The sequence below is a fragment of the Bradyrhizobium centrolobii genome, assembly GCF_001641635.1.
Lineage (GTDB): Bacteria > Pseudomonadota > Alphaproteobacteria > Rhizobiales > Xanthobacteraceae > Bradyrhizobium > Bradyrhizobium centrolobii.
In genome coordinates this window covers 329308-386105 of sequence record NZ_LUUB01000079.1, presented here as the reverse complement: position 1 = coordinate 386105, position 56798 = coordinate 329308, and the positions used below count along the sequence as shown (strand labels likewise).

The 56798-nt window shown below is 64.4% G+C and carries 49 protein-coding genes, 3 tRNA genes and 1 pseudogene; 17 read left to right on the top strand and 36 right to left on the bottom strand.

Annotation, left to right across the window (positions count from 1 at the left end; genetic code table 11):
* Positions 1–34: 34 nt before the first annotated feature.
* The 6 genes from AYJ54_RS28135 to AYJ54_RS28110 form a co-directional block, all read right to left on the bottom strand.
* A complete protein-coding gene (locus tag AYJ54_RS28135; RefSeq protein WP_063704046.1) occupies positions 35–802 on the bottom strand; it encodes a PopZ family protein in 768 nt (255 codons plus the stop codon).
* A gap of 302 nt (positions 803–1104) precedes the next feature.
* On the bottom strand, positions 1105–2490 hold the full coding sequence (locus AYJ54_RS28130) for a TolC family outer membrane protein (protein WP_063704044.1): 1386 nt from the start codon (positions 2488–2490) through the stop codon (positions 1105–1107).
* 212 nt (positions 2491–2702) lie between these two features.
* On the bottom strand, positions 2703–3365 hold the full coding sequence (locus AYJ54_RS28125) for a protein-L-isoaspartate O-methyltransferase family protein (protein WP_063704042.1): 663 nt from the start codon (positions 3363–3365) through the stop codon (positions 2703–2705).
* A gap of 148 nt (positions 3366–3513) precedes the next feature.
* A complete protein-coding gene (locus AYJ54_RS28120; RefSeq protein ID WP_063704040.1) occupies positions 3514–3693 on the bottom strand; it encodes a hypothetical protein in 180 nt (59 codons plus the stop codon).
* Between the two features lie 211 nt (positions 3694–3904).
* A tRNA-Asn gene (locus AYJ54_RS28115) sits at positions 3905–3979 on the bottom strand.
* 1300 nt (positions 3980–5279) lie between these two features.
* The gene (locus AYJ54_RS28110; protein ID WP_063704038.1) at positions 5280–5540 is read right to left on the bottom strand and encodes a hypothetical protein; all 261 of its coding nucleotides are present in this window, start codon (positions 5538–5540) and stop codon (positions 5280–5282) included.
* A gap of 257 nt (positions 5541–5797) precedes the next feature.
* Between AYJ54_RS28110 and AYJ54_RS28105 the strand changes: the two genes are divergently transcribed.
* Positions 5798–6004, top strand: a complete 207-nt coding sequence (locus AYJ54_RS28105; RefSeq protein ID WP_063704036.1) for a hypothetical protein — start codon at positions 5798–5800, stop codon at positions 6002–6004.
* Between the two features lie 42 nt (positions 6005–6046).
* On the opposite strand, the gene AYJ54_RS51455 is transcribed toward AYJ54_RS28105, so the two are convergent.
* The 9 genes from AYJ54_RS51455 to AYJ54_RS28070 form a co-directional block, all read right to left on the bottom strand.
* On the bottom strand, positions 6047–6199 hold the full coding sequence (locus AYJ54_RS51455) for a hypothetical protein (RefSeq protein ID WP_201724265.1): 153 nt from the start codon (positions 6197–6199) through the stop codon (positions 6047–6049).
* 188 nt (positions 6200–6387) lie between these two features.
* Positions 6388–6461: transfer RNA gene (locus AYJ54_RS28100), tRNA-Cys, on the bottom strand.
* A gap of 196 nt (positions 6462–6657) precedes the next feature.
* Positions 6658–6963, bottom strand: a complete 306-nt coding sequence (locus AYJ54_RS28095) for a hypothetical protein (RefSeq protein WP_063704034.1) — start codon at positions 6961–6963, stop codon at positions 6658–6660.
* A gap of 440 nt (positions 6964–7403) precedes the next feature.
* Positions 7404–7727 (bottom strand): hypothetical protein, encoded by a 324-nt coding sequence (locus AYJ54_RS49815; protein WP_136623972.1) that lies wholly within the window; start codon positions 7725–7727, stop codon positions 7404–7406.
* An 11-nt stretch (positions 7728–7738) separates the two neighbouring features.
* Positions 7739–8479 (bottom strand): tRNA-uridine aminocarboxypropyltransferase, encoded by a 741-nt coding sequence (locus AYJ54_RS28090; RefSeq protein ID WP_063704032.1) that lies wholly within the window; start codon positions 8477–8479, stop codon positions 7739–7741.
* Between the two features lie 39 nt (positions 8480–8518).
* Entirely contained in the window at positions 8519–11620 is a 3102-nt protein-coding gene (locus AYJ54_RS28085; RefSeq protein ID WP_063704029.1) for an efflux RND transporter permease subunit, read from the bottom strand.
* On the bottom strand, positions 11620–14769 hold the full coding sequence (locus AYJ54_RS28080; RefSeq protein ID WP_063704028.1) for an efflux RND transporter permease subunit: 3150 nt from the start codon (positions 14767–14769) through the stop codon (positions 11620–11622). The genes AYJ54_RS28085 and AYJ54_RS28080 overlap by 1 nt, the downstream gene beginning before the upstream one ends.
* Before the next feature lie 36 nt (positions 14770–14805).
* Positions 14806–16245 (bottom strand): efflux RND transporter periplasmic adaptor subunit, encoded by a 1440-nt coding sequence (locus AYJ54_RS28075; protein WP_063704026.1) that lies wholly within the window; start codon positions 16243–16245, stop codon positions 14806–14808.
* The gene (locus AYJ54_RS28070) at positions 16235–17719 is read right to left on the bottom strand and encodes an efflux transporter outer membrane subunit (protein WP_136623971.1); all 1485 of its coding nucleotides are present in this window, start codon (positions 17717–17719) and stop codon (positions 16235–16237) included. Before AYJ54_RS28070 ends, AYJ54_RS28075 begins: the two co-directional genes overlap by 11 nt.
* A gap of 862 nt (positions 17720–18581) precedes the next feature.
* Between AYJ54_RS28070 and AYJ54_RS28065 the strand changes: the two genes are divergently transcribed.
* Together AYJ54_RS28065 and AYJ54_RS28060 are read left to right on the top strand one after the other, a co-directional pair.
* Positions 18582–19811, top strand: coding sequence for an SAM-dependent methyltransferase (locus tag AYJ54_RS28065; protein ID WP_063704280.1), 1230 nt, complete (start codon positions 18582–18584; stop codon positions 19809–19811).
* A gap of 84 nt (positions 19812–19895) precedes the next feature.
* On the top strand, positions 19896–20930 hold the full coding sequence (locus AYJ54_RS28060; protein ID WP_063704022.1) for a cysteine synthase A: 1035 nt from the start codon (positions 19896–19898) through the stop codon (positions 20928–20930).
* Between the two features lie 96 nt (positions 20931–21026).
* Here the strand turns inward: AYJ54_RS28060 and AYJ54_RS28055 are convergent, their stop codons facing one another.
* From AYJ54_RS28055 to AYJ54_RS28040, 4 genes are read right to left on the bottom strand one after another with little or no spacing between them, the layout of a single operon-like run.
* Positions 21027–21767, bottom strand: coding sequence for an amino acid ABC transporter ATP-binding protein (locus AYJ54_RS28055; RefSeq protein WP_063704020.1), 741 nt, complete (start codon positions 21765–21767; stop codon positions 21027–21029).
* Between the two features lie 11 nt (positions 21768–21778).
* On the bottom strand, positions 21779–23299 hold the full coding sequence (locus AYJ54_RS28050; RefSeq protein WP_063704018.1) for an amino acid ABC transporter permease: 1521 nt from the start codon (positions 23297–23299) through the stop codon (positions 21779–21781).
* A complete protein-coding gene (locus AYJ54_RS28045; RefSeq protein ID WP_063704017.1) occupies positions 23296–24501 on the bottom strand; it encodes an amino acid ABC transporter permease in 1206 nt (401 codons plus the stop codon). Before AYJ54_RS28045 ends, AYJ54_RS28050 begins: the two co-directional genes overlap by 4 nt.
* An 18-nt stretch (positions 24502–24519) precedes the next feature.
* Positions 24520–25536: an amino acid ABC transporter substrate-binding protein gene (locus AYJ54_RS28040; protein WP_063704015.1), complete on the bottom strand. Its 1017-nt coding sequence runs from the start codon at positions 25534–25536 to the stop codon at positions 24520–24522.
* Between the two features lie 381 nt (positions 25537–25917).
* Here AYJ54_RS28040 and metC point away from each other — a divergent pair, with 381 nt between their 5' ends.
* Both metC and AYJ54_RS28030 read left to right on the top strand, forming a co-directional pair.
* On the top strand, positions 25918–27111 hold the full coding sequence (gene metC, locus AYJ54_RS28035) for a cystathionine beta-lyase (protein WP_063704013.1): 1194 nt from the start codon (positions 25918–25920) through the stop codon (positions 27109–27111).
* A gap of 133 nt (positions 27112–27244) precedes the next feature.
* Positions 27245–28936 carry a Na/Pi cotransporter family protein gene (locus AYJ54_RS28030; protein ID WP_063704011.1) on the top strand — a complete coding sequence of 564 codons (1692 nt, stop codon included), beginning with the start codon at positions 27245–27247 and terminating at the stop codon, positions 28934–28936.
* Positions 28937–28982: 46 nt separating this feature from the next.
* Here the strand turns inward: AYJ54_RS28030 and AYJ54_RS28025 are convergent, their stop codons facing one another.
* From AYJ54_RS28025 to AYJ54_RS27995, 7 genes are all read right to left on the bottom strand, one after another.
* Positions 28983–29453: a DUF3592 domain-containing protein gene (locus tag AYJ54_RS28025; protein WP_082905886.1), complete on the bottom strand. Its 471-nt coding sequence runs from the start codon at positions 29451–29453 to the stop codon at positions 28983–28985.
* Between the two features lie 21 nt (positions 29454–29474).
* The gene (locus AYJ54_RS28020) at positions 29475–29792 is read right to left on the bottom strand and encodes a lipid-A-disaccharide synthase N-terminal domain-containing protein (protein ID WP_063704007.1); all 318 of its coding nucleotides are present in this window, start codon (positions 29790–29792) and stop codon (positions 29475–29477) included.
* The gene (locus AYJ54_RS28015) at positions 29792–30526 is read right to left on the bottom strand and encodes a glycosyltransferase family 2 protein (RefSeq protein ID WP_063704005.1); all 735 of its coding nucleotides are present in this window, start codon (positions 30524–30526) and stop codon (positions 29792–29794) included. The genes AYJ54_RS28020 and AYJ54_RS28015 overlap by 1 nt, the downstream gene beginning before the upstream one ends.
* Positions 30527–30591: 65 nt before the next feature.
* Positions 30592–31437 carry a phosphatase PAP2 family protein gene (locus AYJ54_RS28010; RefSeq protein WP_063704004.1) on the bottom strand — a complete coding sequence of 282 codons (846 nt, stop codon included), beginning with the start codon at positions 31435–31437 and terminating at the stop codon, positions 30592–30594.
* Between the two features lies 1 nt (position 31438).
* A complete protein-coding gene (locus AYJ54_RS28005) occupies positions 31439–33181 on the bottom strand; it encodes an ArnT family glycosyltransferase (protein ID WP_063704002.1) in 1743 nt (580 codons plus the stop codon).
* Between the two features lie 51 nt (positions 33182–33232).
* Positions 33233–35293, bottom strand: coding sequence for a penicillin-binding protein 1C (gene pbpC, locus AYJ54_RS28000; RefSeq protein WP_063704000.1), 2061 nt, complete (start codon positions 35291–35293; stop codon positions 33233–33235).
* A 145-nt stretch (positions 35294–35438) separates the two neighbouring features.
* Positions 35439–40643: an alpha-2-macroglobulin family protein gene (locus AYJ54_RS27995; protein WP_063703999.1), complete on the bottom strand. Its 5205-nt coding sequence runs from the start codon at positions 40641–40643 to the stop codon at positions 35439–35441.
* Between the two features lie 362 nt (positions 40644–41005).
* Between AYJ54_RS27995 and AYJ54_RS27990 the strand changes: the two genes are divergently transcribed.
* The 3 genes from AYJ54_RS27990 (at position 41006) to AYJ54_RS27985 (ending at position 42089) form a co-directional block, all read left to right on the top strand.
* A tRNA-Arg gene (locus AYJ54_RS27990) sits at positions 41006–41082 on the top strand.
* 78 nt (positions 41083–41160) lie between these two features.
* Positions 41161–41295, top strand: coding sequence for a hypothetical protein (locus AYJ54_RS53540; protein ID WP_283808712.1), 135 nt, complete (start codon positions 41161–41163; stop codon positions 41293–41295).
* Between the two features lie 575 nt (positions 41296–41870).
* A complete protein-coding gene (locus AYJ54_RS27985; RefSeq protein ID WP_063703997.1) occupies positions 41871–42089 on the top strand; it encodes a hypothetical protein in 219 nt (72 codons plus the stop codon).
* A gap of 124 nt (positions 42090–42213) precedes the next feature.
* Here the strand turns inward: AYJ54_RS27985 and AYJ54_RS27980 are convergent, their stop codons facing one another.
* Positions 42214–42690, bottom strand: coding sequence for a DUF3833 family protein (locus AYJ54_RS27980; protein ID WP_063703996.1), 477 nt, complete (start codon positions 42688–42690; stop codon positions 42214–42216).
* A gap of 877 nt (positions 42691–43567) precedes the next feature.
* Between AYJ54_RS27980 and AYJ54_RS27975 the strand changes: the two genes are divergently transcribed.
* Complete coding sequence (locus AYJ54_RS27975; protein WP_063703994.1) at positions 43568–43963, top strand: hypothetical protein; 396 nt, start codon at positions 43568–43570, stop codon at positions 43961–43963.
* 543 nt (positions 43964–44506) lie between these two features.
* On the opposite strand, the gene AYJ54_RS27970 is transcribed toward AYJ54_RS27975, so the two are convergent.
* Positions 44507–44725 carry a hypothetical protein gene (locus AYJ54_RS27970; RefSeq protein ID WP_063703992.1) on the bottom strand — a complete coding sequence of 73 codons (219 nt, stop codon included), beginning with the start codon at positions 44723–44725 and terminating at the stop codon, positions 44507–44509.
* 199 nt (positions 44726–44924) lie between these two features.
* Here AYJ54_RS27970 and AYJ54_RS50865 point away from each other — a divergent pair, with 199 nt between their 5' ends.
* Entirely contained in the window at positions 44925–45074 is a 150-nt protein-coding gene (locus tag AYJ54_RS50865; protein ID WP_161491916.1) for a hypothetical protein, read from the top strand.
* 100 nt (positions 45075–45174) lie between these two features.
* Complete coding sequence (locus AYJ54_RS51450) at positions 45175–45333, top strand: hypothetical protein (RefSeq protein ID WP_201724264.1); 159 nt, start codon at positions 45175–45177, stop codon at positions 45331–45333.
* Between the two features lie 537 nt (positions 45334–45870).
* Here the strand turns inward: AYJ54_RS51450 and AYJ54_RS51445 are convergent.
* Both AYJ54_RS51445 and AYJ54_RS27960 read right to left on the bottom strand, forming a co-directional pair.
* Positions 45871–46020: a hypothetical protein gene (locus AYJ54_RS51445; RefSeq protein WP_201724263.1), complete on the bottom strand. Its 150-nt coding sequence runs from the start codon at positions 46018–46020 to the stop codon at positions 45871–45873.
* A 113-nt stretch (positions 46021–46133) separates the two neighbouring features.
* Entirely contained in the window at positions 46134–48071 is a 1938-nt protein-coding gene (locus AYJ54_RS27960) for an acyltransferase family protein (RefSeq protein ID WP_082905884.1), read from the bottom strand.
* Between the two features lie 182 nt (positions 48072–48253).
* Between AYJ54_RS27960 and AYJ54_RS27955 the strand changes: the two genes are divergently transcribed.
* Both AYJ54_RS27955 and AYJ54_RS27950 read left to right on the top strand, forming a co-directional pair.
* On the top strand, positions 48254–48586 hold the full coding sequence (locus tag AYJ54_RS27955; RefSeq protein WP_063703987.1) for a hypothetical protein: 333 nt from the start codon (positions 48254–48256) through the stop codon (positions 48584–48586).
* Positions 48587–48745: 159 nt separating this feature from the next.
* Entirely contained in the window at positions 48746–48931 is a 186-nt protein-coding gene (locus AYJ54_RS27950; protein WP_063703985.1) for a hypothetical protein, read from the top strand.
* An 83-nt stretch (positions 48932–49014) separates the two neighbouring features.
* Here the strand turns inward: AYJ54_RS27950 and AYJ54_RS27945 are convergent, their stop codons facing one another.
* From AYJ54_RS27945 to AYJ54_RS27935, 3 genes are all read right to left on the bottom strand, one after another.
* Complete coding sequence (locus AYJ54_RS27945) at positions 49015–49785, bottom strand: hypothetical protein (protein WP_063703983.1); 771 nt, start codon at positions 49783–49785, stop codon at positions 49015–49017.
* A 171-nt stretch (positions 49786–49956) separates the two neighbouring features.
* On the bottom strand, positions 49957–50193 hold the full coding sequence (locus tag AYJ54_RS27940) for a hypothetical protein (RefSeq protein WP_063704279.1): 237 nt from the start codon (positions 50191–50193) through the stop codon (positions 49957–49959).
* Positions 50194–50254: 61 nt separating this feature from the next.
* The gene (locus AYJ54_RS27935) at positions 50255–50491 is read right to left on the bottom strand and encodes a hypothetical protein (protein ID WP_063703982.1); all 237 of its coding nucleotides are present in this window, start codon (positions 50489–50491) and stop codon (positions 50255–50257) included.
* A gap of 267 nt (positions 50492–50758) precedes the next feature.
* Between AYJ54_RS27935 and AYJ54_RS27930 the strand changes: the two genes are divergently transcribed.
* Positions 50759–51112, top strand: coding sequence for a DUF6481 family protein (locus AYJ54_RS27930; protein ID WP_063703980.1), 354 nt, complete (start codon positions 50759–50761; stop codon positions 51110–51112).
* A 126-nt stretch (positions 51113–51238) separates the two neighbouring features.
* Here the strand turns inward: AYJ54_RS27930 and AYJ54_RS27925 are convergent, their stop codons facing one another.
* Complete coding sequence (locus AYJ54_RS27925) at positions 51239–51481, bottom strand: pentapeptide MXKDX repeat protein (protein WP_063703978.1); 243 nt, start codon at positions 51479–51481, stop codon at positions 51239–51241.
* A 341-nt stretch (positions 51482–51822) separates the two neighbouring features.
* On the opposite strand from AYJ54_RS27925, the gene AYJ54_RS27915 reads away from it, so the two are divergent.
* The 3 genes from AYJ54_RS27915 to AYJ54_RS27905 are packed head-to-tail and all read left to right on the top strand — an operon-like array spanning position 51823 to position 54751.
* Positions 51823–52845 (top strand): TRAP transporter substrate-binding protein, encoded by a 1023-nt coding sequence (locus AYJ54_RS27915; protein ID WP_063703975.1) that lies wholly within the window; start codon positions 51823–51825, stop codon positions 52843–52845.
* Positions 52842–53396 (top strand): TRAP transporter small permease, encoded by a 555-nt coding sequence (locus tag AYJ54_RS27910; RefSeq protein WP_063703974.1) that lies wholly within the window; start codon positions 52842–52844, stop codon positions 53394–53396. The genes AYJ54_RS27915 and AYJ54_RS27910 overlap by 4 nt, the downstream gene beginning before the upstream one ends.
* Positions 53393–54751, top strand: a complete 1359-nt coding sequence (locus AYJ54_RS27905; RefSeq protein WP_063703972.1) for a TRAP transporter large permease — start codon at positions 53393–53395, stop codon at positions 54749–54751. The genes AYJ54_RS27910 and AYJ54_RS27905 overlap by 4 nt, the downstream gene beginning before the upstream one ends.
* Positions 54752–54854: 103 nt before the next feature.
* Here the strand turns inward: AYJ54_RS27905 and AYJ54_RS27900 are convergent, their stop codons facing one another.
* Both AYJ54_RS27900 and AYJ54_RS52815 read right to left on the bottom strand, forming a co-directional pair.
* Positions 54855–55766: a hydroxymethylglutaryl-CoA lyase gene (locus AYJ54_RS27900; RefSeq protein ID WP_063703970.1), complete on the bottom strand. Its 912-nt coding sequence runs from the start codon at positions 55764–55766 to the stop codon at positions 54855–54857.
* A gap of 7 nt (positions 55767–55773) precedes the next feature.
* Positions 55774–56798: pseudogene (locus AYJ54_RS52815) on the bottom strand (acyl-CoA carboxylase biotin carboxyl carrier protein subunit); the annotation flags it as partial.

Here is a 56798-nt window from a genome sequence, read left to right as displayed (position 1 = left end):
AAGCAGGGCTTTATCGGGGCCACGCGGCCCGGCCTCACCGGCTGCCGCGTGACACTCTCTCGATCTCGGCCTTCACGATACGTTCAACAAGGCCCGGCAAGTTGTCGTCGAGCCAGGACTTCAGCATCGGCCGCAGCATTTCCTTGACCAGATCCTCCAGCGTCCGCGCATTGCTGCTGAGCACCGTATGAGCCAAGGAATTGAAGGCGGATTCGACCGCGGAGACCGTCGATTGCGCCAAGATCGGCGGCGGCAGCGGCGGGGCGTCAAAATCCACGGGCGCATATGACGGCCCCGGTGACGGACGAGGTGGCGCCGCTTCCGCGAATTCGAGATCGTCGCGCGGCTCGACCTTGCGGAAGCTCGGTGGCGGCGGAGGCGGCGTCGGCGCAGGGTCCACCGCCATCTCGTCGGTCAGTTCGAGCACGTCGGGTTCAGGTTCAGGCTCGGGTTCCGGAGCCCGCACTTCGGGTGCCGGCGTTGCCTCGTCCAGTCCCGCCAGCAACGCGTCGATATCGTCCTGGCTGTTGGACGCGGCCGGCGCAGGCGCAGGCGCCGGTGCCGGTTTCGCGGCAGGCGGCGGCGCCGGCTTTTCGGCCACAGGCTTTGTGGGCGTGATCTTGGGTGGGGGAACGTTGTTCATCGCCGGCAGTTTTGGCGCGGACGCAGCGGGCGCGGCAGCTTTCTCAGGCTTGACGGCTTCCGTCGGCGGCGGCTTGGCCTCGTCGTCGGCAATGATGCGCCGGATCGAGGCCAGAATCTCCTCCATCGAGGGCTCTGTGACCTTTGCAGGCTGCGTCATCTCCGACTCCACATCATCAACGCCCTCGCATGCGTTGTTTTACACCAAGCACGACAGGGATTGGCCGGTTCCGGACGGGCCCTCCGACATTTTCGTCGCGACGGCCTGACTTGTCCCCAGTTCACGGCTCAACGTGCGGCGGTGCGCCCCTGCCCCCGGCACCAAAGCGTTACGCAAACGACATCGCATGCGGAGCGAATCGCCTCGCAGCTTCCTTCAAAGGCTATGTCAGGGATTTTGATGTTTGCAAGCAAACCGCCGGTCGGCCTCGCCTATTTGCGAGGCCGACATCATTGCGGCAATCAGCGTCCGTCCGGCGTCCGCACGCCGGCCCAGCTGTCGCGAACCTGCTGGTAGTGCACGCTGGGATCATAAGTCGTGGTGGCCAGACCGAGTACCTGTGGCGACAGACGCCCGACAGCGCTGAGTACGTTGTAGGAAGCGACCACGCGATCGTGTTGCGCGGTGACGAGCGCGACGCGCGCATTGACCAAGGCCTGCTGCGCGTTGAGCACGTCAAGTGTGGTACGCTGACCGGCCTTGGCTTCCTCGCGTACGCCGTTCAGCGCGATCTCGGAGGCCGTGACCTGTGCCTGCGCGGATTGCACCTGCGCCTTGCCGGCTTGCAACTGTCCCCAGGCCTGCACGACGTTCGCGCGGGTCTGGTCGCGGGTCGTTTCGAGATTGAGGCGCTGCTGCGCCAGGTTTTCCTTGGACTGACGGATCAGTGAGTATTCGGCGCCGCCCTGGTAGATCGGAATCGAGGCCTGCGCGATGGCGGAAGCGGTATTCGTTCGGAACAGCGTCAGTTGCTGCTGGAAGGACTGCGACACCGCGGCCTGCACTGTGACCGTCGGCAGCAGCGCGCCCTCGTTGATCTTGACCTGGAGATAGTTGACGTCGATGCCGTACATGGCGGCCGTGACGTTGGGGTTCTCGATCAGGCTCAGACTGACCCCGGCAGCCAGCGTCCCCGGCAGGAAGCGGTCGACCGGGGAGCCCGGCGCGAGGTTTTCCGGCTCGTTGCCGATGATGCGGCGGAAGTTGGCACGTGTCGTCGTCAAATTCGATTCAGCGGTGAGCGCCTGCGTCTTGCCGGCGGCGAGCTGCGCCTCGGATTGCGCGACGTCGGTGCGGGTCACCTCGCCGACGTTGAAGCGGTCGCGGGTCTGCTTGAGCGTCTGCTCGAGCACGCGCACGTTGCTGCGCTGAACCTCCAGCGTCGCCGCATCGCGCAGGTAGTCCATGTAGGTGGTTGCGGCCTGGAGCAGAACAGTCTGCTCCAGCACACGCAATGCCTCGCGGGAACCCGACACCTGGCTCTCCGCAGCACGCGTCCTGTTGGCGGTCTGATTGCCGTTGTACAGCGTCTGGGAGACAGTCAAAGCGACACTGCGGGGTACGCCCGTGCCGTGAATCGAGGCCCCTCCCTGCTCCGCTTTGATATCCGAATATTGGTAACCGGCGCTTGCCGTCAGCGCGACCCTGGGGCGATAGCCCGACAACGCCTGCGGAACGTTCTCGTCGGTCGAGCGCACCTGGGCACGCTGCGCGTTGAGCTGCGGATTGTTCTGATAGGACCGCACCAACGCGGCCTCGATCGTGTCCGCCAAGGCAGGCGCTGGCCCCGCGAGCGCCATCAGGAGGACCGAAACCGCGGCTCCGGTGAAGAGCTTCACCCCATGCATCCCTTAAAATCCGTTCATTCTCACGCCAGGCCCGTGCCCGCGAACCTGGGAACCTGGGAACCGTATCCGAGTGGAGTCGTTGCCCCGTCGCAACATAGGACGCGGTCAAGCGCAACGGAACTACCTCAGAGTGGTTCTCGGTCGAAACTCTTCACGTGCAGCATCCCTGCCACACTTCTGATTCAGAACGGTATTTTAACGGGCCCTGGCCGTCAGAAGACGAAGGCGGCGGTCCGTTCCAGGCCGGGAAGCACGGGGGCCGAGGCATCAAACAACGCCCGATGGCCGAATTCGGCGTGGAAATGGGTCACGATCATGGCCCGCGGCGGCTTCGATTCGGCGGAGACCCCGACCAGACGCCCGCCCTCCTTGAGCTGGCCAAGCAGCCCTTCCGGCGTCACCTCGGCGGCGCCATTGAGGACGATCACGTCATACGGCGCCGCTGCCGGGTCCCCTTCGGGGCAGGCCGCGGCCTTGCAGTCGACATTGGCGAGGCCCAGGGCGGCCAATGTGTCCTTGGCCTTCGCGGCCAGCGCCGAATCGCATTCCGTGGCGGTCACTTGGCCCGCAAGCTTCGCGGTCAGCGCGGCGAGATAGCCCGTGGCGCAGCCGACAACGAGCACATTGTCGCCCTCGCCGATCTCGGCGGCCTGAAGCAGCTTGCCGGTCAAGGCGGGCTTGATCAGGAACCGCTTGGCGCCGCCTTCGCTTACGTCGAGATCGAGATCGAGATAAGCCAGGGCCTGCCGGCTGGCAGGCACGAAGACCTCGCGGGGAACCGTGAGCATGGCATCGAGAATACGGCGGTCGGTGACGTCATTGGTGCGCACCTGGCCATCGACCATTTTTTGGCGCGCGGTCGAAAAACCGGACATTTGCGGACCCTGAAATGCGGACGATGCCGCGGACGGAAGTTGGCCGCATCTTTGGAACAAGCTCTGCCAAAACGCAACACGGGCGTTGGCCCGGGAACAGCCGGCACGGCATCCCGGTGCCGCTCACCGCAAAACGGGCCAAGCCAGCCTATTCGATCGCGACCGCCAACCGGCCGATCAACGCAGCCACTTCGTCGAGCCGTTCCGGATCGGGCGCCTCCACGGCATGTACGAGCCGCGCCAGGCATTCATCGTCGCTGAGTTTGGGAACATCCGCCGGCAGAATCGAGGGGGCCACGCGGGAATGGTCAATCTGGATGACTGGCATTGGAATCAGCTCCGCAAGTGTCCGGCCCCCGCAAGCTCGATTTGAATTGAGTCGATTTGGCGCCACCCTCATGGCGCGAGGGCGCCATTCCACACGTCTGCTTGAATGTGATTCTGCGTCGGAAGCGACCGGAGCAGTTGCGAGCTTGCTGCAACGGCGTCGCGCAGCATCTCAAGACGCGAAGTCAATTTATTGATATCACGATGAAATTTGGCTCCCCGGGCTGGATTCGAACCAGCGACCATCCGATTAACAGTCGGATGCTCTACCGCTGAGCTACCGAGGAAAAGGGCGAACCGACGTTCGCGCGCGGCTGCGTATAACAAAGCCGGTTGCGCTTGCAAAGGACGAATTCGTCATCTTCCGCAACGCGTCGTGGAAGGGCCTTCGGCCCCTTCTCCGGCCAGCGATGGCCAGACTATTCGGCGATGAAGGACGTGGTTTTGGTGCCGGGGTCGTAGGGCAGCCTCGAGGTCCTTCTGCGCGATCGCCACCTCCACACCGTCATTGCGAGGAGCTCTTGCGACGAAGCAATCCGGAATCTTTCCGCGGTGGGATTCCTGGACTGCTTCGCTGCGCTCGCAATGACGGAGTGTGGGCATGAGCATGCCTTGTTCAATTCGCATCTCAAATCGCGGAGGCATAGATGCGCATTCTCGCGGCTTGCATCGCCCGAGCTTTCCCGTCGTCTCGACACCCTCTGGGGTCAGAGGGCGCAGGGAAGACCGGGTGCCGGCTGGCACCCGCGGTCCACTGTGCGAAAGATGCGCTACGAAATTTGCACAGCGGCATACAGGTGAAACCGGAAACAACCCGGCCTTCCCTGCGCGGTGGTTTGACGGCTTATGCCGAGCTCTCCCCGGGGAGCGATGCACTATTGCCCCCGTCACCTTGCAGATGGCTGATGCGCGCGCCCGGTCGGGCCGCAGCATCACCGCAAGACTTGACGCGCAGACTCCGGGCGCCAGGACCACACGGTTTTGCCGTACGCTGACCGCGCCGGTCGTGTGCGCGCCGCGATCGCTCACGGTTTCCCGCCCTACGATCGCCTTCGCGCCGACGCGGCCCAGCGTCCACCACAACTCATCCCGCGTTTCGTGACGATCGCGATACGCCCCTCTGACTGGGATGAGGTGGCGCAGATCTACGCAAAATCAGAAATTCTGTAAAGGCGAATATTTTCGCCTCCCGCGATTGACCCAGCCGTGGGATGTTTTGCCCGTCGGGCAACGCAAGGGCTTGTAGCGGTGAGAGCAGCGAATCCGGGATCCCCTACTCGACATCATCCCCCGGTATCGCTTCGCTCACCTGGCTACCGCAGTGTTTTGCCCGACGGGCGAACAGTTCTCGCCAGCAGCCGATGAAGCACGGCGGACCCGCCAGACTAATCTATGGCAGCAAAACCAAGTGATGTCCGGAGAGGACACGATTGGGCGTGAAGCCGGCTGAGATGATTTCGATCATTGACGGATTTGCGTCAGATTCCTGCCTCTCAACAGCTTCTCCGCAGCATATGCACAGGCCTATTCCGACGGATTTACGTAAGCGCCGCAAACCACTTGCTGCGCACAAATCCACAGGCGTGCTCAGCCGCCGGCTTGGCCGAACGCGGAGCGGCAGGCTTCGCTCAGACTGGCCCGGTTGCGCCGGAGGCAGGCCGTGATGGCGCGGACATTGGGGATCTCGCCGGCGCAGAGGCGATAGACGTCGGGCGTACAGGCCCGGCGCTGCTCCGGCGTTCCCTGCGCCTGGGCAGCGGAGGCGAACAGCGTAAGAAACAGCCCGATCGACGATGCCCGACGCGCCCGGCTCTTCACACCCGCAAACCGCAAGAACCTCGCCTTCATGACCGAGTCTCCCGTCTGCACTGCCCCGGCCCGCATTGGCCGGCGTCGCGGAAGACCTACGGGAAATAAACTTGCGGGAATGTGATTTCTTTCACACTCGGCGCGCGCAGGGCAGGCCTAGCTTCTCGCGGAGATTTTTTCAGGAATCGCTAACCAATCTGGTCCCGATCGCCGGATCGTTAAAATGCGAACGATCGGCTCAATCGGGAAACAAACCGGCTTTGCGACATTGCGCCATCCGCGTTCCGGAGGGTGTGATGAGCGAAGCCGAATTCAACTTGCTGCTGGATGCCGTCCGGGACGCCATGGTCCATGAAGATTTAGCGCTCGCGCCGGAGGAGGAATTCGTGCCCCGCTCGTGGACGTACGACGCAACGCTCAAGGAAACTCCCAAGGCCGCGAATGACAATGAGGGCGCCTGGCCCCTCCTGCCGTTTCCTGACGGCTGGTACGCGGCCTGCTGAACGACCCTGCGCCTAACCTGGACGGCCCCGGCGCGACCACCATCAGTTCTTGACGCCCGGCACCCCCTCGCCTTCCTGCGGCTCCCGATCGGCGACGGCCGGCGGGAAGATGCTGTCATAGATCGCGCGGGCCTCACGAATGAGGCGGGCCCGCTCCAGCTCGGACTTCGGGACAAATCGGACGACGTCGCCCACGTGCTCTCCAGCTCTGGTTGGACGGGGATGCATCACCACGTGATGCGAACTCCATGCCAGCCGGCCTGAATCGCCGATTTCCGGCAGCCCCGGGCAAATCCGGTGGACGAGCGCGCGGGCGTCCCTTCGCGCGGATCGGCGGAACTCGTCGCGGAATTGAATTGTCTTTGAAGATCAGAAGCTTGTGATGGAGGCCACGACCAGAATTGAACTGGTGTAAACGGTTTTGCAGACCGCTGCGTAACCACTCCGCCACGTGGCCCCACGGGGGAATGCCTTAGACATTTCCGCCGCTTGTCGCAAGTGGAACGGATGTGGGAGCGAAGGTTCTCTTGGCACATGTGCCAGATGTTCTCGTTCCGTGTCCGTTCGTGTTTTTCGTCGGTTCGATAGTGCTCTTAGCTACTGTCCGCGCCCGGTGTCCCAAGTGAATTTGGTGGTGCTCTAATTCACTCGGCTCAGGGCCAGATTTGGAAAACGCGCGGAAACAGCGGGAATGACCGGCTTCCGTGCCCAATGTGAAGCCGACCAGTGATCGCGTTGATCCGCAGGTTGCCCCAGGATTTTAAAACCAATTTGCACTGGAACCACAGACGTTCCATTTCCCCAGCATCACGCGCCGCAAGGGCCTTGTCGTAGCGTTCAACGAGATCAGGGCGCTCGACTGCAATTTGCTGAAGCCGGTCGGCCAGTTCTCTGATGCCATCTGGATTGTGGTCGGCGGCCTCCAGACAGGCAATCACTACACCCATGAAGTGGGTCATCGGCCCCTTCGACCTTTAGCGGCAGACTGCCTCAGTTGGCGGCCTCTTTCAGCATGGATGCGCAACTGTCTGGCGAACCGTTGCGTAGGATCGTCCTTGTGCGGCGCTATCCTCGGTTGTTTAAGCGATTTAGCTCTCGGATTGCAATGGCGTCTGCCTGGTTCGGAAAATAAAAAATCGGCTGCTCATGCCATCGGCTTTGCAGTGACTGCACTTGTGCAAGTGTTCTCTTTGCCATGTGTGCAAACCCCTATAAAAATAGGGGTTTGCGAATGTTGAGCGGAGTAAACCAGCTCGCTTTTGCAGACCGCTGCGTAACCACTCCGCCACGTGGCCCCACGGGGGAATGCCTTAGACATTTCCGCCGCTTGTCGCAAGTGGAACGGATGTGGGAGCGAAGGTTCTCTTGGCACAAGTACCCAAGGCCAGATCGAGTGCCCCTAATCTGGATCTTGACGAGCCGAATTTTCGATTGGCCAGAATCCGGCGGCCAAAGGTCCGTCAGCCGGAACGAGACGCCAGCGCCTGTCGGACGGAACCTGTCTAAACCATCGCTCGCCCGAGATGACTTGTTGATCGACCGGAGCGGTAATTTCCTCAGCAGCTCCGCCAGCGATTTGTTCACCCATCCATTTCAAGAAGCGGCGCATCTCGCCAGGCGAAGAAAACTGACTGGTCTTTTTCCAGGGACAGTTCGTTGCAAGCTTCCGATGCGCAACGGTCTGGCGAAACCATTTGCAGCGTTGATCCGCTGCTCCCTGCACTGATCACCTTCTCAGTGCCGTTTGCCACGCCGGAAGTCGCGCCGTCGGCCCTTGGGAGCTGGCTTGGGCGCGAGCTCCGGCATCTCCGCCTGCACCTCGCGATAGCGCGCCAGCATCCGCTCAAAACTCGCATGCAGCGTCTCGGCGATGTCGGGGCGCCGCTCGAGGCCGGCCAGGATCGTCGCGGCGGCCTCGATGGTCGAGAGACCGTCGCGGCGTGGCTCGCGGCGCAGGCGCCCGTAGCGCGAGGGGTGCGCCGGATTGAGGATCACGCGCTGGCATTTCAGCATCCAGGGATTGCGCCACCACAGCGCCTTGGCCTGGCTCCAGGTGCCGTCGAGCAGCACCACGCCTTCGAGCTTGCCCAGGATGGCGCGCTGGTTCTCCGCGACCTCACCCTTGCGGGTGAGCGCGACGATCTCACTCTCGGTCTCGAGATCGGCCGCGCGCGCCGAGCCGAGATAGAGCACGGCCCAGCGCGCGGCATTCTCGACCGGCCGACCCAGCGCCTTGGAAAGGCTCGGCCAGGACAGGCCGACCCGCACAGTCGCGTTGGCAAAGTGCTTCGCCGTCAGGCGCGCGGTGCCGAGCGCCCTGTCCTGCTCCTGCGGATGCTGGAGGATCAGGAGTCCAAGGCGGTTCTCAATCGGCGTGACGCTGTCGCAGATGCACAGCGGCATCGGCTTCTGGCAGTGCGGGCATTCGGGAAGCGGCTCGGCTGCTGCGGCCGCCGTGTCCTGTGGGTTCGACATGCCGCCGCTATACGCTGCGCGCGGCGCCTCAACAACCGCCTATTCCGCCGGCGCGGCAACCGCGCGCGGCTCGGAGCGGCGGCGCAGACGGTCGATCAAGAGGTAGATCACGGGCGTGGTGTAGAGCGTCAGGATCTGCGAGACGAACAGGCCGCCGATGATGGTGATGCCGAGCGGACGGCGCAGCTCGGTGCCGGGCCCGGTCGCGATCACGAGCGGAATGCCCGCGAACAGTGCCGCCATCGTCGTCATCAGGATGGGACGAAAGCGCGCCTGGCAGGCCTCGAAGATCGCCTCTGCCGAGGACAGGCCGCGCTGGCGCTCGGCGTCGAGCGCGAAGTCGACCATCATGATGCCGTTCTTCTTGACGATGCCGATCAACAGGATGATGCCGACAAAGGCAATCACCGTCAGCGGCGTGTTGGTGACCTGCAAGGCGAGCAGCGCGCCGAGCCCCGCCGAGGGCAGCGTCGAGATGATGGTCAGGGGATGGGCGAGGCTCTCATAGAGCACGCCCAGCACGATATACATCGCAACCAGCGCGCCGAGGATGAGCAGCGGCTGCCGGCCGCTGGTCCTGGCGAAATCGCCCGCGTTGCCATCAAAGCTGCCGCGAATGCCTTCCGGCATGTGCAATTCCTCGACCGCACGCTGGATGTTCTCCGTAGCGGCCTGGAGCGGCACGCCCGGCAGGAGATTGAACGACACCGTGGTCGAGGGGAATGACTGCGAGTGATAGACCGCGAGCGCGGCGAGTCCGCGCGTCGCATGCACCACGGCCGACAGCGGCACCTGCACGTCGTTGGCGCCGGCGACATAGATGCGATCGAGATTGGAGGGATCGACCTGGAATTTCGGATCGGTCTCCAGCACGATCATGTACTGGTTGCGCTGGGTGTAGATGATCGAGATCTGCCGCTGCGCGAACGCGTTGTTCAGCGCGTTATCGATGTCCTGCACGCGCACGCCAAGCCGCGAGGCGGCCTGACGATCAATCCTGAGCGTGAGCTGCAATCCGCCGGGGTCGCGATCGGCGGAAACGTCGGTGATGCCTTCGACCGTCTCCATTCGCTTGGCCACGATCGGCGCCCATTGCTGCAACAGGTCCAGATCGGTGCTCGACAGCGTGTACTGGTAGTTCGAGTCGCTCTGCCGTCCGCCGGCGCGGACGTCTTGCGCCGCGAACATGAACAGGCGGATGCCGGCGACGCGATAGAGATTGCGGCGTAAGCGATCGATGACAATTTCGGTCGAGACATAGTTTCGCTCGGCCGGCGGCTTCAGGCTGATGAACATGGTGCCGCGGTTGGAGGTGGCCGGGCCGGGCCCGCCACCGCCAAGGACCGAGCCGATGCCGGCGACAGCCGGATCGGCCATGACGATGTCGGCGAGCTGCTGCTGCAAGCCCAGCATCGACTGGAACGAGATGTCGGCGGAGGCCCGCGTCGCGCCGATGACGAATCCGGAATCGTCGGTCGGGAAATAGCCTTTAGGCACCTTGATGTAGAGCGTCACCGTGAGGCCGATCGTGGCGAAGAACACGAGCAGCGTCAGCAGCGGAAATTCCAGCACGACGCGTAAGGTGCGGGTGTAGAAGGCGACGATGCGCGACAGCGATCCCTCGATCATCCGGTCGAACAGCGTCGCGGTGCCAGAGGTGGTCTGCCGGATGTAGTGGGCGCAGATCATCGGCGTCACCGTGAGCGACACCAGGGTCGAGACCACGACCGCGAAGGTGAGCGTCAGCGAGAATTCGCGCAGCAGCCGGCCGACGATGCCGTCCATGAAGATCAGCGGCGTGAAGGCCGCGATCAGCGACAGGCTGATCGACACCACGGTGAAGCCGATCTGCCGGGCGCCTTCCTGCGCCGCCTGAAACGGCCGCATGCCATGTTCGAGATTGCGGAACATGTTCTCGATCATGACGATGGCGTCGTCGACTACGAAGCCGACGGAGATGGCAAGCGCCATCAGCGAGAGGTTGTCGATTGAGAAGCCGGCCAGCCACATGCCGGCGCAGGTGCCGGCGAGCGCAAGCGGCACCGAAATGCCGGCCGCAATGGTCGGCGTCAGGCGGCGCAGGAACACGAACACCACGACCATCACCAGGAAGGCGGTCGCCAGCAGCGTCCATTGCATGTCCAATACGCTGGCGCGGATCGTGCCGGTGCGATCGACCAGGGTGGAAACCTCGACACCAGCCGGAATCCATTGCTTCAGCTCAGGGATCAGCGCCTTGACCCGGTCGACGGTGTCGATGACGTTGGCGTCCCCCTGCTTGGTGATCTGGATCAACACCGCCGGCTGCTTGTTGAACCAGGCGATCGAGCGGGCGTTGCGGACGGAATCCTCGATGTCGGCGACGTCGGAGAGCCGGACAAAGTTGCCGTTCGCGCTCTTGATGACGATGTCGCGGAACTCTTTGGCCGTGCGCATCTGCCGGTTGAGCGACAGCGTCTCGCTCTGGCGGTCGCCGTTGAAGATGCCGACCGGACCGAGCGGGTTGGCGTTGATGATCGCGGTCCGCACGTCGTCGGTGGCGATGCCGGCATTCGACAGCGCCACCGGGTTGAGCTGGATCCGTACGGCCGGCTGGTCGGCGCCGCTCACCGTCACGTCGCCGACGCCCGGCACCTGCGAGATGCGCTGTGCGAGGACCGTGTCGGCGACGTCGTAGATCGCGCTGGCGGAAAGGGTCTTCGATGTCAGCGCCAGCACGAAGACCGGGGCGCCGGCCGTGTTCGCTTTCCGGAAGCGCGGCAGCGTCGGCAGGTCGCTCGGCAGGTCGACGAGCGAGGCATTGATGGCCGCCTGCACGTCACGGGCGGCCTTGTCGATGTTGCGGCCGATGTCGAACTGGAGCTGGATATTGGTCGTCCCCAGCGAGCTCGTCGAAGTGATCTGGTTGATCCCAGCGATCTCGCCCAGCCGCCGCTCCAGCGGCGAGGCCACCGTCGCCGCCATCACGGAAGGATCGGCGCCCGGCCGGCTCGCGGAGACGAAGATGGCCGGGAAGTCGACATTCGGCACCGAGGCGACCGGCAGGAACTCGTAGGCGACGACACCCAAGAGAAACAGCCCGATCGACAGCAGCGTGGTCGCGACCGGGCGGCGGATGAAGGGCTCCGAGATCGATGCCATCACTGCATCCCCTCGGTGGCGCCCGCGACCGGCGGGCCGCCGGATTCAGCCGGCGGCAGCGCCTGCTCGAGGCGGCGGTTGATGCGGTCGAGCGCCAGGTAGATCACGGGCGTGGTGTAGAGCGTCAACAGCTGGCTCAGCAGCAGGCCGCCAATGATGGAGATACCGAGCGGAAAGCGCAGCTCCGAGCCGGTGCCGCTTTCGATTGCGAGCGGCAGCGCGCCGAACAGCGCCGCCAGCGTCGTCATCATGATCGGGCGGAAGCGCAACAGGCAGGCCTGCACGATCGCATCGGTCGCGTCCATCCCCTGCCCGCGCTCGGCCTCGAGCGCGAAGTCGATCATCATGATTGCGTTCTTCTTGACGATGCCCATCAACAGGATGATGCCGATCAGGCCGATGACCGAGAGGTCCTGTCCGAACAGCACCAGCGCCAGGATCGCGCCGACACCGGCCGAGGGCAGCGTCGAAAGAATGGTGATCGGGTGGATGTAGCTCTCATAGAGCACGCCCAGCACGATGTAGATCGTGATGACAGCGGCGAGCAGCAACCAGGGCTGGCCGGCGAGCGCCTTGGAGAATTCGGCGGCGTCGCCCGCATAGACACCGACGATGCTGTTGGGCATGCCGATGCGGGTCTCGATCGCCTTCACCGCGTCGACCGCATCGCCGAGCGCCGCACCCGGCGCGAGGTTGAAGCTGAGCGAGATCGCCGGGAATTGCGCCTGGTGCGAGATCGCGAGCGGCGCAGTGGTGCGCGTCAGCGTCGCCACCGCCGACAGCGGCACCTGGGCGTTGGGCGCGCCGACGATGCTGCCCGCGGCGCCCGGCAGATAGAGCTTTGACAGGATCGAGGGATCGCGCTGGTACATCGGCAGCGCCTCCAGCACCACGCGGTACTGGTTGGCCTGGCCGTAGATGGTCGAGATCTGGCGCTGCGCGAAGGCGTCGTTCAGCGTGTCGGTGATGCCCTGGAGGCTGACGCCGAGTTGGCCGGCGCGCGTGCGGTCGACGTTGAGCTGCGCCCGCAGGCCGCCTTCCTGCGCCTCCGACGACACGTCCCGGAACAGGGGATCGCGCCGCATCTCCGCAACCAGCTTGCCCGCCCACTCCGATACCAATGTCGCATCGGTACCGGTCAGCGTGTACTGATATTGCGACCGGCTCGACTGGGTCGAGATCTGCACGTCCTGTACCGGCTGGAAATAGACGGTCATGCCGGGGATGCCGGCCACCCTCTGCTTCAGCCGGGTCACGACCACGCCGACATCGTCGCGCCGTCCGCCGCGGGGCTTCAGCGTCATGACGAGGCGTCCGACATTGGTGGTCGGGTTGACCGAGCCCGCGCCGATCACCGAGACGACGCCGGTTATATCCGGATCGGCCTTGATGGCGTCGGCGGCCTCGGCCTGCCGTTTCTGCATCTCCGCGAACGACACGTCCGGCCCCGCCTCCGTCACCGCCGTGATCGAGGCGGTATCCTGGAGCGGCAGGAAGCCTTTTGGCGCGACCACATAGAGAACCAGGGTCGCGATCAGCGTGGCGAAGGTCACGACCAGCGTCGCGCGCTGGCGCTCCAGCACCCAGAGCAGCGTCCTGTGGTAGACCTCGACGGTCCGGTCGATGAAGCGGCTGATCGCAGCCAATCCCGGCACCGCAAGCTCCTCATGGACGTGCCTGAGGAGGCGCGAGCACATCATCGGTGTCAGCGTCAGCGAGACCACCGCCGAGGTCACGACCGCAATCGTCAGCGTCAGCGCGAATTCGCGGAACATCCGTCCGACCAGGCCCGACATGAACAGAAGTGGAATGAAGACGGCGATCAGCGACACGGTCAGCGAGATGACGGTGAAGCCGATTTCGCTGGCGCCCTTGAGCGAGGCCTCCATCGCACTCTCGCCGTTCTCCATGTGGCGAACGATGTTCTCGATCATGACGATGGCGTCGTCGACGACGAAGCCGGTGCCGATGGTGAGCGCCATCAGCGACAAATTGTCGAGGCTGAATCCGGCAAAATACATGATGCCGAAGCTCGTGATCAGCGACAGTGGCAGCGCCACGCCCGCGATCAGGGTGGCCCGCAGCGAGCGCAGGAACAACAGCACCACGAGCGTCACCAGCACGACGCTGAGGATCAGCGTGAACTGCACGTCATGGACCGAGGCGCGGATGGTCTCGGTGCGGTCGGAAACGACCGTCAGGTTCACGCCGGCCGGAATGGCGCGCTGGACCTTGGGGATCTCGGCGCGGATCTGGCGCACCACGTCGATCACGTTGGCGCCGGGCTGGCGCTGGATGTCGATGATGACGGCCGGCGTGCCCTGATACCAGCCGCCGGTGCGGTCGTTCTCGAGGCCGTCGACGATCTGCGCGACGTCGCCGATCGTAACCGGCGAGCCGTTACGGTAGGCGATGATGATCGGCCTATAGGCGTCGGCCGCCGCGATCTGGTCGTTGGCCGCGATGATGTAGGATTGCTGCGCGCCGTCGAGCGAGCCCTTCGGACCCGAGACGTTGGCGTTGGCGATCGCGTTGCGCAGATCCTCCATGGCGATGCCATAGGCGGCAAGCCGGGCCAGATCCGCCTGGACGCGCACCGCTGGCTTCAATCCGCCGAGCACCGAGACCCGCCCGACGCCGGAAATCTGGCTCAGCCGCTGCGCTAGAATCGTGTCGGCGATGTCGCTCATCGCCCGCAGCGAGATCGTCTCGGACCGCAGCGCCAGGGTCATGACCGGCGCGTCCGCCGGGTTCACCTTGGCGTAGGTCGGCGGATAAGGCAGCGTCTTGGGCAGGACGCCGGCGGCAGCGTTGATCGCGGCCTGCACGTCCTGGGTTGCGCCGTCGATGTCGCGGTTGAGATCGAACTGCAGCGAGATCTGGCTGACGCCGAACGAGCTCGTCGAGTTCATCGCCGACAGCGACGGGATCTGCCCGAGCTGCCGCTCCAAGGGCGCGGTGATCAGCGAGGCGATCACGTCGGGGCTCGCTCCCGGCAACTGCGTCGTCACCTGCACGGTCGGGAAGTCGACCTGCGGCAGCGCGGAGACCGGCAGCGCGAAATAGCCGAGCGCACCGCCGATCAGCAGCGCGATGCCGAGCAGCGAGGTCGCGATCGGCCGGCGAATGAATGGTTCGGAGACGCCCATGAGACGCGCCTGCCGCTCAAGCGGCTGTTGTCGGGATCATGGCTGCTTCGCTCCACTTCCCGATGAGTCTGCCCCCTGCGCCGGTCCGGTCTGCCCCTTCTGATCGCCCTCGCCGTTCATCCGCTTGGCGCGGCGCTCCTGCCAGTCCTTGGCGCCGTCCGTGGACGGATGGTCCTTGCTTTGCCCATCCTTGGCCTGACCATCCTTGGCCTGGCCGCCCTTCTGCCCGTCATTGCCCTGCGGACCGCGCGAACGCTTGCGCGGGGCGAGATCGGCCGAGGGCGTCTGGTCATCGCGGCCGATGATAACCTTGGAGCCGTCGGACAAATTGGCGAAGCCCGTGGTAACGACCCGGTCGTTCGGCGACAGGCCGCTCGCGATCACCGCGTCATGCTCGTTCTGCTGCGTCACAGTCACGGGCTTGGCCGAGACGATATCGCCCTCGCCGATCACATAGCTGAAGGTCCCGACCGGACCACGCTGCACGGCGGATGTCGGCACCACCAGCGCCTGCGGCAGCGTCTCGACCTTGAGGCGGACATTGACGAACTGGCCCGGCCAGAGCTGGTAATGGGCGTTGGGGAATTCCGCCTTGAGCTTCAGCGTGCCGGTGGTCGGATCGACCTGGTTGTCGATGCCGGTGAGCTTGCCCGTATCGATCACCGTGACGCCGTCATTCCCGAACACGTCGACTGCGAGCGGACCCTTGGCGGCGGCCGCGTTGACGCGCATGATCTGCTGCTGCGGCAGGCTGAACCACACCGCGATCGGCTGGAGCTGCGTGATCACGACAAGGCCTGTCGCGTCGGCGGCGTGGATGATGTTGCCCTGGTCGACCTGCCGCAGGCCCGCTCGACCCGCCAGCGGCGCCACGATCTTGGTGTAGCTCAGCGTCGCCGCCGTGTTGTCGATCGCAGCCTGGTCGGCCTTGACCAGCGCCTCGGTCTGCGCGACCAGCGCGCGCTGCGTGTCGGCCTGCTGCTTGGAGCCGGCGTTGGAGGCGGCAAGCTGCTCGTAGCGCGTCAGATCGATGCGCTGGTTGGCGAGTTGGGCCTGGTCCTGCGCCTTCTTGGCGACGGCCTGGTCGTACTGCGCCTGGTAGATGGCGGGATCGATCTCGGCGAGCACATCGCCTTTCTTGACGTCCTGGCCCTCGGTGAAATTCACCGCGATCAGCTTGCCGTCGACCTGCGAGCGCACGGTCACGGTGTTGAGCGCGCGGATCGCGCCGACGCCGTCGAGATAGACCGCCACGTCCTGGATGCGGGGCGTCGCGGCCAGCACCGGCACCGGCAGATCGGGCCGCTGGTTGCGGCCATTGGCCTGCTGCTGCTGATGCATCGCGGTCCAGCCGACATAGCCGAGGCCGCCGAGAATCGCGATCGTGATCAGCGTCATGACGAAGCCGCGGCCGCGCGAGGATTTTTTCGCGATCCCCACCTTCGCACCTTCCTTCGTATCCGGCTTAAAGAGCATTGACCGGTTTCTCCATCCTCGGCTCCCAGCCGCCGCCGAGCGCCTGATACAGGCTGACGATCGCCAGCAGCCGCGCGAGCTGCGCCTGCCATAACGCATCTTCCGCCTGAAATAGTGTCTGCTGGACGTTCAGCACGGCCACGATGTCGGCCGTTCCAGCGCGCAACTGTTGCTCGGCAAGATCGAAGGCGCGACGCGACGACGCAACCACCTCGCGCTGCAGTTGCAACCTAATCGTCGTCTGCTTGATCGAATAGAGCGCATTGTCGACGTCGGCGAAGGACTGGACGATGGTCTTACGATAGGTCTGCAGCAATTCGTCCTGACGCGCCTTGGCGAATTCGAAATTGCCGAGGATCTTGCCGCCGTCGAAGATCGGCTGCGTCGCACTGCCGACGAGCTGGAAGAACGCAGCATGCGGCTGGAACAGTGAGGCCAGCGCCGAGCTCTGATAGCCGCCATTGCCGGTCAACTGGATGCTCGGGAAGAACTGCGCGCGGGCATTGCCGACATTGGCCGTGGCGGAAGCGAGCTGGGCCTCTTGCCGGCGGATGTCAGGCCGCTGCGTCAGAAGTTCGGACGGCAGGCCCGCGGTCACCTTGGGGATCGCGATCCGGTTCAGCGAGCCGCCCAGCACGCGCACGCTCTCAGGCGGCCGCGACACCAGCACGGCGAGCGCGTTGACGTTCTGGTCGAGCGTCTGCCGTAGCGGCGGCACCAGCGCTTTCTGGTTCCCAACCACGCTCTCCTGCTGCGCGACGTCGAGATCGGTGCCGGTGCCGGCTTTGCGGCGCTCCTTGATGGCATCGAGGATGCGTTGCGCACTCGCAATGTTGTTCTGCGCGGTCCGCAGGCGGTCCTGCGACGCCAGCACCTGGAAATAGGCGTTGGCGACGCTCGCGAGCGTCGTCAGCGCGACGACGTCACGATCGAAGCGGTTGGCATTGGCAGTCTCTTCCGCCGATTGCAGCGCGTCACGGTTCTGGCCCCAGAAGTCGAGCTGGTAGCTTGCGCTCAGCGAGGCCGAATAGTTGACGACTTCCCGGCCGCCAATGGAAAGACCCGAAGCGCTCGAGCCTGAGGTGCGCGAATAGCTTTCCGATCCGCTTCCCGACAGGCTCGGCAGCAGCGCCGCGCCCGCCTCACGCGCCTGGGCGTCGGCCTCGATGATGCGCGCGACTGCGGCGGCGATGTCGAGATTGACGGTCTGCGCCTCCTCCATCAGCTGCGTCAGCTCCGTCGAACGGAAGCCGCGCCACCAATCGAGCGCCGGCGGCGCGTCGGGCTTGCCGGCGTATTTGTATTTTGCGGGAACGTCGAGCGCGGGATCGGGGAGATCCTGGGTCAGCACGCAAGCCCCCGAACTGGCCGCGAGACACAGCACCACGACCCAGCGCGCCGCACGCAGCGTCCGGGAAACAGAACCGCAGGATCGCCGCGCGGCGACCGCTGGGACGCGCTGTGTCACATCCACCCCCCGCCGGGCAGATCGAACCGCCACCGCGCGGCCGGAATAACCGATTCGCGGCGGGACAGTCGGGAGCCTTTATGTAACTCGCTCACAGAGGTGATGCTTTCCTGGAACCTTAATTCCATACTACCCGGGCGCGGAACTGCGGGACAGTCCCGCAGCTGCGAAACGCACACATGCAGGGCAATATCTCCGGGCCGCGGAAATGCAAGTTGTGCCCATGCTGCAAGGGTTTCTCGCATTTCTGGGCCACGTGTAGCGGCGCCGAGCTTACCAAGATTTCATGTGATATTGCCGCCGCACCGGCACCGGAACGCCGAGGCCGGCCTCGTGCTCCACTGAAACCTGCGCCGCAGCGCACCGCACCTACTCTCGCCGTCCTACCTGTGGATGCTGACAGACATCCTCGAGTTCGGTCGGCAGATCGCCGACCTTCGCAATGGCCGTCTCGCCGGAGCTGCGCTCTACTTCGGCGCGGTGATGCATAAGCCGATCGGCCATCGATTCCGTTGTCGCATCATGAGCCTCTTGATTGATCTCGACCGGCTGCTCGGTGGCGGACGCCGCCAGGCGCTGACTTCACGCGCTGCGTTCGTTTCTTACGCGGCCGCTCGCGAGCTTCAAGGCGATGGCGGCGCCCCATTGGGAAGCGCTGCGGCTCCAGCTCAAGGGCACGTGGTTGATCACACGACGGAATGTCGCAGGGTAGAATCGCGACGAAACCATCTTGGCGGCCGACAAAACGCACGCCTATATTATGCGCCGCCGACCGTTTGGGGGCGCGCTCGGGTCCAGCGACAGAAGCCGGGATGGGGCGCGCCTGGCTGGCGGTCAGCCTGTGCCTGTTCAGGTGATGGATCCGTCGATGCCGAACGCCATCTCGGTGACTCCCGACAACGTGGAGACGGTGCTCGCCGACCTGCCGCGCATCGTACGTCTCGCGCTCACCTTCGGCTCGCGCCTGAGACGCGGGACGCTCGACGTCATCCTGCCCGATGGCCGCGTGATCCGGCTCGGCGGACTCGAGCCCGGCCCGGCCGCGGTCATGCGGCTGCACAATTACGGCTTCGCCGCGCGGCTCATCAACGCTGGCGACATCGGGATCGCGGAAGCCTATCTCGCCGGCGACTGGGACACGCCCGACCTCACGCAATTCCTCCTGGTGTTCTGCGTCAACCACGACCTGATCCAGGCCATGCTGCGCGACAAGCCGCTGATCCGCCTCGTCCAGGTGCTCCGGCACTGGTTCAACCGCAACACCCGCCGCCAGGCGCGCCGCAATATCCACGCCCACTACGACATCGGCAACGCGTTCTACTCGGCCTGGCTCGATCCCAGCATGACCTATTCGTCGGCGCTGTTCGAGGAGAGCACTACCGACCTCACGGCAGCGCAGACCAATAAATACCGCAAGCTCGCCGAGGCGCTCGACCTGCACCCGGGCCAGAAGCTGCTCGAGATCGGCTGCGGCTGGGGCGGCTTCGCCGAATTTGCCGCCAAGACTTTTGGTGCGCGCGTGGTTGGCCTGACCATCTCGACAGAGCAGCGCGATTTCGCGCAGAGGCGCATCCACGAGGCGGGGCTTGCCGAGAAGGTCGAGATCCGCCTCCAGGATTATCGCGACGAGCGCGACCGCTACGACCGGATCGCCTCGATCGAGATGATCGAGGCCGTCGGCGAGCAGTTCTGGCCGAAATATTTTGCACAGCTGCGCGACCGGCTGCTGCCGGGCGGCCTTGCCGGCATCCAGGCCATCACCATCCAGGACAAGCTGTTTCAGAGCTACCGGCGCGAGGTCGACTTCATCCAGCGCTACGTGTTTCCCGGCGGCATGCTGCCCTCGCCGGCCGTGCTCAAGTCGCTCGGGGACAAGTTCGGGGTTCCCGTCATCCGCGAGCGCATCTTCGGGCAGGATTATGCCAAGACGCTTGCCTCGTGGCGAAATAACTTCCGCGCGGCGTGGCCGGGCCTCGTGCCGCTCGGCTTCGACGACCGGTTCCGGCGGCTCTGGGAGTACTATCTCTCCTATTGCGAGGCCGGCTTCCTGTCCGGGAATATCGACGTCCGGCAGGTCATCTTCGCAAAGCAGCAATAAGAGTTCGAAGCCTCGGCTTGTATGGCGTGCGGCCCTCCTTTAGGGTCGCCCACCAATTGCGAAACCGACCGGTAAGTGCCTGACATGACCATTCGAAATGACGTTGTCGAAGCCATCGGCGACACCCCGCTCATCAAGCTCAAGCGCGCCTCGGAAATGACCGGCTGCACCATTCTGGGCAAGGCCGAGTTCATGAATCCCGGCCAGTCGGTGAAGGACCGCGCCGGCAAATGGATGATCCTGGAGGCGGAGAAGCGTGGCGATTTGCGCCCCGGCGGTCTCGTGGTGGAATCGACCGCCGGCAACACCGGCATCGGCCTTGCCGTCGTGGCGAGCGGGCGCGGCTACCGGACGCTGATCGTGATCCCTGAGACGCAGAGCCAGGAGAAGAAGGATTTTCTGAAGCTGTGCGGCGCCGAGCTCATCGAGGTGCCGGCCCTGCCCTACGCCAATCCCAACAGCTACCAGCATGTCGGCCGGCGGCTCGCCGACGAGCTCCGCAAGACCGAGCCCAACGGCGTGCTGTTCGCCGACCAGTGGAACAATCTCGACAATGCGAAGGCGCATTATGAGTCCACGGGGCCGGAGATCTGGGAGCAGACCGGCGGCAAGGTCGACGGCTTTGTCTGTTCGGTCGGCACCGGCGGCACGCTCGCCGGCGTTAGCCGTTATCTGAAAGAGAAGAACAAGAACGTCAGGATCGCCTGCGCCGATCCGCACGGCGCCGGCATGTACGAGTATTTCAGAACCGGCGAAGCCAAGGCGACGCCGGGCGGCTCGATCACCGAGGGCATCGGCCTCAACCGCGCAACCGCGATCGTGGAGACCGCGAAGGTCGACGATTCGTATCTCATTCCCGACGCCGAAGCCGTCAGCGTGATCTACGAGCTGCTCCAGCACGAAGGACTGTGCCTCGGCGGCTCGACCGGCATCAACATCGTCGGCGCCATGCGCCTCGCCAAGCAGCTCGGCCCGGGTAAGACGATCGTCACCGTGCTCTGCGATTCCGGCAGCCGCTATCAGTCAAAGCTGTTCAATGCCGACTTCATGCGCGCCAAAAATCTCCCCGTGCCGGAGTGGCTGGAGAAGCGCAGCAACATCAAGCCGCCGTTCGTTTAAGTCGAGACGATTGCGGCCGCTCGTCCTAGGCGTGGCGGTCGCCGCTCGGCCAGACACGGCGCGAGAGCGCCTTTGACCACCCTACGGCAGCCCGCTTCAGCGCAAGATCTGGCTCAGGAACAGCTTTGAGCGCGCGTGCTGCGGGTTGGCGAAGAATTCACCGGGCGTATTGGCTTCGATGATCTGGCCGGCATCCATGAACACGACGCGGTTGGCGACTTCCTTCGCGAAGCCCATCTCGTGGGTGACGACCAGCATGGTCATGCCCTCCCTGGCGAGGTCGACCATGGTGTCGAGCACCTCCTTGACCATTTCGGGATCGAGCGCCGAGGTCGGCTCGTCGAACAGCATCACCTTCGGATTCATCGTCAGCGCCCGGGCGATCGCGACGCGCTGCTGCTGACCGCCCGACATCTGACCCGGAAACTTGTTGGCCTGGTGCGGGATCTTGACCCGCTCCAAAAACTTCATGGCGGTCGCTTCGGCGTCCTTCTTGGGGATGTTGCGCACCCAAATCGGCGCCAGCGTGCAGTTGTCCAGCACGGTGAGATGCGGGAACAGGTTGAAACTCTGGAACACCATGCCGACCTCGCGGCGCACCGCATCGATGTGCTTGAGGTTCGGCCCGAGCTCGATGCCGTCTACGACGATCTCACCCTCCTGGAATTCCTCGAGCGCGTTGATGCAGCGGATCAACGTCGACTTGCCCGAGCCCGAGGGGCCACAGATCACGATGCGCTCGCCCTTCTTGACCTCGAGGTCGATGTCGCGCAGCACGTGAAACTCGCCGTACCACTTGTTGAGACCGGAAATCTTGACGATTTGATTGTCTGACATGGTGAGCTCGATCAGTTGCGACGGTGGGCGTTGAGACGGTGCTCGACGAAGAGCGAGTAACGCGACATTCCAAAGCAGAAGATGAAATAGATGATGCCGGTGAAGGCGAAGCCCGTAAACGCGGTCGACGGCGTTGTCCAGACCGGGTCGGCGAACGAGGCCCGCAGCGAGCCCAGCAGGTCGAACAGCGCGACGATCGAAACCAGCGAGGTGTCCTTGAACAGTGAAATGAAGCTGTTCACGATGCTCGGGATGACGTGGCGCAGCGCCTGCGGCAGCACGATCAGCGAGGTCGTCCGCCACCAGGAGAGCCCGAGCGCCGCTGCGGCCTCCGATTGCCCGCGGGGGACCGCGGCGAGCCCGCCGCGGACGTTCTCGGCCTGATACGCGCCGGTGAACAGGGCAACGCCGATCAGCGCGCGCACGAGGCCATCGACCGTGAAATTGCCGGGCAAAAACAGCGGCAGCATGTAGGTCGCGAAGAACAGCACCGTGATCAGCGGCACGCCGCGCCAGAACTCGATGAAGGTGATCGAGAATATCCGGATCAGCGGAATGGTCGAACGTCGGCCGAGGGCAAGTGCGATGCCGATCGGCAGCGAGGCCACGATGCCGGTGATGGCGATCACCAGCGTCACCAGGAGCCCGCCCCAGAGCCGGGTATCGACGATGGGCAGGCCGCCATGATCGAGGTCCATCAGCTTGATCACCGCCGCAATGCTCGCGAACGTGGCGATGCCTGTGACCAGCGCCCGCGGCCCGGTCCGCATGCCGCCGCCCAGCACGAACAGGATCGCGCACACGATAATGGCGGTGACGACGAAGTCGATCCAGACGGCCTGGCCGGAAGCCTGAAGCTGATCGCTGAGCCAGGTCAGCGGGAAGATCACCCAGGAGATGACGGTGCCGAGCAGGACGATAAGATTGCCAAGCGCCCAAAACAGCGGGCCTATGGCCGAGCTCCTGCTGAGATTGACCAGCACCTGGCCGGCGCCGCTGATGCTGTCATCGAAGAGTTGGAGCAGGCCGGCCGCCCAGCTCACGCCAAAGCCCTTGATACCGCCGCCGTGGAGCAGGAAGAACGCGACGACGGGAAAGGCGAGGAAGAACAGACCCGAGTTCACGCCCTTTGCAGGCAGGCGCGGAATGAGCAGCGGCAGGAGCAGCACGGCGCCGAGGGCGAAGGTCACGTTCACGCGCCACCGCGCCGCCTCCGGATAGAAGCCGTAGATGAGCTGGGTGAACTTGGCCTGGATATAGGGCCAGCACGCGCCGACCGGGTGCCCGGCGTTTTCCGCAAGACAGGCCGTGCGGTCCTTGCCTGTCCAGACCGCGTCGACGAACAGGAACTGGAAAGCCGGGATGACGGTGTACCAGAGCAGCAGCAGGCCGAGGATCGTGAGCAGGATGTTGGTCGGCGAGTTGAGGAGGCGCGTGCGCAGGAAGCCGACGAATCCCGTGGTCTTGACCGGCGCCGGGCGTTCCGGAACCAGATCCTGCCTGACGAAGGACGACGCAGTGATGTCGGTCATGCGCCCAGGCTCCGGTTGAGGCGCCAGCCATAGACGCTCATGATCGCGCTGGTGACCAGCGAGATCAGGAGATAGACGGCCATCGTCGTCGCGATGATCTCGATCGCCTGCCCGGTCTGGCTCAGCGCGGTGCCGGCCCAAACCGAGACGAGGTCAGGATAGCCGATCGCAACCGCGAGCGACGAGTTCTTGGTGAGATTGAGGTACTGATTGGTCAGCGGCGGCACGATCACGCGCATGGCCTGCGGCACCACGATCAGCCGCAGCGTCGCACCGCGGCTCAGCCCCAGCGAGGAGCCCGCCTCCATCTGGCCCTTGTGGACCGACAGGATGCCGGCGCGCACGATCTCGGCGATGAAGGCGGCCGTATAGGTCGACAGTGCCACCGTCAGCGCCACGAACTCAGGAATGACGCGCGTGCCGCCGGCGAAATTGAAGCCCTTGAGCTGCGGCAGTTCGAGCGTGAAGGGCAGACCGAAGATCGCCATCGTGATCAACGGCAGCCCGACGAGGAAGGTCAGCACATAGGGCCAGATATGGATCATCTGGCCGCGCTGGAACAGTGCCCGCCGCGCGTAGATGCGCAGCGCCAGCGAGGCGACGATGCCGAGGCCAAGGATCGCCAGAAACGGCTCCAGGCCCGCCTCGCCGATCGGTCGCGGAACGATCATGCCACGATTGTTGAGGAAGGCCGCGCCCAGGATCGAAATGCTCTGCCGCGGTCCCGGCAGTGCGGCAAGCACGGCGAGGTACCAGAACAGGATCTGAAACAGCAGCGGCAGGTTGCGGATGGTCTCGACATAGATGCCGCCGACCCGCGACAACAGCCAGTTCGGCGAGAGCCGGCACAGCGCGACCACGAAGCCGATCACGGTGGCGAAGACGATGCCGATCACAGAGACCAGCAGGGTGTTCAGGAGGCCGACCACGAACACCCGCATGTAGGTGTCAGAGCCTGAATAGGAGATCAGGCTCTGACTAACGTCAAAGCCCGCATTGTTGGTCAGGAACCCAAATCCCGCCGCGATGTGCTGGGTCTCCAGGTTGGCGCTCGCATTGGCCACGATCTCGTAGGCAATCCAGGCCAGGATCGCGGCGAAGGCGATCTGCACGGCCACGCCATTCCACCCAGCCTTGCCGCCGAGCGCACGCTTCAGCTTGAGGACATACTGCCGTGGCGGGTTTCGGGGCTCGATGCTCACGGCCGCCTGCTCATTTGGTCAGCGGATCGGCGGCGCGTACTGTATACCGCCTTTGTTCCAGAGATTGTTGATGCCTCGGGCAATACCAAGCGGCGAGCCGGTACCAACATTGCGATCGAAGACTTCGCCGTAGTTGCCGACCGACTTTACGATCCGCACGACCCAGTCCTTCGTCACACCGAGCTGTTCGCCGAGATTGCCATCGGTGCCGAGCACCCGCTTCAGTTCCGGCTTATCGGATTTGGCCATCTCATCGACGTTCTTCTGGGTGATACCCAGTTCTTCCGCGGTGATCATCGCGAACAGCGTCCATTTCACCAGATCGAACCATTGATCGTCGCCGTGGCGCACCATCGGCCCGAGCGGCTCCTTCGAAATGATTTCCGGCAGCACGATATGATCGGCCGGGTTCGCGAGCTTCAAACGACTGGCATAGAGCCCGGACGCATCGTCCGTGAAGGCATCGCAGCGCCCGGATTCGTAGGCCTTGATCGCTTCATCGATGGTGCCGAACGCGATCACCTCGTACTTCATGTTGTTGGCCTTGAAGTAGTCGGCGAGGTTCAGCTCGGTCGTGGTGCCGGTCTGCACGCAGACCGAGGCGCTGTTCAGTTCGAGCGCGGAATTGACCTTGAGCGACTTCTTCACCATGAAGCCCTGCCCGTCATAATAAGTCACGCCGGTGAAGTTGGCGCCGAGCGAAGTGTCGCGCGAGATCGTCCAGGTGGTGTTGCGCGACAGCACGTCGATCTCGCCGGATTGCAGCGCGGTGAAGCGGTCCTTGGCCGACAGCGGCACATATTTGACTTTGGTCGTATCGTTGAAGATCGTGGCCGCGATGGCGCGGCAGACGTCGACGTCGATCCCGGTCCAGTTGCCCTTGTCATCGGGGGACGAAAAGCCCGGCAGACCCTGGCTCACGCCGCAGGACAGCATGCCCCGGTCCTTGACGGTCTTGAGCGTTTGCGCGTCGGCAGACTGGGCCGTCAGGCCCCCGGCAAGAGCAAGAGTGAGAGCCAGAGTTACGCGTTTCATGGGCTGGAGCCTTTCAAAGTCTTCTCAAGGTCAGGAATGTTGTCTCAGGATCATCTCTGCGAAGGCTGTCCTTGCAAGAGTCATGCTGGGAAGCTTTGCCGAACACCCGCCCATCCTGGAGGGCCACACCTTAATCCCCGCCGCAGGCGCCTGCCGTTGTGGCTATGGCGCTTGGTCCGGTCAGGCGATGGATCGAAGGTCGCGGCAGGCCCCTCAACATGCGGCGACTGAATAGCACCTGCGCATTTACAGAACGACTGGCGAGCCGGGTCAAGGGGTTGACGGGACTCTTCTGTGTTCTGTTATTAACGGGCCGCGGTCTCCCGCCGGCCCGGGGGCGCGACGCGCGTCTTCGCAGAAACAAACATTGGAAGCAGACGCATGGATTCTTCGCAGGGCGGTGCCCCCCTTCCGCAACATGCCGACACCCGGCTGGTGACCTCCGGCCGCGACACCAAGGCGCAGAAGGGGTTCGTCAATCCGCCGGTGGTCCACGGCTCGACCGTGCTCTATCCGACCGTCGAGGACCTGCACGCCCATCGCGGCGAGTTCCAGTACGGCCGTCACGGCACCCCCACCACCAAGGCACTCCAGGAGACGCTGATGGCGCTGGAGGGGCCGCAATGCGCTGGCGTCGGCATCGCGCCTTCGGGGCTGGCGGCGATCAGCACCACCCTGCTCGCCGTGCTGAAGGCCGGCGATCACCTCCTGGTCTGCGACAACGTCTATCGCCCCTCGCGCAACTTCTGCAACGGCCTGCTCGCCCGGTACGGCGTCGAGACCACCTATTTCGACCCGCTGATCGGCGCGGGAATCGCGGCGCTGTTCAAGCCCAACACCCGTGCGGTGCTGGTCGAGGCGCCAGGCTCGCAGTCCTTCGAGATGCCCGATATTCGCGCCATAGCAGAGGTCGCGCATGCGCGCGGCGCGCTGGTCATCGACGACAACACCTGGGCGACCCCGCTCTATCACCGCTCGCTCGACCAGGGCGTCGACATCAGCATGCAGGCCGCCACCAAATATATCGGCGGCCACTCCGACATCATGTTCGGCACGATCTCCGCCAACGCCAAGGCCTGGCCGCTGGTGGCCGAGACCATCCGCCTGCTCGGCGTCTGCGCCGGGCCCGACGACGTCTTCCTCGCGCTGCGCGGGATGCGCACGCTGTCGGTGCGGCTTGCGCAGCACCACCGCTCGGGGCTCGAGATGGCGCGCTGGCTCGCGACGCGGCCCGAGGTCGCGCGCGTGCTGCACCCCGCGCTCGAAACCGATCCGGGACATGCGATCTGGAAACGCGACTTCACCGGCGCCTCCGGCCTGTTCAGCATCGTGCTGAAGCCCGCGCCGCAAGCCGCTGTCGACGCCATGCTCGATACCGTAAAACTGTTCGGCATGGGCTATTCCTGGGGCGGCTTCGAGAGCCTCGTGATTCCCTTCGACTGCGATAGCTATCGCACCGCGACCAAGTGGTCGCCGGGCGGGCCGACGCTGCGGCTCCACATCGGGCTCGAGAACGTCGACGACCTCAAGGCTGATCTGGAGCGTGGCTTCGCTGCCCTCACGGCGGCAATGTGAGCCTGCGGGCGAGGCATCGCGCCTGCGGAACGCGCAGCCGCCGCAGGCGTTAAGGCCGACGCGCCAACAAATGGTTTGATGCGCAGTCGTTTGGCGCTAGCCTGATCCTCCGACTCCAATCCGGATACGGAGCATGGGAACGTTGGTTCTGCTCGATCTGATGGGCGGCGTGGCGCTTTTGCTGTGGGGCCTGCACATGGTCCACAGCGGCATCTTGCGCGCCTTCGGCCCGGACCTGCGGCGGCTGCTCGGCAAGGCGCTGAGGAATCGCTTCAGCGCCTTTGCCGCCGGCCTCGGGCTCACCGCCTTGCTCCAGAGCAGCACGGCGACCGCCCTGATCACCAGCTCGTTTGCGGCCGAAGGCCTCGTCAGCCTCGCCGCGGCGCTCGCCATCATGCTCGGCGCCAATGTCGGCACGACGCTGATCGTGCAAGTGCTGTCGTTCAATATCGCGGCGGTCGCGCCGGTGCTGTTCGTGCTCGGTCTCGTCGCCTTCCGCTCGGGCCCGCGCTCGCGGATCAAGGATATCGGCCGTGTCTCGATCGGTCTCGGCTTGATGCTGCTGTCGCTGCATATCCTGCTCGACACCCTGGCGCCGGCGGAGAACGCACCCGGCGTGCGCGTGGTGATGTCGGCCATCACGACCGATCCCGTGCTCTGCATCGTAATCGCGGCGCTTATCACCTGGGCCGTGCATTCGAGCGTCGCCAGCGTGCTCCTGATCATGTCGCTGGCATATTCGCAGTTCATTTCACCTTACGCCGCCCTGGCGCTGGTGCTCGGCGCCAATCTCGGCAGCGCCATCAATCCCGTGTTCGAGGGGGCCCGGCGCGACGATCCCGCGAGCTATCGCCTGCCGGTCGGCAATCTCGTCAATCGCGTGATCGGGATCGTCCTCGTATTGCCTTTCCTGACCGCGATCGCCGGGCACATGCATGCCTGGCAGCCCGATCTCGCCAGGATGACGGCGGCCTTCCACATCGCCTTCAACGTCGGAACGGCCGTCATCTTCATCGGCCTGCTCGATGCGATGTCGCGCCTGCTGACCTGGCTCCTGCCCGATCGCGCGCAGGAGGCGGACCCGGCCCGGCCGCGCTATCTCGACGAGAGCGCTTTGGAGACGCCGTCACTCGCGCTCGCCGACGCCGCGCGCGAGACCTTGCGCATGGGCGATCTCGTCGAGGTGATGCTGCGCAAGGTGATGGCCGCGATGATGACGGGCGACCGCGCGCTGGTCGACCAGGTCTCGAAGATGGACAACGCCGTCGACGGCCTCGACGAAGCGATCAAGCTCTACGTGACGAAACTGACCCGCGGCAGCCTCGACGAGAGCGAGGGGCGCCGCGCGATGGAGATCATCTCCTTCGCCATCAATCTCGAACATATCGGCGACATCATCGACAAGAACCTGAGCGAGCTCGCCACCAAGAAGATCAAGCGACGCTTCCAGTTCTCGCTGGAGGGGGCTGACGAACTCGCCGCGTTCCACAAGCGCACGATGGATTCGCTGCGGATCGCTTTCGGCGTTTTCATGTCGGGCGATGCGAACGAGGCACGGAAGCTGCTCTTGGAGAAGACAGCGCTGCGCAACACCGAACTCGCCGCCGTCGAGCGCCATCTCGACCGCCTGCGCGAGGGCCGCCCCGAGACCATCGAGACCACGTCGCTGCATCTCGACGTGCTGCGCGACCTGCGCCGCATCCACTCGCATATCTGCTCGGTCGCCTATCCCGTGCTGGATGCCGCCGGCGAGCCCTATCGCAGGAACGAGGCAGATCAGGCCGTCCTCCCCGCCTCCGGCGCAGCGTCTGGCGTGCCGCGCTAATCAACAGCGCTCGGCGTACGCCGAGCGCCCTCTGCTGCCGCCAGCGCTACCGCACCGCCTTCAGCCGGCGCCGAAGAAGAATTGCCCCTCCCGAGAGAAGCAGACCGGTGCAGCAAAGCAGGATCGGGGCGATCCACAAGGTCAGGAACGATACCAGGCGCGCATCTTCGGGCCGTTGCGGATCATAGATAATCCTGACCCGCTCGCCGTCGAAATAGGGCTGGTCGGTCGAGCCCGATGTGGACGTGAACGTCATTGAGCGGCCGTCGGTCGTCACGAACTGAAACTTCGGATAGAGGAACGTCCCACCATGATTTCCGCCCGTTCGCGCGACGGCCCCCACGAAACGCCCTTCCGCCTGCTCGGCTCGCGCAAGAAACGCGGCGGTGCTGCCGGCCTCGGAAAGGCCAAGCCCGAGCAACAGCAAGCCGACCAGAAGGGTTGACGCGAACAGAACAACCGACAGTTTGTTCATGCGTCGAACCTTCGAGCTCAACCGTCTTGCGACAGCCTCCATCCGATCGATGTCACCAGAGCTTCAGTCGCTCGCGACCGGCGCCCTGCCGTTCAGGATGATGAAGTAGACGTTACGGAAATAGACGATCAGGCCGAACGCCTGTCCGGCGATGAACACGGGATCGCGGCGGTAAAGCGCATAGATCAGGAGCAGCACGCCGCCGCCGATCGAGAAGAACCAGAACGCGACCGGCACGACGCTCTTGCGCGCGCGCTCGGAAGCGATCCACTGCACCAGGAAGCGCATGGTGAAGAAGGCCTGGGCAATGAAGCCGAGCGCGACCCAGGCGTCGAATTTCACGATGAAGACATCGTGCAGGTAGTTCAGCAGGCTCGTCATCAAAGCGTTACCTCGGTCACCTCGGGTGTCGGCTTCTTGCGGCGGATCAGCCACCACACGCCGGCGAGATCCATGATCCCGATCCATAGCCGGTCGAAGAAGCCGTAATTTGACACGCCGGAACGGCGCGGCCGGTCGATCACGTCGACATAGGCAATCTCGTAGCCTTCACGGCGCATCAGCGCCGGCAGGAAGCGGTGCAGCCCGTCGAAATAGGGCAGCAACAGGAAGACATCGCGCCGGAATGCCTTCAACCCGCAGCCGGTGTCGCGCGTACCGTCATTCAGGATGGAACTGCGGACGCCGTTGGCAATGCGCGACTGGAGCTTCTTGAATCCGGTGTCCTTGCGCCCGACCCGCTGGCCCGCGGCGAGCCCAACCCGCACGCCCTTCTCGACCGCCGCGATCAGGTCCGGTAGGAACGCCGGATTGTTCTGGCCGTCGCCGTCGAGCGTCGCGACGATCGCACCGCGCGCTGCACGCACGCCGCTGCGTACCGCTGCCGACTGTCCGGTCGATTTGGCATGACGAAGCTGACGCAGATTCCCGCGCTGCTTCATGATCGCAGCGAGACGCTCGCCGGTCGTATCGGTCGAACCGTCGTTGACGTAGATGATCTCGTAGGCCCAGCGGCCATCGAGCGCCGCGGTGATCTCCTCGATCAGCGGCGCAATGTTGTCGGCTTCGTTGCGCACGGGAACGACAATGGAAACCGAGGGCTGGGACGACGACAAATCGAAAGCTCGTGGTTGGAATTGGCCTGCCCCGGGGAACCGGCATCCCCGGCAGGCAGCCGCTTTTATGGGGCGGATGCCCCGCGGGCAACCCTTTTGAGGCGCCCTCCGACCGGTCCCGGAAGAGGCACAATGGTGCCGTCGGCGCGGATGGCGAAGCTGAGCCTGCGGGCCGCAAACCAGTAACGGACCGCCATGGCGCTGACCATGCCGACCAGGGCGCCGGCGACGACGTCGCTCGGGTGATGCGCAAGCAGCACAAGCCGGGTCAGCAGGATGACGATCGCGTAGGTGAACATGAACACGCGCAGGCGCGGCCACAGCGCAGAGATCGCGAACGCCAGTGCGAACGCCGTGACAGCGTGGGCGGACGGCAGGCTGTAATAAGCCTCCGTTCCCTGGAACGGAACGAAGTTGAACGGATCAGCCTTGCCGCCGACGAAGGGCCGGCCGCGGCCGATGATGAATTTCAGAATTTCGCCGGCGAAGACGGAAACCAGCACCGAAAGGAAGATGAATTGCAGCCGCGTGCCGAGGCCGAGCAGCAGCGCGCGGCGCGTGCCGTGCAGGCCTGCGGCAACGAGCGCGGTGGCCACGAGCGCGACGGCCAGCACCGAGAGCACATACTCGTCCTTGCCGAAATCGGTGAGGATGCGGATCGGCCACAGGCCGGGCGTGCCGCGCGCCGGCATCAACTGGATCTCGGTCAGATCGAACGCGAGCATCAGGGCGATGATCAAAGCCGCGCCCGCCGCGCTGAGCCAGAGCGAGTGCAGCGCCAGCTTTCGTGCGGCTTCCGCCCGGCGCGAGTGCGATGGCGCGCGCACAAGCTGCGCCAGCGCCCGCCCGGACACTGCCGCCAGTTGCGCGGGATAACTCGCGCGAGGCGCAATCTCGGCGGGCGTCGACATCCTACTCGGTGCCTTCGGAACGGAAGATCGAAATCGAGATCGCGCGCCCTTGCGAGAAATTATAGCCGTCGATCCGCGCGCCGACCTTGTAGCGCAGCCCGATCGCCTCGGCGCGCTGCACGAAGCTGCGCTCCGAACGCTGCTCGATCAGCGCGAAGCGGCAGCTTCCCTGCCGCAGGAAGTCTGCCGCGCCAGAACCGTCGGTGAGCAGCGTCGAGGTGCCCGTCAGGAAAACGAGGCTCGGCTCGTGATAGCCGGCGGAGGCGGCCTTCGGCCCGACGCAGGTGACGTTGCGCAAGGCGCGTGCGATCTCGATGCTCGGAAACAGCGGCGTCAGCGACGGCAGCACAATGCCGTAGACCGCCACCGCCAGCATCAGCGCGGCGACCAGCGCGTTGAGCAGCGAGCGCTCGGCGCGGTTGTTGTCGTAGAGCCACCAGGCGAACAGGCCAAAGATCAGCGAAGCCGCGATGAACGGCCAGGCGACGAAAGCCGGCTGCCGCGTCAGCATGACCGCGCCGACCACCGCGATGATCGAGCCGCCAGCCGGGATCACGAACCACCAGGCCGAGCCACGCATCAGCCAGGACCGCGACAGCACCTGCCGTTCCAGCGCACCGGCCGTGAGGATCGCAATCGCCGGATAGAGCGGCAGCACGTAGTGCGGCAGCTTGGTCAGCACCGCCTCGAACACGATCCAGGACGGGACCAGCCACGCCAGCAAAAACTGCGCGCCGGGCTCGCGGCGCGCGCGCCAGACCGCGGGCACAGCCATCGCCGCAAGCGGCGCGCCCGGCCAGAAGGTGATCCAGAACAGGAGCAGGTAGAGCCCGGGCGGCGCGCCATGGGATTCCTGGGCGCCGATCTTGCTGAGCATGTCGCCGCCGACGGAATCGGCGAAGAAGGCATCGCCCGCGCGCCAGAAGATCGCGATGAACCAGGGCAGCACCAGCACCAGCGTCCACATCAGGCCCCAGACCGGGCGCAGCCGCCACAGCCACGAGGAGTCGCGGTCCTGGATCGCGAGCGCGATCACGGTAAGGCCCGCGAACATCAGGATCAGCGGCCCCTTGATCAGGATGCCGACGGCAATCGCGGTCCAGAAGATCGCGGGCCAGCTCCAGGGCGGATGCGTCTGGTCCTCCGCGCGCTGCCAGGACAGATAGGCCCGAGCCATCGCGCCCATCGCCGCGACCACACAGAACAGCAGCATCGCGTCAGTCTTGGCGAGCCGCGCTTCCACGCCGAGCAGCACCGAGGCGCACATCATCAGCGCCGCAAGCACCGCGGCGCGCCGCGTGACGAAGCCAAGCGCGGTCCAGTAGGTCATCAGCACGGCGCCGATCGCGCCGATCAGCGAGGGTATCCGGTAGACCCAGATGCGCAATTCGGCCTTCGGCAGTCTGAGCGCCGAAGCGGTTTCAACCGCTGCAGCTTGCAGCCAGTAGATGCCGACCGGCTTCTTGTAGCGGACGTCATCCTGGAAGCGGATGTCGACATAGTCGCCGCTCTCGACCATCTGCTTGGTGGCCTGCGCAAAGCGAGCCTCGTCGCGGTCGATCGGCGGAATGGTGAAGAAGCCGGGCAGGAAAAGCAGCAGCGCGCACAGCACGAGAAAGCCGACCGCACGAGGGTGGCTGGCGGTGGCGGCATCGATCAGGCGCACCAGCCGATTGCCCGGATTCACCGGGGATTTCGGCTCGCGCGGCTGACCAAAGCGGGGGCGGGTAAAGGTCTCGGGCATTTGGTTCCGCTTACGCTGAAACTGCCGTCCCCACAACCGCTTAAGCCGGTATCATTGAAATCGAATGACAACTGTGTCCGCCGCGCCCGTGGCGTCGATCACGGTCAGGCGGGCAAACCCCGGACCGGGCGGATCGATCAGGCGCTGGCGCCGGCCGTCGATCTCCCCGAGCGACGTGCCATTGACCAGGATCGTCATCGGCAGGACGCCGCCGGCGACCTTGACCGGCATGGCGGCCGCCTCCTGGCCACCCGTGCGGTCTACGTCGATCCGCGAGCCGTTCAGCGGGAACTGGATGTGCGGGGCCTGCTCGCCCCCGATCCGCACGAGTTCCCCGACTGGGCGGAACCGCTTGAGCGGCAACGGCAGCTTAGTGTTGCTGGCGACCAGGGTTCCCTTGGGCGGCTTCGGCAACGGGGCCAGCGTCTTGCCGGTCCGGGCAAAGGCGTCGAACAGGATGGGTGCGGCGGCCACGCGACCGATCAGACCGGGAACCGGCGCACCGTCGGGCCGGCCGACCCAGACGCCGATGGTCATGCGGCCGTCAAATCCCACCGACCAGGCGTCGCGGTAGCCGTAAGACGTGCCGGTCTTAAAGGCGATGCGGTTATGGGCCGCGTTCTCCGGCGGCGGCGTGCCCAGCAGCACGTTGCCGACCTGCCAGGCCGCCACCTGATCAAGGAGCCGCATCGGCTCGCGATCGTCCTTGCCAGCCATGACCTCGCGCAGCGGCTTTGTGGTGCCGAGCCGGGCGAGGCCCGCATAGAGTTGCGCAAGGTCCTGGAGCGTCACGCCGACACCGCCGAGCCCCATCGCGAGCCCAGGGGTCTCGTCCTTGGGCAGAACGAGATTGCCGCCGGCCTGCCGCAGCCGCGACGCCAGCCGGCTCGATCCGACGCGGTCGAGCAGCACGATCGCTGGCACGTTCAGCGACAATTGCAGCGCCTTCCTTACGGGCACCGTGCCCTGGAACGTCATGTCGAAATTTTCCGGCGCGTAAGAGCCGAAGTGGACGGGACGGTCCTCGATCAGGCTCTCGGGATGGACGAAGCCGTCCTCGAAGGCGAGCCCATAGATGAAAGGCTTGAGGGTTGAGCCCGGCGAGCGGATGGCGCGGGTCATGTCGACCTGCCCTGCCCGGCTCTCGTCGAAATAATCCGCCGAACCGACGCGTGCGAGCACGTCGCCGCTCTCGTTGTCGACGACGATGATGCCGACCGAGATGTTGGGTCCGAGCGCAACGGCGCGGTCGCGCGCCAGCGGCTCCAGCACCTTCTGGAGATTGGCGTCCAGCGTCAGCTTGATGATCGGCGTATCCTTGAAGGTTGCCAGCGCAGTGTCGGAGGCATGCGGCGCCAGGATCGGCATCGGCTTGCGCAGCTTCGGAATGGGGGCAGCCTTGGCCTGCTTCGCATCCTCGGCGCTGACCAGATGCTCCTCGACCATGCGATCGAGCACGCGGTCACGCGCGATGCGGGCTGCCTCGGGATAACGATCGAGCCTGCGCGTCTCCGGCGATTGCGGCAGCGCGACCAGCAGCGCGGCTTCGGCCAGCGACAGCCGCTTCGGCTCCTTGCCGAGATAGGCGATCGAGGCGGCACGGATGCCTTCGAGATTGCCGCCATAAGGAGCGAGCGCGAGATAGAGGTCGAGGATCTGGTCCTTGCTCAAGCTGCGCTCCAGCTCGATCGCGCGCACGATCTGGTGCAGCTTTGCATAGAGGGAGCGCTGCCGCCGCGGCTCCATCAATCGCGCCAGCTGCATGGTGATGGTCGAGCCGCCCGACACGATTTGCCAGCGCGTCGCAAGCTGCACTGCGGCGCGGCCGAGCGCGAGCGGATCAACGCCATCATGGGCATAGAAGCGCTGGTCCTCATAGGCGAACAGCAGCTTCAGATAGGTTGGATCGACGTTCGCCTCGGCATCGACCGGCAGCCGCCAGCGGCCGTCGGCCATGGCATAGGCACGCAGCAGTTTTCCGTTGCGATCCACGACGGTGGTGGAGACGGCGCGAGCCTGATCGAGCGGCAGCGGCCCGAGGGAGTAGACCCAGGCGACGGAGGCGCCGACGGCAAGGATGAATGCGAGCGCGAGCGCGGAGAGGACGCGCATAGCGCGCCGCCCTGCTCCGCTGCGGTCATTCCGGGATGGTCCGAAGGACCAGACCCGGAATCTCGAGATTCCGGGTTCGGTGCTGCGCACCGCCCCGGAATGACGAGGCTGAGGGCCGGCTCCTTCGTTCATATCACCATCCGCCTCACTTCGCCGCCCGCACCTCGACCGTCCCCGTCCCGGTGCGGCCGTAACGCGAGGGATTGTACATGTCCTCGACATAGGCCTGCGGCAGCACGTATTTGCCGGGCGAAACCGCGCGCACGACATAGGCGACGGTGAAGACCGACTTGGCGTCCGAGGCCCGGTCGACCGCCGCCGTGAAGCGGTCGTCGCGGAATTCGGTATCTTCTGCCTCTACGCCGTCCTCGATCCAGTCCAGCGTGCCGCTGTCGCCCGACGACACCAGCTTCGGATTGTCGATCTCCAGGCCCGCCGGCAGATAGTCCGACACCATGATGTGGCCGAATTCCGGTTTGGCCTCGGTGATCTTCAACACCACAGCGAAGCGATCGTTCTGCTTGACCTTGCTGATGTCGGCGGACTTGCCGTCGAGCGTGAAGTAGCTGCGCTCGATTTTGAAGCCGTTGGAGGCGGCCGGCTCCGGCGTGACCGGCGAGCCCGAGACCGAGACCACCGCCTGCACCGGCGCGTCCCCGGTGTTCGTGATCTTCAGCGGCTTGCCCTCCAGCGTCGCGGCTTTGTAGCTGCGGTAGAGCGCGGTCTTGATCGGCTGGCCGTCGACCTCGACCGACAGGTTCTCCTTGGCGAGCGCACGCGCCGCCAGCACCAGCCACGCATTCTCCTGCGTCGAGGTGTACGGCGTCAGCCCGCGCGCGGTCTCGACCCGCGACACGGCCTGCGTCAGCGTCGCCTTCGGCGCGTTGCCTTCGCTTGCGAGCGAGACCAGCGCCGCGGCGTCGCGGAGCTGCGAGCCATAGTCGCTGCGGCCGAACTCCAGCACCGGCTTCGGCGCGAGGCTGTCGAGCGCAGCGCCATAGACCCGCTCCGCGCGGTTGCGGTCGCCGACGAGCGCCAGCGCCGCAGCGAGCTGCGACTTTGCGATGGGCGTCGCGAGGTTGCTCAGCTTGGTGTCGGCGAGATAGCGGAGGTCGCCGATCGGCGCCGCGCCATTGCGCGCCAGCACGTAGAGGCCATAGGCGAGATCGCGGCCGCCGTCCTTCTCCGGCTCATTGGCGTTGACGACGGAGTTGCGGATGCGGTCGAGCGCGTTCTTGAACAGCACGTCCGGCACCACAAAGCCCTTTTCGCGGGCCCGGGTCAGGAAGTCCGTGACATAGGCGTCGAGCCAGGCGTCATCACCGCCCGCCGACCACAGGCCGAACGAGCCGTTGGAGCCCTGGCGCGCGAGCAGCCGCTCGATCGCGTCGCGGATGCGCTGATCGACCTCGGTGTCCATGGCCAGATGCACACCGGCCGCAAGCTCGTTGACATAGAGCAGCGGCATGGCGCGGCTCGTGATCTGCTCCGAGCATCCATAGGGATAGCGGTCGAGCGCCTTGAGGATCGTCGCCGCATCGAGCGCGGTCGACAGGCTCGCCGAGACCGAGACGCTGCCGGTGCCCGGCACGAGGTCGGAGAACATGTCCGAGGTCAGCGTCAGGCTCTCGCCCTTCGCCAGGGTACGGATCGAGCGCCGCGCCAGCACCTGCGTCGCCGCCTTGACGTCGAGTGCGTAGTGGCGGGCCAGCGCTAAGCCATTCGGCCCGGTGATGTCGACGTCGAGGGTCGCCTGCCCCGCGGCCGTCGCATCGAGCGCGAGCGAGAACGAGTTGCGCTGCTTGGCGGCGAGCTTGACGGTGGTCGCGGGATTGCCGGTCATCTTCACCGGACCGCCCGTCGTCACGTTGATCTTGTAGTCGCCGGCCTGCCCCTCGACATTGTCGATCTCGAGATTGACCGTGCCGTGATCACCGTTGAGCAGGAAACGCGGCAGCGTCGCGGTGAGCACCACGGGATCGCGGATCACGACGTCGGTGTTGGCACGGCCAAGTTTTGTGGCGGTCCAGGCCACAGCCATCACGCGCGCCGTGCCGGCGAACTCCGGAATGTCGAAGCTCACGTCGGCGCTGCCGTCAGCGCCGACCGTGACGATGCCGGAATAGAGCGCGAGCGGCTTTTGCGTGGGCGGCGAGCCCTGGAGCTCGGCCGCCCCGGCATCGCCGCCGGACTTGATCTGGCCGCGCGTGCCCTGCATGCCGTCGATGAGCTGGCCGTAGAGATCGCGGATCTCGGCGGTCAGGCGGCGCTGGCCGAGATAATAGTCGTCCGGCGCTGGCGGCTTGTAGTTGGTGAGATTGAGGATGCCGACATCGACCGCCGCGATGACGATCTTGGCGTCCTCGCCGGGATTCAGACCCTCGAGCTTGACCGGGATCTTCAGCCTCGAGTTCGGCCGGATCAGCGCCGGCGGGGTCAGCTTGACCTGAAGCGTGCGGGTCTGCTTGTCGATGCCAAACCATTTCAGCCCGATCGCGCGGCCGGGCATGCGCTGCGCGGCGGCGTCGAGCGGACGACGCAGCGTCGCCACCACATAGGCGCCGGTGCCCCAGTCCTTGCCGACCGGAATCTTCACCTGCGCAGTGCCCTCCATCACATCCAGAGTCTGCGTCGTGAGCAGACGATCACCGAGCACGTTGATGGTGAGCTTCCCGGCGGTGCGGACATTCGCGGACACCGTCATCGTGTCGCCGGAGGCGTATTGCGGCTTGTCGATCGAGGTCTCCAGCAGATCCGGAGTGTCGGCGCTGCCATCGGAGTACCAGCCGACATCGAACTGCACGGAGGTCACCGGGCCGTCCGCGTCGTTCGACTTGACGTCGAGCCGATAGCGGCCGGGCTGTGGCACGAGCGAAATGCGCGACGGCTTGTCGGCGGCAACGACGAGATCACCGTCAGCGACGCGCGAGGTCGATTTGACCGGCTCGTACTCCCAGTAATTGTTCTGGCGATACCACTGGTAGCGCGACTCCATCCTCAGGAGCTCGTAGCGCAGACCGTCGCGGGGTAGCGTCTTGCCCTCGGGCGAGACGAAGACAACGTCGAACTCGGCCTTGTCGCCCTCGGCAACATTTTTGTCGCCGAACAGCGGTTTGACGCCGATCATCGCAGCGGCTGGCGCGACCGGCAGCACGAGCTTGCGCTCCACCGCGCGCCCGCCGGTCTCGGCCATGCGGACGAAGATCTGCGCCTCCTGCGGACGCGTCGAGGCCGGCTGCTTGTCCAGCGTCACCGGGAAGGTCGCAACGCCATTGGCATCGGCCTCGGGGAGATTCTCCAGCGGCGTGCGCTCGTTCGAGGTGGTCTCTTCGTCCGCGACGCCGAACTGGTAGCCGGCAAAGCCCGGTCGTTCGGTCGCAGGCGCAACCAGCATGTCGCCTTCAAGCTGGAGGCCCGAGGCCGGCGCGCCGTAGAGGAAATGGCCGTCGACCTTCAGCTCCACAGGAGCGTTAGCTTTGATCAGCTTGTCCTTGGCGGACAAATCGAATTCGATCCGATCCGGGACATAGTCCTCGACCATGAAGGTGGTCTCGCCGACCGAGGAGCCCTTCGGATCCGTGAAGGCGCGCACCCGCCAGGTGCCGGTCGGGACAGCCGAGTTGAGCTGCACGGAGAGCGTGCGACCGCCCGCGCCCTGGTCGGACAGCACGGCGCGGCGGAATTCGACGCCGTCGGGGCGCTCGATCACCAGCGTCAGCGGTCCGCCGGTCACGGCATTGCCCTGCCCGTCGCGCAGCAGCGCCGTGAGAAAGACCGTCTCGTTGGAGCGGTAGACGCCGCGCTCGGCATAGACGAAGGCATCGGCGCCGGCCGGCACCGCGCGCCCCGCCACGCCGCGATCAGACAGGTCGAAGGCGCTGGTCTTCAGGCTGAGGAAGGCATAGTCGGCTTTCTCGCCCGTGACCGTCAGCAGCGCCGGCGACAGGCCGCCTTCGCCGCGCGCGAGTCCCGCCTCGAACAGCACGTGGCCGCTCTCGTCGGTCTTGCGGGCGGCCAGGATCTCGTTGTTGCGCGCGACCAGCCGCACCTCGGCCTTCGCGACCGGGTCGGTCGAGGCCAGCGAGTTGACGAAGACGTGGATGCCGTCATTGCCGGAATAGGCCGACACACCGAGATCGGAGACGATGAACCATTGTGTGGCGAGCTGGTAGTCGTCGTCGGAGCCCGGCCCCTTGGCCGCCGCCGTCATCACGTAGACGCCGGGCAGGAGCTCGCCGAGCGCCTGATCGACCGGGAATGCGGTTGTGACGTCCTGGTTCAGCGTCATCGCGGTCGCGAGCTCGCCGGACCAGACCTTGACGCCGCGCTCGCCGCCGAGATCGGTGAGCTGGTAGCGCGACAGCGTCTTCTGGAAGTCGCTGTCGACGACCGTGTTGATCAAATTGCGGTCGCCGATCCGGAACACGTTGATATTGACCGCGGGCGTGTTGACGCTGACCACGGGAATGCCGCGCTGGCCGGTCCTCGGCAGCACATAGGCGCGACTGCTGAAGCGCACGAAGGGTTTGCGGTCGCGCACATAGATGTTTAACTCGGCCGATTTCGGCAGGCCCTCCTTGACGGTCGACGGCAGGCCGGCGCGCAGGTTGATGTTGTAGCGCTCGCCATGCTTCAGCCCGTCGACGCAGAGCTGCTTGCCCTCGGCCGACAGCGCCGGCTTGTCTTGCCCAGCGAGTGCCAGGAACGGCGCGAAGTCGGTGCGCTTGGCAAGCTCCTCGGAGAACTGGAAGCAGGCCCGCGGGCTCGCCGAATCCGAGTCCACGGTATAGTCGAGCAGCCGGAAGCCGTGCTCGTCGCGCAGCTTTTCGTAACTCCCGCGGACGTCGGCGACCTCGCGCATGTCGAGCGACAGCCGCAGCGCATCCAGCGCAGGCCGCCAGAGCTTGCGCTCGGCAAGCGACTTGCCGAGCACCGCGAGCGCGTCGGCCTCCTCCCCGGCATTGCCGGCGCGCTGATAGGCGATGTAGGCGGCGGTAGAGGCGCGCTCCAGCAGGAACGTCTGCTCGCTCGAGCTCTTCGGCGTGATCTGGAAGATGACCTTCGCAAGCCGCAGCCAGTTGCCGGCATCATCAGGCGTCGTCGCGGCGATCTGGCCGAGGACCGACAGGCCACTGCGGACATCGCTACGCCGGAACGCGGCGTCGGCGTCGGTGCGCAGCGTCGCGTTGCTCTTGGCCACCGGCCCGGCCTCGCTCTTGATCTGGGCTTCCAGCTTAATGGCGGAGTCGGCGAGATCGTCGCGCTTGAAAGCCTTGTCCGCGGCCTGAGTTGCGCTGAGGCCGAACGCGAGCGTTGCGCAGATTGTGACGGCGCGAACCAAACCGATCATGATGGACTCCCGGGATCGCGGACGACCGCCGCGGTGGCATGAAGTGCGCGGAAAGGTGACGGACTCAAGGCGATGGAACCAGAAGTGCAATACGTCGCATGCGCCATGGTACGGCAAGCCCAGAGCTGCCAAGAACCGCCTTCGTGAGGCAGGGCGGCAGTGGAGAAATGTAGCGGCAGGGCATGTCCCGGGCGCGACACGGCCCTGTCGCCGCATCGCGGAGCCGGTCAACACGCACCCCGCCGCTCCGCTTTGTCGCTTTCGGGGTGAAAACGGTTCGGTTCAGGCTTGGCGGACGTGCGGATTTTTCATATTTGCCATGGTAGAAGACCGCCAGGCCTTAACCGAGGTCGGCGTCGGACGGTCCCATAGCTCAACTGGATAGAGTAGCGGATTTCTACTCCGCGGGTTGCAGGTTCGAGTCCTGCTGGGATCGCCACCTTTTTCAGCTTGTAAATCAATAACTTGGTGCCCGGTCGGATTGGCGCGCCGACGCAAAGCCGGACTCCGCACCACTTTGCTCGCTGTCGCACTCATCGTGGTGTGGGCGTCGATCCTCTGGATGATCGCGACGATATTCGTCAAGCACACGCCGGGCTGGGTCTTCTACACCCACGACCAGCAGCAGCTAGCGCTCGTTCCGCGCCGCTAGGAATCGATAATTTGGCGGCATGTCTCGGCCGGTCCGACGAACGATAGCTGCTCGATCACTGGCGAGATGCGAGCCACTGGCGTTCGAGATCTCCTCGTCTTCCCAGGATCGCAAGTGCAGCCACAATGTGAAGCTCCCGGCCGAGCAGGTCGATAAATGACCGGACGACATTGGGCTCTCGAGGGGCGAGCCGCGGTTCATCTGCAAGGCCTGTGGCCGGCGCGGCGCGATACTGACGGGCGGCAGCGAAGCGACGACGATGGCCGTCCGTTGATCGACCACACGCGAACGGCGCCGTCACTGCCTCATATTCAACCTTTGATCTAGCTCAACAAACGCCATCCGTTCTGAAGTTGCTTGTCGAGGGGCAGGCAATCTGAACGGAGCGCAATGACGCGGCCGTGGACAATCCAGTCGCTGGTTTGGGCGCTGGCCGTCGTCAGCCTGCTAGGCGTCGTCTCTCTGCTCCCGTGAGGCCGGCTTAGTTGAAGGCCCACCAGCGTGAGCCGGCGCCCGACCCTACCGTTCGATTTTCTGTCTTTAGTTATTGCTTAAACCAAAGGGAGAGATTGCGAATGCTTAGATTAATTTCTGTCGGCACCATGACCTTCATTGCCACCGCAGCTGTAGCTCAGCAAGGCGCCGCTCAGCAGGGCCAGGTGAATCAAGCAAAACTTGAAAAATGCAGGCAGCTTGCAAGAGAGCGCGGGTTCAGCTCCGGCATGGAGAACGCCAAGGGAGGCAACAACATGCGATCTTTCGTAATTGGCTGCATGCAAGGGAAGCAAAACTAAGCACGCCGTGAGCGCCCGCCAGCGTGAGCCGGCGGGCCCTTTTTGGGGCGCAACTATGTTCGGCATGAAGACGGTTTTTGTCCTGAGGACCGGCTATAGTGCAGAGTTCGGGAGAGCCGAAGCTTTAGCGCTTCCGATAAGTGACGTGTGCCGTCGCGAACGGAATACCCGCTCGCCCGGCACTGCCACGAACGATGCAAGTCCTGTCATCGATCGCATAGAACCAATCGTCGAAATTCAGCTTGATGGACCTACCGCCCGCTTGCGGTGTGTCGCGCGTGTACTTCCAATGGAACGCGCAACCGGCTTGCTCGCCTATTGCCTCACCTTCAAGTCGGTTTTCCAATCCGGTGTACTTGCCGGCCTCGCCTTTTCGTATCGTCCAATGCAAAGTGTCGTTGTGTCCATCGTCGAACGTATATGTCTCGATGAACACCAGCGTATCCGTGTCCGCATCCAGTTCGCCGTGGCTAGCTATCCCTGCTCGCTTCAGTAGTCCGCCGACCAAACTCTCCAGCACCGCCCAACCTTCGAGCCGCCCGACGAAAAATCGTTCAGGAAGAAACAGCGGCGTTGTACCCGCGAAAGCATCGATCGCCATCGGTAAGCCCTCCGAGCAGCGTTCAACGAACCAAGTCGCCTCTATCGGTCAGGTTCCCGATCAGCGCGGAAACATGCTGGGTTCGGTGCGCTCGACCATCCGCAACATGCTCTTGCAGGCCGGACATTCATACGATCGGATTTCGTACCGCTTGGCGGCTGGTTCGCTACCGACGAACGTTCGCGGCTTGTCGCACGCGGTGCAACGTGGACCTTCGAAGTTTTGATTGCGGTCCATGGAAGAACCCAAATCGCAGCGTCAAAAGGATAAAAGGCCGCCCGCAATATACCGGGCGGCCACCGGGTCTAAAATCAAGCGGCCGATCTCAGCCCCAGCACTCAAATCGTAACTCGAACGCGGGCGTAGAAGAGTCCGGTACCCGACGTTCCGAGTTGGAACACAGGGCTAGTTGCATCTTAGACACAGCTGTGCGCCCGCCCCAGCCCATTGTATTCAATCGGTCGCCAAGAGATTGGTGCAACCGGCCCAAAGGAAAGCACGACACTCGGCAGTCTTGAAATCGTTGGACGGCGGACGCTGATTGAATTGAACGCGCGCAAGTCAGCGGAAGTCCCGGCGCAGCCTCTTGACGAGCGGATGCCGTAACTTCCGATGCGCTTCGTGTACGTTGCATCTGCCGGATCGCGCCTAACAGTTATCAAGTCATCCGCCAGCGGCGGTCACAATCCCTTGGGCTTGCCCCAAGGCATCCACTCGCGCCCCTCATCGGGGATCGCCAAATAAACGCTTGAGTTTCAAGATATTTAGCCAGTCATCCAACGATACTTGTCGTTGTGGGCTTGACACCCGGCACGTGTCGATGGTCTCAAGTAGAGCCGCGCGAAAGTTAAAGTTTCCTTAGCGTCAGGGTCAGTAAATGCGTAACCATTTGCAGCACTCCCTTACCATGATCGCCCGCGGAGACATTCGGCACATCCTTGCGATTTGTCTTGCGATTTACGGGCTGATGCTACCCGTCATGGCTTTGGCCAAACACGGCTATCATGCTGCGCCGGTCCCCCAAGGAAGCAGGGTCGAACAGATATTTCCGCGATGGGAGCCGCCGCGTTGGTACACGGCGTACACGCACATGTTCGAGTCCGAGGAGGACTGGAATCGCATTGTCGTCTACGAAGACACAAAACAGCTCCCTCGCGACAGATATGAGGCAAAGCCCTTTGGCAGCAATGGTTGGAAGTACATTACGCTCGCGGCCAGCGACGGAACCAATCCGGCAGAGAACGGCCGGCATTATTACGTCGTGTTGCCCTAGCTAGACGAGCCCCGGAACTGGTCGCCGGGATATTCGAGGGCGTGATATTTGCGATCAGCGACGGCCTCGCTCGAAATCTCTTCGACGACGAAGAGATTTAACAACGCGCGACATTCTGCGCAGTGCGAGCTTGACCGCGCTCATGCTTCGACAAGACCAGCTGAAGCGTTACCCACCACCCGGTAATGGCCGTGGTGAGATCGTCCCGGATCCGGCGCCGAGCGATCTACGACTGCCTGCCCCGCCTCGCTTGCTCCCGCAAAGTTGAAGCTGCATCCGGGGGCTTCTTTGCTTGTTCACTGTCCGACTCCGCTTTGTTCTCAAGTCAGAATCACGATCGTCGAGATCGGGCACGGGCGACTTGTTAATGCCTGGTTTCCCGCCGAATAAATTCCGAGGCATAGGGCTCTTCCACACCGAGATTATCCTGACATCTGCAGCGAACTCCTGCCCCGCACTGGCAGCCTAGTTTCGACCAGGCGCGCTTTGGGTGGTTCTCACAGACCCAACCCAGCCCGTGACAGATGCGGCAGTTCGGATTGATCATGCGTCGAGAGAAACGAGGAAGGGACGCAAGCGATAAGCATCGATCGCGGCGTTTGACAGCAGCAACCTGCGTCTCTCTCCGCGCAACATCATGCGATCGATCTTGCTCAGGATGAAGCGGGCCGAGTCCCTGGGCTCACCTGTGAGCAAGCCGGATTGGTCGAGGAATTTCCAGGCAATCTCGAAAGACTGCGCGCGCAACTCGGGATCGGTCATAGGCGCACAACGTCCCCGCACATGGAATGTTCCGGGTTGCGTTCAGGCAAGCCTGTCGAACGTCAACCTGCGATGTGCGGGATGACTTTCCTTCGTCGCCGTCGTTTCGTGTGGCGCGCTCGGGCCTACGGACGGAAACGAGATGCGCAAATGGAACAACTCCGCGGCACGGAGGTAATCCTGCGTGAAGGAGGCCTCCATGGACAAGGTCCTCGCAGTCGCCGCGCTCACGCTCATCTGCGGCTCGGCCTTCGCCCGGAATACCGGCCCCGCCCCGCAGACCGGCATGGAGCGGCCGGAGAACACCAATGGTGCGACGGAAAAGGTTCGATGGACACCACCGGCATGAACGTGAACCTGGCCAATCAATCCGAGACGAAGGACCGCCAAGGGCGCGTCCAAGAAGGACGACAGGCGAAAGCAGGCAGCCAGTACGCGAGATGGTGCCCATGAAGCCGACCAAGTCGCTCAAACAGCAGGCGCGCGTCGCGGAGAAGGCCGCGCAGGACGCGGCGGACCAGTTTGTGGCCAACCAGATGAAGTCGTTGGCCTCGGCCTTCCGGGCCCAGGCGAAAATCCTGAAGAAGAAGCGGAAGAAGTCTTCGTAGTGCCTTGCGAATGGCTGGGAGCGGCACGCGCCGTTATTGCGCAATGGGAAACTTCATCGACAGGTTCGCGGAACGAACCTGCAATCAGCACGTTGGACACCCGAATTAAACACCCGAATCAAGTGGTGCCGACCCGCCAGCCCCGGTCGGCATTGAAGGACTCCGTGCTTCACCCCGAGCACGGAGTTTTTCTCATGAGCAGATCCGGCCGGGTTCGAGCCGGCGAACTCCGGCTTGCCAAGTGTAGCGGATGCGGCCGGTGCCGGAGTAGGTCTGCGAGCGGTCGCGACAACTATCCAGAGAGCACCGAGACCAGCAATGACGGGCAGAATTCCTAGTCGCGATTTGCCAACGACCGTGATCTGAAAACAACAGCGGAAGCCATTTGACGCGATCCGTCACACAGCGCCAGCGCCGCTGTCCCCATGCGCCGCTTCGGCGCGAAAAGCCGCAACGCGCGGACTCTCGTCCGAGCGTCCCCCTTGGGGCCGAAGACAAGTCAGTCTTGATTGACGTCAGGAATTCCGGGGAGCGCGGTCAGCCCGGCTGCTCTTCGCGACGCTCGCGCGCGAGCTGATGCCAGGCCAGGGCCAGCTGAATCAGCCTCTGCCGGTCGGCGCCTTCAGATGCCGCGGCCCGCTTCATCGCCGCCTCGGCTTCGCGCTGCGGATCGTACTTGGTACACATGGCGCCGAGTCTAGCCGGTCGATCTGGACAAGCGCGTGGCAGTTTCATCCGTATGATTGCGGGGGGACGGAAAGCCGTTCAGCCCGGAATTGCAGACCACCGCCAGCCTGGCGTCATCGCGCGACCAGGACCTGTGTCAGTCCGATCTTCGCGGCAAAATCGCGCCTGGTCTGGGGTTTCAAGTTGCGCCTGATGTGGCTTGGATCTCGGTATAGAAATTCGCCGTCAAGCCAAGTATCGCAAGCATCCTCCCGGCACAAAGCGCGAGCTGGAAATATAGTATCGATATTTGGCTGCGTACGCGCAACCTCAGTCATCATGTCGTCGATGACGGCCGACCGTTGTAAGATTGTTTGTGCATCTGTTGAGCTGATCTCTGCCTCGCAGGGTGCCCGCCAAAGCTTGGCGATCGTGGCATGAGCGCACTCGATGACTGGCAGCGGTACTTGCGGCTCGCCGCCAATGAGAACAAAACTTCGGCCTGGAATCGATGTCTCTCTGATGAGCTTTATCAGCGCATCGTGCATAGCCTTGATACCGTAAAGATTGTCGCCATTGCCTATTCGATCCGGCAGTTCCAGCCAGCTTGAGACGAGTATGAGCTGGTCAATCGCAGGATCCTGAAGGAGCTTAATCGCTCGAGTATGAATGCTCTCACACCGTTGCGGATAGTCCGGCGTCCCAATCGATATGATGAAATTGCCATCACCGAGAACGGCGGGGCAGCCTGCGAACACGAGAAACGATCGATCCGGATCGCGAGAAACAGCTTCGATGATTGGGGCAATATGCTCGGCGTGACTGTCGCCCCAGATCATCGATTTGTGCTTAGCAGTGTCCCATGGTGCACCGAAGACACAATAGGGGCCGAACCCATCGACAGGCTCTAACTTGCAGGGCCAATCCCACATGACGGCGAGACTGCGCATCGATTGCGCCTCGGCCGGAAGGCGCTGTGGCAATCCGTTCGCTGTGGTGATGGAAATGCCGGCGGCGAGCATCGCCAGCATGGCTGCGGTGCCGACACCAACGGTATGGAGCGGCTTCCAGCGGCGTCTGCGGAAGGGCTTCTCCACGTAGAAGTACGAAAGGACCGCGGCAAGGAGAGACACAATCGCGAGGCCGATTGCCTCTGTCGTGCTCGGGGCGGCTCCGTTGATGTAGGTCCGGTAGAATACCCAGATCGGCCAGTGCCAGAGATACAGGCTGTAGGAGATCAGCCCGATTGGTGCGAGCACGCCCAGCACCTCGCTTGAGGTGGTTTTCGTGGATCGCGGCCAAATAACGAGCGCCGCACCGATACAGGGGTAAAGGGCAAACTCGCCGGGAAACTTGGCCGGCGAAATTGTGAAGCCGATTCCGATGAGAATCAGTCCGGCCAGCGCCGCGATCTCGCCGGCGACGCGATTCATCGGCGGCAGGAAGACGAGCAGCGCGCCGATCGCAAGCTCCCATGAGCGCGGCGGCGCCATATAGAACGCGCCCTTCGGAATGACGCGGAAGTAGACGATGCTCGCGGCACACACCGCGACGACGAGGACCGCAAGGACGGTGGCCACAACAGGCTGGGAACGACCCTTGGCAAGCACGTAGAGCAAAAGCGGCCACACCAGATAGTACTGCTCCTCGACCGCGAGCGACCAGGTGTGCAGGAGCGGCATCAGATCGGCGACCTGATCGAAGTAGCCGGTATGGGAAAGAAAGAAGAAGTTCGATACGCCAAAGGCGGCAGCGGCAGCGCTCGTCGCAAGCGAGGCATACTCCCCCGGCAGGAGCAGCACCTTGCCAGCCAGCAGGCTTGCGCCGAGCATTGTCAGCAGCGCCGGCAGGATGCGCCGCATCCGTCGGTCGTAGAAGCCGACGATCGAGAAAGTGTCCACCGCCATTTCGGCGGCCAGAACCTGCGTGATCAGAAACCCACTGATGACGAAGAACACGTCGACGCCAGTGAAGCCGCCGCGTATCGGAACGCCGTAGTGGAACAGGAGAACGGAGACGACGGCAATGGCGCGCAGCCCATCGACATCCGAGCGGTACCCCAATTTTTGCACGCGACTGTCGCTGACGTGGAACTACATTGATGGGCGGGAATACCCCACGCCGTCCCGCTCCACAATCGCAAAGATGACCGCCGCATTGCAGGGCATGCCCGCACGCAAGCGACCGGCGCAACGATCGCCGCGCCGGTCTTCGCATTTTTCGTCATCGCGTAAAGTGATCGGCTCAACGCCCCGTGGTCGAATTCGGAGGCGGTGCAGGCTGCGACGGACTCTGGCCACTCGGCAAGAGCGTGTTGCCTGATGGATTGATCGTCGTGTTCATCCCGCCAGTGGAGCCCGTGCCGCCCATGGCTCCGCCCGTGCCGGTGCCGGTGGTGGTGCCGGTCGAACCGGGGGAGACGCCGCTCGATGTGCCGACGCCGCCGGGGGAAGCCCCTGTCGACGCGCCGCCTCCGGGGGAGACGCCACTGCTTTGTGCGAGAACTGCTGTCGACGAGATTGCTAGCGCCAGTCCCAAAGTGATCGCGGCCAGTTTCATGAAGACACTCCTTCTGATCGCTTCGTGACTTGGGTAAGCTCCGAGGCTTGCGATTGTTCTGAACGATGCACGCACAATGAGTTGAAGCCGCACCCCTTCGCACGCATCTGTGAATTGCGTCACAGCCTGGACGAGGCGCCTCCGCTAAACAGCACACCAACGCTCCGAAGAGCGGGATACAGCATGGATGGCCGTTCACGTCATGACACCAGAGGCCGAAGCTACATCAGTACAGGCTGACGCCGCAGCGTCGCCGCGGGGGCCCGATCTACTCGGCGGCGCCCCTCTCGCAACAATCGGCATCGTGATGACCGCCTGGATCGGCGGCCTGATCTGGCTCGCAATCGCGATCTTGAACTGGCTCGCGTCCTAGGGCGCGACATCACGCGTACGTCTGCAAAGACAAATGAGGCGGGCACCGGCGCGCCTCATTCGGATCAAACGTCGGTCAGACGCTCAGTAGCACGCGCGGGGATCGGCGAGCACATACTGGCCGTTGGGGTAGCGGTAGTAGCAGTTCCCCTCTGCGAGATAGTAGCCGGGGCGCGAGGCGGCCGTCGCGCCGGCGATCGCGCCGGTGGCGCCGCCAAGAACGGCGCCCGCGGCTGCGCCGGTTGCGTTGCCCGAGATCAGGCCACCCAGCACGCCGCCGACAATGGCCCCGCCGAGGGCGCTCGCGCCGGGATCAGCCGGTGGCGGTGGAGGCGGTGGGGGGGCATAGGCGACCGGAGGCGGCGGCGCATAGGCCACCGGCACGTCGTCGACATAATCCTCGGAGATGTAGGCGGGCGGACCTTCCACGCGCTGCGGATAATAGTACCAGACGCCGCCGACGTCCCACCACCAGCCGGAGCGGCCGTTGTGGACCTCATGGCGCCAGCGTCCACCTTCCCAGGCGAGATTGCCGCGATAGTGGTGCCCGCCCCAATCGCGCGCCGGCGCCGGGCCATGGGCCATATAGCGTCCCGGCGGCGGGCCACCGGCGCCATGCGGACCGGGGCCTGCGTGCGCCTGGCCGCCGGGCGGAGGAGCAGGCCGCGCCGCCTGCTGCGGCGGCGGACCCTTGCGGATGTTCTGCGGATTATTCTGGGGCGGCGCGCCGGCGCCCGGCCCCGGCGGCTGACCGCCCTTCCCCGGCTCGGCATCCTGCGCCTGCGCCGAAAATGCCAACAGCGACATGGCCGAAACCAAGGGAATGATGATCTTCATGCGGTTGGACGCACTCATTGGTGCTTGACCCCCTACTTCTCGATGGCCGTGGTCCCTGCGCGATAGACGATTCTCGCGCGACAGGGGTGATGCCGGCCGGCATAACTGACCCGCCTGAGCGGCAGTGTCCCATTACAAATGATTAAGATCACGGCAATTTTTCGTCGGCACCAGCCGGCGGAACCGCGCTCAGCGGGCGGGCTCGATCACATTGCAGTTGGTGCGGCCCGACATCAGGCAATCCTGCATCTTGCTCGCGGCCGTGAGGTCGCGGGCAAGCCAGAGGCCAACCCCGAGAATCACCGCGGCAATGATCAGGCCGGCGAGCGCAGCGCGGCGGCTGTCGCCGGACTGAGGTTGGCTTTGGGGCTTGGATTGAGCCTCGGATTGAACCTTGGGCTTCTCGCCGGGATCGGGCTTGGGCATGGCTACCTTGTCGCGCAGGCGCACGGGCTTATCACCTCTGCGACGTCGCGTCACATGCAGATCAGCCTCTGGTCGGCCTCACCAAGTCCTTGCGTGACGTTTCGATGGCCGGCGCCGCCTGCTGCACCCGCGGCGCGCAGGTCGTGAGGACGAACGCGGTCTGGGTGCACTCCCAGGCGCTACCCAGAACGGCACTTTCGATCGGCTGCGGACGTCCAAACAGCAGCGCGGCCCCTGCGAGCGCCGCCGCTGCAAAGGTAATTGTCAGCGCCTTCAGGCTCAACCCGAAAAAAGTCATGCCCGTGCTCCGTCTCGTAGCGCGACGGACGCTAGGCGCCCGCCTCCGTGCTCCCATATGAGGGACATCACAATTCGGCAGTTTTTTCGGGCTACGAACGATCGGCTGGTCCAGCGATTTTTCGTCTACCTGATCGGCTGCGATTATGGGTGGCTTCGCGACGCGCGTGGATGTACACGCATGTCCGTCACGCGGCGCGCTTCGTGCGGCCGGCGTACCCACAGCCAGTGATGTAGGATTGAAAGCGAGGAAGACAAGGCTCGTTCGATGAGTGGATTCAGAGAACCCGGATTCGCAGACCGGCAAAAGGCGGCGCAGGAAGCCCGTAAAAATCTTTTGAACAAGTTCAAATCTCAGCCGGGGCCCGACGATCCCGCGGTTGCGGCTCGGCGCGCCGAGCGCGAGGCGATTGCCGCGAAGCGCGCCGAGGCAAAGGCGACGCGCGAGGCGGAAAAGGCCGACCAGAAGCGTCGCGAGGAAGAGGCTGCGGCCGCGGAAGCCGCGCGGATTGCCCGCGAGGCCGAGGAAGCTGCCGCCAAGCTGGCAGCGCTCGAAGCCGAACAGAAGGCCAAGCGCGACGCGCGGTACGCTGCCCGCAAGGCCAAGGGCAAGCGGAAGTAAGCCGACACTCTTCAATTGAAATTGAATTGAAGCGCACGTCATTCCGGGGCGGTCCGCAGGGCCGCACCCGGAATCCCGAGATTTCGGGTACGCCTCCGTAAGACGCCCCGGCGTGACGGAATGAGATCAGTTCTTCTTCATCATCCCGTCGTCTTTCTTCATGCCGTCCTTCGACATCGTGTCCTTCTTCATGCCGTCGTCCTTGTGCATGGAATCCTTCTTCATGCCGTCCTTGGACATCGTCTCCTTCTTCATCATGCCGTCGTCCTTGCCCATCTTGTCCTGGGCAAACGCGGCCGGCGCGAATGCGAGGCCGAGCGAGAGAGCGGCAGCCGAGATGCCGAGCGCGATGCGGTAGCGAATGGTCATGATTCATCTTCCCTTCGAGGTGATGTTGGGCAGCGACGTATGCCGCTACCTCATGCTCGACGGATCGCGGATGGGGCGTGTTACGCAACGGCGCGCTTTTTTTTTCGCGACGGCCAAAGCACGGCCGCAATCGATCATTCCGACACAATTTCGCCTGCCTGACCCGTGCAAGTGCCGCGGACGACCGAAGGGCGAGTGTGCGGCGCAGCATTGCCGCGACTTGCTGCCGCATTCGGTCTCGAACTATGAGATTAGAGAATATCTGGTCCAAGAACGGCTAGGATGGGCCTAAAGCCGGCTCTCAAGACCACGTCAAGCAAGAAAGTCCTAGGGGATTATCCATGTTCACGCGCCGCCACCTGCTCGCGACCGCCGTCGCCGCACCCGCCATTCTCCGCTTCGGCATCGGCACCGCGCATGCCGCGACTACACTGAAGATATCGCACCAATTTCCGGGCGGGACGATCGACAAAGGCGATTTCCGCGACCGGCTCTGCCGCATGTTCGCGGCCGAAGTGGCCAAGCGCAGCAATGGCGACATCGCCGCCGAAATCTATCCGAACTCCTCGCTGATCAAGACCAACGCGCAATTCTCCGCGATGCGCAAGGGCGCGCTCGACATCAGCCTCTATCCGATGCCCTATGCCGGCGGCGAACTGCCGGAGACCAATATCGGCCTGATGCCGGGCCTCGTGACCACCTACGACCAGGGCCTGCGCTGGAAGAAGGAGCCGGTCGGCAAGGCGCTGACCGACTTCCTCGCCGACAAGGGCATCATCCTCCTGAGCTGGGTCTGGCAGGCCGGCGGCGTCGCCAGCCGCTCCAAGGCGATCGTTTCGCCCGAGGACGCCAAGGGCATGAAGGTGCGCGGCGGCTCGCGCGAGATGGACATGGTGCTCCAGACCGCCGGCGCCTCGGTGCTGTCGGTGCCCTCGAACGAAATCTACGCGGCGATGCAGACCGGCGCCTGCGATGCCGGCATCACCTCCTCCACCAGCCTGATCTCGTTCCGGCTCGAAGAGGTGGCGAAATCGCTGACCTCCGGCGCAGGCGCCTCCTACTGGTTCATGCTCGAGCCGCTGATGATGTCGAAGGCGATCTTCGACAAGCTGCCGAAGAACCATCAGGACATCCTGCTCGCCGTCGGCACCGAGCTCGAGGCCTTCGGCCGCAAGGGCGCGCAGGACGACGACGTCGAGGTCGCCAAGGTCTACGAGAAGGCCGGCGCCAAGGTCAGTGCGCTCGACGCCGCGACCGTCGGCAAGTGGCGCGACATTGCGCGCGATACCGCGTGGAAGGACTACGGCGCCAAGACCGCGACCGCGGCGAACCTCCTCAAGCTCGCCTCCGCCGTCGCAGCATGATCCACGGTCCGCTTCCGGATCGTGACGACCAGACCGGCGCGGCCGCAGGCAAGAGCCCTGCGGCCGCGCTCGATCGCAGTCTCGCCATCCTCAACAACATCATCGTCGTATTCGCGGCGATCGCGCTGGTCGCAGCCTGCGCCATCCTGAGCTACAGCGTCCTGAGCCGCGCGCTGTTCAAGGCCGCCAATTATTGGCAGGACGAGGCCGCCGTGTTCCTGCTGGTCGGCGCGACCTTCATGACGGCGGCCTATGTACAGCAGCATCGCGGCCATATCGGCATCGAGGCCTTCGTCGGCCTGTTGTCGCCTCTGGCGAACAGGATCCGGCTCTGGCTCGTCGACGCCGCGACGTTCCTGTTCTGCGCCTTCTTCACCTGGAAATCCTGGACGCTGGCGCATGAAGCCTATGTCGACGGCCAGGTCTCGAACTCGATGTGGTCGCCGCCGCTCGCCATTCCCTACGCGCTGATGGCGCTCGGGATGAGCCTGCTCTGCGTGCAGATCATCGTGCAGCTTGCGCTGCCCTTTGCTGGAGCCAGGCGGCCATGAGCGTCTTCGGTATCGGCCTTGCCTACGGGATCGCAACGCTGGTCGTGATGTTTTCGGGCATGCCGATCGCATTCGCGCTCGGCGCGGTGGCGGTCGTGTTCATGGGCATCTACATGCCCACCGCCTCCCTCGATACGGTGACGCAAAACGTCTACGAGGAAATGGCCTCGATCACACTGTTATCGATCCCGCTCTTCATCCTGAAGGGCGCGGCGATCGGCAAGTCGCGCGCCGGCCAGGATCTCTACTCGGCGCTGCACGCCTGGCTGCATCGCGTGCCTGGCGGCTTGGGCGTTGCCAATGTGTTCGCCTGCGCGCTGTTTGCGGCAATGGCAGGGTCCTCGCCCGCGACCTGCTCGGCGATCGGCTCGGCCGGTATCCCCGAGATGCGCAAGCGCGGCTATTCCGGCGGCTTCGCCGCCGGCATCATCGCCGCCGGCGGCACGCTGGGCATTCTGCTGCCGCCCTCGATCACCATGATCCTGTTCGCGGTGGCGGCGGAAAAGTCGCTCGGCCGGCTTTTCCTCGCCGGCATCGGTCCGGGCTTGTTGCTGGTCAGCCTGTTCGGCGCCTATGCCGTGATCCGCTTCCGCCAGGAATATGCCACGGCCGAAGCGATCTACAAGAACGGCGGACCCGAGGCGCCGATCCTGATCCGCGACGAGTATACGCTCGCCGAGCGTTTCAGCGTGCTGCCACGCGTGATCCCCTTCGTGCTGCTGCTGACCGGCGTCATGATCGCGCTCTATGGCGGCTACGCCACGCCGTCGGAAACCGCCGGCCTTGGCGGCCTCCTGGCGCTGGCGCTGATCGCGATGATTTATGGCGTGTGGCAGCCGAGCGATCTCGGTCCGATCATGAGGTCGACGATTCGGGAATCGACCATGCTGATGATGATCATCGGCATGTCCCTGCTTTATTCCTACGTGATGAGCTACCTGCACATCTCGCAGTCGGCCGCCGAATCCATCGTCGCGATGCACCTGCCGCGCTGGGGCCTGTTGTTCGCGATCCTCGCCATGGTCATCGTGCTCGGCTTCTTCCTGCCGCCGGTCTCGATCATCCTAATGACGGCGCCGATCATCCTGCCTCCCTTACGTGCTGCCAATTTCGACATCATCTGGTTTGGTGTGGTGATGACGATCGTGATGGAGATGGGACTGATCCACCCGCCGGTCGGCCTCAACATCTTCGTCATCCGCAACGTTGCGCCAGATATTTCCTTGAGCGAAGTGATCTGGGGCACGCTGCCCTTCGTGCTGCTGATGATGGGCGCGGTGCTGCTCTTGTGCTTCGTGCCGGAGATATCGACCTGGCTGCCCGATCTGGTGATGGGGCCGGACGGGAGCAGGTGACGCTAATCGTAGGGTGGGTTAGCCGAAGGCGTAACCCACCTCTTCTGTCGATCGCAGTGAGAAAAGTGGTGGGTTACGCTGCGCTAACCCACCCTACCGATCACTACAAGCTGGCGCGCTTCTTCTTCGCATTCAGCGCGGTCGCGACCCGGCTCACTGGCGGGCGACCAAGCAGGCGGCTGATCTCGTTCGTCGCCGCCAGCAGCCTCTCCATGTCGATTCCGGTCCTGATCCCCATGCCCTCGAGCATGTAGACGACGTCCTCGGTCGCGACATTTCCGGTGGCGCCGGGGGCGTAGGGACAGCCGCCGAGCCCGCCGGCGGCGGAATCGATCACGCGGACGCCCTCCTCCATGCCGACATAGAGATTGGCGAGGGCCTGGCCGTAGGTGTCGTGGAAATGCATCGCGAGGCTGGCGACGGGGATGTTGGCGCTGACCGCGCGCAGCATCGCCTTCGCCTTGCCTGGCGTACCGACACCGATGGTGTCGCCGAGCGAGATCTCGTAGCAGCCGAGATCCCACAGTGTCTTGGCGAGATCGGCCACCGCCTTGGGCTTGATCTCGCCGTCGAAGGGGCAGCCCAGAACGCAGGAGATATAACCGCGCACCTTGACGCCGTCGGCCTTGGCGCGCGCGAGAACCGGCTTGAACCGTTCGATGGATTCGGCGACCGAGCAGTTGATATTGGCGCGCGAAAAGCCCTCGGAGGCTGCCGCGAACACCGAGACCACCTTGGCGCCGGCGGCGCGTGCGGCGTCATAGCCCTTCTCGTTCGGCACCAGCACATGGAATTCGGCGCCCTTGACGTGGCTCACGCCGCGCAGCACGGCATCCGAGCTTGCCATCTGCGGGATCGCCTTGGGCGAGACAAAGGCGCCGACCTCGACAGTGGTGAGGCCGGCCGCGACCAGCGCCTGGACGAAGGCGATGCGAGCCTCGACGCTGATGGCGGACTTCTCGTTCTGGAGACCGTCGCGCGGCCCCATTTCGATGATGCGCACCCGGTCGCTCATGTCACCCTCACTCGCCCGACGGTTCGACCACGGCCAGCTCGACACCCTCCTGCACGATGTCGCCGACCTTGCATTTGATCGCCTTCAGCACGCCCGCGAATGGCGCGCGCAGCGTCTGCTCCATCTTCATCACTTCCAGTGTCAGGATCGGCGCGCCCTTCTCGAGCTTGGCCCCCTCCTCTGCGAGCACCGCGACGACCGTTCCCGGCAGTGGCGCGGCAATCTTGTCCTCTCCGACATGCTCCTCGCTCTCGCCGCCGAACGGATCGACCCAGTGCAGGTCGAAGCGACCGTTGCGCGTGCGCAGGTAAAGCTCGTGACCATCGATCACGGCCGCAACCGATGATTTGACGCCGTCGAGCGTCAGATCAAAGCCGCTCTCTTTCGGCGTGATGGCAAAAGCCAGCTCACGCTCGCCGATGACAAGCGTCGATGGACCGCTGCCATAGTTCAGCGCGATCTTCTGCTCGGGTCCATGGCCGACGCGGAAGGCGAAGCTGCGTTGGCGCCGGCCGACCGGCATCCAGCCGAAGGTCTGCCAGGGCGAAGCTGCGTCCGCCTGCGTGGTCCGGCGTTCATCGTTCACGATTGCTGCCACCGCAGCGCAGAGCTCGAGCTCCCCGGGCGCAGAGGCGGCCGGCGTCAGAGCCGCCAGCTCACGCTCGATGAAGCCGGTATCGACGGCGTTGGTCCGCACCTTCGGATGCGTCATCAGCGCCGACAGGAACGGGATATTGGTGACGATGCCGCGGACGTCGGTATCTTCGAGCCCGCGGTTCAGCCGCTCGATCGCGACATCCCGCGTCGGGGCCCACGCAATCATCTTGGCGAGCATCGCGTCGTAATAGGGCGAGACGCTATCGCCCTCGCGATAGCCGGCATCGATGCGCAGGCCCCCGGTTTCGGCCGGCAAGCGCCAGGTCGAGATCCGGCCGACCGATGGCATGAAATTTTTGGTGGGGTTCTCGGCGTAGACACGCGCCTCGACAGCGTGCCCGTTGAGTCGGATCTGATCCTGCTTCAACGGCAGGG

Bases quoted from the DNA above. Each gene is read 5' to 3' on its own strand.
- AYJ54_RS28135 (WP_063704046.1), bottom strand. From the start codon at position 802: ATGACGCAGCCTGCAAAGGTCACAGAGCCCTCGATGGAGGAGATTCTG.
- AYJ54_RS28130 (WP_063704044.1), bottom strand. From the start codon at position 2,490: ATGCATGGGGTGAAGCTCTTCACCGGAGCCGCGGTTTCGGTCCTCCTG.
- AYJ54_RS28125 (WP_063704042.1), bottom strand. From the start codon at position 3,365: ATGTCCGGTTTTTCGACCGCGCGCCAAAAAATGGTCGATGGCCAGGTG.
- AYJ54_RS28120 (WP_063704040.1), bottom strand. From the start codon at position 3,693: ATGCCAGTCATCCAGATTGACCATTCCCGCGTGGCCCCCTCGATTCTG.
- AYJ54_RS28110 (WP_063704038.1), bottom strand. From the start codon at position 5,540: ATGAAGGCGAGGTTCTTGCGGTTTGCGGGTGTGAAGAGCCGGGCGCGT.
- AYJ54_RS28105 (WP_063704036.1), top strand. From the start codon at position 5,798: ATGAGCGAAGCCGAATTCAACTTGCTGCTGGATGCCGTCCGGGACGCC.
- AYJ54_RS28095 (WP_063704034.1), bottom strand. From the start codon at position 6,963: ATGACCCACTTCATGGGTGTAGTGATTGCCTGTCTGGAGGCCGCCGAC.
- AYJ54_RS28090 (WP_063704032.1), bottom strand. From the start codon at position 8,479: ATGTCGAACCCACAGGACACGGCGGCCGCAGCAGCCGAGCCGCTTCCC.
- AYJ54_RS28085 (WP_063704029.1), bottom strand. From the start codon at position 11,620: ATGGCATCGATCTCGGAGCCCTTCATCCGCCGCCCGGTCGCGACCACG.
- AYJ54_RS28080 (WP_063704028.1), bottom strand. From the start codon at position 14,769: ATGGGCGTCTCCGAACCATTCATTCGCCGGCCGATCGCGACCTCGCTG.
- AYJ54_RS28075 (WP_063704026.1), bottom strand. From the start codon at position 16,245: ATGCTCTTTAAGCCGGATACGAAGGAAGGTGCGAAGGTGGGGATCGCG.
- AYJ54_RS28065 (WP_063704280.1), top strand. From the start codon at position 18,582: ATGCCGAACGCCATCTCGGTGACTCCCGACAACGTGGAGACGGTGCTC.
- AYJ54_RS28060 (WP_063704022.1), top strand. From the start codon at position 19,896: ATGACCATTCGAAATGACGTTGTCGAAGCCATCGGCGACACCCCGCTC.
- AYJ54_RS28055 (WP_063704020.1), bottom strand. From the start codon at position 21,767: ATGTCAGACAATCAAATCGTCAAGATTTCCGGTCTCAACAAGTGGTAC.
- AYJ54_RS28050 (WP_063704018.1), bottom strand. From the start codon at position 23,299: ATGACCGACATCACTGCGTCGTCCTTCGTCAGGCAGGATCTGGTTCCG.
- AYJ54_RS28040 (WP_063704015.1), bottom strand. From the start codon at position 25,536: ATGAAACGCGTAACTCTGGCTCTCACTCTTGCTCTTGCCGGGGGCCTG.
- metC (WP_063704013.1), top strand. From the start codon at position 25,918: ATGGATTCTTCGCAGGGCGGTGCCCCCCTTCCGCAACATGCCGACACC.
- AYJ54_RS28030 (WP_063704011.1), top strand. From the start codon at position 27,245: ATGGGAACGTTGGTTCTGCTCGATCTGATGGGCGGCGTGGCGCTTTTG.
- AYJ54_RS28025 (WP_082905886.1), bottom strand. From the start codon at position 29,453: ATGGAGGCTGTCGCAAGACGGTTGAGCTCGAAGGTTCGACGCATGAAC.
- AYJ54_RS28020 (WP_063704007.1), bottom strand. From the start codon at position 29,792: ATGACGAGCCTGCTGAACTACCTGCACGATGTCTTCATCGTGAAATTC.
- AYJ54_RS28010 (WP_063704004.1), bottom strand. From the start codon at position 31,437: ATGTCGACGCCCGCCGAGATTGCGCCTCGCGCGAGTTATCCCGCGCAA.
- AYJ54_RS28005 (WP_063704002.1), bottom strand. From the start codon at position 33,181: ATGCCCGAGACCTTTACCCGCCCCCGCTTTGGTCAGCCGCGCGAGCCG.
- pbpC (WP_063704000.1), bottom strand. From the start codon at position 35,293: ATGCGCGTCCTCTCCGCGCTCGCGCTCGCATTCATCCTTGCCGTCGGC.
- AYJ54_RS27995 (WP_063703999.1), bottom strand. From the start codon at position 40,643: ATGATCGGTTTGGTTCGCGCCGTCACAATCTGCGCAACGCTCGCGTTC.
- AYJ54_RS27985 (WP_063703997.1), top strand. From the start codon at position 41,871: ATGCTTAGATTAATTTCTGTCGGCACCATGACCTTCATTGCCACCGCA.
- AYJ54_RS27980 (WP_063703996.1), bottom strand. From the start codon at position 42,690: ATGGCGATCGATGCTTTCGCGGGTACAACGCCGCTGTTTCTTCCTGAA.
- AYJ54_RS27975 (WP_063703994.1), top strand. From the start codon at position 43,568: ATGCGTAACCATTTGCAGCACTCCCTTACCATGATCGCCCGCGGAGAC.
- AYJ54_RS27970 (WP_063703992.1), bottom strand. From the start codon at position 44,725: ATGACCGATCCCGAGTTGCGCGCGCAGTCTTTCGAGATTGCCTGGAAA.
- AYJ54_RS50865 (WP_161491916.1), top strand. From the start codon at position 44,925: ATGGACAAGGTCCTCGCAGTCGCCGCGCTCACGCTCATCTGCGGCTCG.
- AYJ54_RS51450 (WP_201724264.1), top strand. From the start codon at position 45,175: ATGAAGCCGACCAAGTCGCTCAAACAGCAGGCGCGCGTCGCGGAGAAG.
- AYJ54_RS51445 (WP_201724263.1), bottom strand. From the start codon at position 46,020: ATGTGTACCAAGTACGATCCGCAGCGCGAAGCCGAGGCGGCGATGAAG.
- AYJ54_RS27950 (WP_063703985.1), top strand. From the start codon at position 48,746: ATGGCCGTTCACGTCATGACACCAGAGGCCGAAGCTACATCAGTACAG.
- AYJ54_RS27945 (WP_063703983.1), bottom strand. From the start codon at position 49,785: ATGAGTGCGTCCAACCGCATGAAGATCATCATTCCCTTGGTTTCGGCC.
- AYJ54_RS27940 (WP_063704279.1), bottom strand. From the start codon at position 50,193: ATGCCCAAGCCCGATCCCGGCGAGAAGCCCAAGGTTCAATCCGAGGCT.
- AYJ54_RS27935 (WP_063703982.1), bottom strand. From the start codon at position 50,491: ATGACTTTTTTCGGGTTGAGCCTGAAGGCGCTGACAATTACCTTTGCA.
- AYJ54_RS27930 (WP_063703980.1), top strand. From the start codon at position 50,759: ATGAGTGGATTCAGAGAACCCGGATTCGCAGACCGGCAAAAGGCGGCG.
- AYJ54_RS27925 (WP_063703978.1), bottom strand. From the start codon at position 51,481: ATGACCATTCGCTACCGCATCGCGCTCGGCATCTCGGCTGCCGCTCTC.
- AYJ54_RS27915 (WP_063703975.1), top strand. From the start codon at position 51,823: ATGTTCACGCGCCGCCACCTGCTCGCGACCGCCGTCGCCGCACCCGCC.
- AYJ54_RS27910 (WP_063703974.1), top strand. From the start codon at position 52,842: ATGATCCACGGTCCGCTTCCGGATCGTGACGACCAGACCGGCGCGGCC.
- AYJ54_RS27905 (WP_063703972.1), top strand. From the start codon at position 53,393: ATGAGCGTCTTCGGTATCGGCCTTGCCTACGGGATCGCAACGCTGGTC.
- AYJ54_RS27900 (WP_063703970.1), bottom strand. From the start codon at position 55,766: ATGAGCGACCGGGTGCGCATCATCGAAATGGGGCCGCGCGACGGTCTC.